At 67.6% G+C, this 55,281-nt stretch carries 59 protein-coding genes and 2 tRNA genes (2 of these 61 running past the window's edge); 33 read left to right on the plus strand and 28 right to left on the minus strand.

Annotated features, from left to right (window positions below; translation table 11 throughout):
* Positions 1–1,876, plus strand: partial view of a M23 family metallopeptidase gene (locus FWJ24_RS12920; protein ID WP_150288256.1) — the 3' portion only. Its footprint begins 113 nt before the window's first position; only the last 1,876 of its 1,989 coding nucleotides appear in the window; the start codon falls outside the window, past its left edge; the stop codon is at positions 1,874–1,876.
* A 4-nt stretch (positions 1,877–1,880) separates the two neighbouring features.
* On the opposite strand, the gene FWJ24_RS12925 is transcribed toward FWJ24_RS12920, so the two are convergent.
* Positions 1,881–2,930: an ATP-binding response regulator gene (locus tag FWJ24_RS12925; protein WP_150288257.1), complete on the minus strand. Its 1,050-nt coding sequence runs from the start codon at positions 2,928–2,930 to the stop codon at positions 1,881–1,883.
* A gap of 170 nt (positions 2,931–3,100) precedes the next feature.
* Here FWJ24_RS12925 and FWJ24_RS12930 point away from each other — a divergent pair, with 170 nt between their 5' ends.
* The gene (locus FWJ24_RS12930) at positions 3,101–4,027 is read left to right on the plus strand and encodes an AEC family transporter (RefSeq protein ID WP_166443715.1); all 927 of its coding nucleotides are present in this window, start codon (positions 3,101–3,103) and stop codon (positions 4,025–4,027) included.
* A gap of 21 nt (positions 4,028–4,048) precedes the next feature.
* Here the strand turns inward: FWJ24_RS12930 and gluQRS are convergent, their stop codons facing one another.
* Positions 4,049–4,909, minus strand: a complete 861-nt coding sequence (gene gluQRS / locus FWJ24_RS12935) for a tRNA glutamyl-Q(34) synthetase GluQRS (RefSeq protein WP_150288259.1) — start codon at positions 4,907–4,909, stop codon at positions 4,049–4,051.
* Between the two features lie 64 nt (positions 4,910–4,973).
* Between gluQRS and FWJ24_RS12940 the strand changes: the two genes are divergently transcribed.
* From FWJ24_RS12940 to FWJ24_RS12955, 4 genes are all read left to right on the plus strand, one after another.
* The gene (locus FWJ24_RS12940) at positions 4,974–5,618 is read left to right on the plus strand and encodes a DNA-3-methyladenine glycosylase family protein (protein ID WP_150288260.1); all 645 of its coding nucleotides are present in this window, start codon (positions 4,974–4,976) and stop codon (positions 5,616–5,618) included.
* A gap of 12 nt (positions 5,619–5,630) precedes the next feature.
* Positions 5,631–6,305, plus strand: a complete 675-nt coding sequence (locus FWJ24_RS12945) for a Crp/Fnr family transcriptional regulator (protein ID WP_150288261.1) — start codon at positions 5,631–5,633, stop codon at positions 6,303–6,305.
* Between the two features lie 113 nt (positions 6,306–6,418).
* On the plus strand, positions 6,419–6,634 hold the full coding sequence (locus FWJ24_RS12950) for a YgaP family membrane protein (protein ID WP_150288262.1): 216 nt from the start codon (positions 6,419–6,421) through the stop codon (positions 6,632–6,634).
* Between the two features lie 383 nt (positions 6,635–7,017).
* Complete coding sequence (locus FWJ24_RS12955; RefSeq protein WP_150288263.1) at positions 7,018–8,046, plus strand: permease; 1,029 nt, start codon at positions 7,018–7,020, stop codon at positions 8,044–8,046.
* Between the two features lie 65 nt (positions 8,047–8,111).
* On the opposite strand, the gene FWJ24_RS12960 is transcribed toward FWJ24_RS12955, so the two are convergent.
* Positions 8,112–9,461 carry an esterase-like activity of phytase family protein gene (locus FWJ24_RS12960; RefSeq protein ID WP_150288345.1) on the minus strand — a complete coding sequence of 450 codons (1,350 nt, stop codon included), beginning with the start codon at positions 9,459–9,461 and terminating at the stop codon, positions 8,112–8,114.
* A gap of 151 nt (positions 9,462–9,612) precedes the next feature.
* Here FWJ24_RS12960 and purL point away from each other — a divergent pair, with 151 nt between their 5' ends.
* The 3 genes from purL (at position 9,613) to grxD (ending at position 12,502) form a co-directional block, all read left to right on the plus strand.
* Entirely contained in the window at positions 9,613–11,814 is a 2,202-nt protein-coding gene (gene purL / locus FWJ24_RS12965) for a phosphoribosylformylglycinamidine synthase subunit PurL (protein WP_150288264.1), read from the plus strand.
* Between the two features lie 82 nt (positions 11,815–11,896).
* Positions 11,897–12,127: a BolA family protein gene (locus FWJ24_RS12970; protein WP_150288265.1), complete on the plus strand. Its 231-nt coding sequence runs from the start codon at positions 11,897–11,899 to the stop codon at positions 12,125–12,127.
* A 39-nt stretch (positions 12,128–12,166) separates the two neighbouring features.
* Entirely contained in the window at positions 12,167–12,502 is a 336-nt protein-coding gene (grxD, locus tag FWJ24_RS12975) for a Grx4 family monothiol glutaredoxin (RefSeq protein WP_150288266.1), read from the plus strand.
* 16 nt (positions 12,503–12,518) lie between these two features.
* Here the strand turns inward: grxD and FWJ24_RS12980 are convergent, their stop codons facing one another.
* Both FWJ24_RS12980 and tlpA read right to left on the minus strand, forming a co-directional pair.
* Positions 12,519–13,193, minus strand: coding sequence for an alpha/beta hydrolase (locus FWJ24_RS12980; RefSeq protein ID WP_150288267.1), 675 nt, complete (start codon positions 13,191–13,193; stop codon positions 12,519–12,521).
* Positions 13,194–13,229: 36 nt separating this feature from the next.
* On the minus strand, positions 13,230–13,901 hold the full coding sequence (tlpA, locus tag FWJ24_RS12985; RefSeq protein ID WP_150288268.1) for a thiol:disulfide interchange protein TlpA: 672 nt from the start codon (positions 13,899–13,901) through the stop codon (positions 13,230–13,232).
* Positions 13,902–13,918: 17 nt separating this feature from the next.
* On the opposite strand from tlpA, the gene argH reads away from it, so the two are divergent.
* The 12 genes from argH (at position 13,919) to FWJ24_RS13045 (ending at position 25,931) form a co-directional block, all read left to right on the plus strand.
* Positions 13,919–15,325, plus strand: a complete 1,407-nt coding sequence (argH, locus tag FWJ24_RS12990) for an argininosuccinate lyase (RefSeq protein WP_150288269.1) — start codon at positions 13,919–13,921, stop codon at positions 15,323–15,325.
* Between the two features lie 70 nt (positions 15,326–15,395).
* Entirely contained in the window at positions 15,396–15,626 is a 231-nt protein-coding gene (gene lptM / locus FWJ24_RS12995; RefSeq protein WP_150288270.1) for an LPS translocon maturation chaperone LptM, read from the plus strand.
* A gap of 55 nt (positions 15,627–15,681) precedes the next feature.
* On the plus strand, positions 15,682–16,956 hold the full coding sequence (gene lysA / locus FWJ24_RS13000; protein ID WP_150288271.1) for a diaminopimelate decarboxylase: 1,275 nt from the start codon (positions 15,682–15,684) through the stop codon (positions 16,954–16,956).
* A 152-nt stretch (positions 16,957–17,108) separates the two neighbouring features.
* Positions 17,109–19,697 carry a TIGR02302 family protein gene (locus FWJ24_RS13005; protein WP_166443717.1) on the plus strand — a complete coding sequence of 863 codons (2,589 nt, stop codon included), beginning with the start codon at positions 17,109–17,111 and terminating at the stop codon, positions 19,695–19,697.
* Between the two features lie 87 nt (positions 19,698–19,784).
* Positions 19,785–19,964: a twin transmembrane helix small protein gene (locus tag FWJ24_RS13010; RefSeq protein ID WP_150288273.1), complete on the plus strand. Its 180-nt coding sequence runs from the start codon at positions 19,785–19,787 to the stop codon at positions 19,962–19,964.
* Positions 19,965–20,031: 67 nt separating this feature from the next.
* Complete coding sequence (locus FWJ24_RS13015) at positions 20,032–20,601, plus strand: acyloxyacyl hydrolase (protein ID WP_150288274.1); 570 nt, start codon at positions 20,032–20,034, stop codon at positions 20,599–20,601.
* Between the two features lie 121 nt (positions 20,602–20,722).
* The gene (locus tag FWJ24_RS13020; RefSeq protein ID WP_150288275.1) at positions 20,723–21,307 is read left to right on the plus strand and encodes a cob(I)yrinic acid a,c-diamide adenosyltransferase; all 585 of its coding nucleotides are present in this window, start codon (positions 20,723–20,725) and stop codon (positions 21,305–21,307) included.
* A gap of 168 nt (positions 21,308–21,475) precedes the next feature.
* Complete coding sequence (locus tag FWJ24_RS13025) at positions 21,476–22,225, plus strand: electron transfer flavoprotein subunit beta/FixA family protein (RefSeq protein WP_150288276.1); 750 nt, start codon at positions 21,476–21,478, stop codon at positions 22,223–22,225.
* Entirely contained in the window at positions 22,225–23,154 is a 930-nt protein-coding gene (locus tag FWJ24_RS13030; protein WP_150288277.1) for an electron transfer flavoprotein subunit alpha/FixB family protein, read from the plus strand. The genes FWJ24_RS13025 and FWJ24_RS13030 overlap by 1 nt, the downstream gene beginning before the upstream one ends.
* Before the next feature lie 120 nt (positions 23,155–23,274).
* Positions 23,275–24,156, plus strand: coding sequence for a 3-hydroxybutyryl-CoA dehydrogenase (locus tag FWJ24_RS13035; RefSeq protein ID WP_150288346.1), 882 nt, complete (start codon positions 23,275–23,277; stop codon positions 24,154–24,156).
* 109 nt (positions 24,157–24,265) lie between these two features.
* Positions 24,266–25,099 (plus strand): phosphate ABC transporter ATP-binding protein, encoded by an 834-nt coding sequence (locus FWJ24_RS13040; protein ID WP_150288278.1) that lies wholly within the window; start codon positions 24,266–24,268, stop codon positions 25,097–25,099.
* 247 nt (positions 25,100–25,346) lie between these two features.
* Positions 25,347–25,931: an HNH endonuclease gene (locus tag FWJ24_RS13045; protein WP_150288279.1), complete on the plus strand. Its 585-nt coding sequence runs from the start codon at positions 25,347–25,349 to the stop codon at positions 25,929–25,931.
* A gap of 49 nt (positions 25,932–25,980) precedes the next feature.
* Here FWJ24_RS13045 and FWJ24_RS13050 read toward each other — a convergent pair whose 3' ends face one another.
* Positions 25,981–26,487 (minus strand): disulfide bond formation protein B, encoded by a 507-nt coding sequence (locus FWJ24_RS13050; protein WP_150288280.1) that lies wholly within the window; start codon positions 26,485–26,487, stop codon positions 25,981–25,983.
* A 14-nt stretch (positions 26,488–26,501) separates the two neighbouring features.
* Complete coding sequence (locus tag FWJ24_RS13055) at positions 26,502–27,083, minus strand: YqaA family protein (RefSeq protein WP_150288281.1); 582 nt, start codon at positions 27,081–27,083, stop codon at positions 26,502–26,504.
* Between the two features lie 202 nt (positions 27,084–27,285).
* Here FWJ24_RS13055 and FWJ24_RS13060 point away from each other — a divergent pair.
* Positions 27,286–27,370, plus strand: a tRNA-Leu gene (locus FWJ24_RS13060).
* 221 nt (positions 27,371–27,591) lie between these two features.
* On the opposite strand, the gene FWJ24_RS13065 is transcribed toward FWJ24_RS13060, so the two are convergent.
* The 10 genes from FWJ24_RS13065 to proB all read right to left on the minus strand — a co-directional run bounded on the left by FWJ24_RS13065 (position 27,592) and on the right by proB (position 37,640).
* Positions 27,592–28,089 (minus strand): RNA pyrophosphohydrolase, encoded by a 498-nt coding sequence (locus tag FWJ24_RS13065; protein WP_150288347.1) that lies wholly within the window; start codon positions 28,087–28,089, stop codon positions 27,592–27,594.
* Between the two features lie 47 nt (positions 28,090–28,136).
* Positions 28,137–29,288 (minus strand): divergent polysaccharide deacetylase family protein, encoded by a 1,152-nt coding sequence (locus FWJ24_RS13070; protein WP_166443718.1) that lies wholly within the window; start codon positions 29,286–29,288, stop codon positions 28,137–28,139.
* Between the two features lie 294 nt (positions 29,289–29,582).
* The gene (locus FWJ24_RS13075; RefSeq protein ID WP_150288283.1) at positions 29,583–30,950 is read right to left on the minus strand and encodes a S41 family peptidase; all 1,368 of its coding nucleotides are present in this window, start codon (positions 30,948–30,950) and stop codon (positions 29,583–29,585) included.
* Positions 30,950–32,170: a murein hydrolase activator EnvC family protein gene (locus FWJ24_RS13080; RefSeq protein WP_166443719.1), complete on the minus strand. Its 1,221-nt coding sequence runs from the start codon at positions 32,168–32,170 to the stop codon at positions 30,950–30,952. The genes FWJ24_RS13075 and FWJ24_RS13080 overlap by 1 nt, the downstream gene beginning before the upstream one ends.
* A gap of 212 nt (positions 32,171–32,382) precedes the next feature.
* On the minus strand, positions 32,383–32,865 hold the full coding sequence (gene rlmH, locus FWJ24_RS13085) for a 23S rRNA (pseudouridine(1915)-N(3))-methyltransferase RlmH (RefSeq protein WP_150288285.1): 483 nt from the start codon (positions 32,863–32,865) through the stop codon (positions 32,383–32,385).
* A gap of 3 nt (positions 32,866–32,868) precedes the next feature.
* The gene (gene rsfS, locus FWJ24_RS13090) at positions 32,869–33,243 is read right to left on the minus strand and encodes a ribosome silencing factor (RefSeq protein WP_342788618.1); all 375 of its coding nucleotides are present in this window, start codon (positions 33,241–33,243) and stop codon (positions 32,869–32,871) included.
* A 331-nt stretch (positions 33,244–33,574) separates the two neighbouring features.
* Positions 33,575–34,372, minus strand: coding sequence for a DUF1217 domain-containing protein (locus tag FWJ24_RS13095; RefSeq protein ID WP_150288287.1), 798 nt, complete (start codon positions 34,370–34,372; stop codon positions 33,575–33,577).
* A 15-nt stretch (positions 34,373–34,387) separates the two neighbouring features.
* Entirely contained in the window at positions 34,388–35,008 is a 621-nt protein-coding gene (locus FWJ24_RS13100; protein WP_150288288.1) for a nicotinate-nucleotide adenylyltransferase, read from the minus strand.
* A 117-nt stretch (positions 35,009–35,125) separates the two neighbouring features.
* Positions 35,126–36,367 carry a glutamate-5-semialdehyde dehydrogenase gene (locus FWJ24_RS13105; RefSeq protein WP_150288348.1) on the minus strand — a complete coding sequence of 414 codons (1,242 nt, stop codon included), beginning with the start codon at positions 36,365–36,367 and terminating at the stop codon, positions 35,126–35,128.
* A gap of 139 nt (positions 36,368–36,506) precedes the next feature.
* Positions 36,507–37,640, minus strand: a complete 1,134-nt coding sequence (proB, locus tag FWJ24_RS13110; protein WP_246155687.1) for a glutamate 5-kinase — start codon at positions 37,638–37,640, stop codon at positions 36,507–36,509.
* Between the two features lie 176 nt (positions 37,641–37,816).
* Between proB and FWJ24_RS13115 the strand changes: the two genes are divergently transcribed.
* A complete protein-coding gene (locus FWJ24_RS13115) occupies positions 37,817–39,292 on the plus strand; it encodes a coiled-coil domain-containing protein (protein WP_150288290.1) in 1,476 nt (491 codons plus the stop codon).
* A 66-nt stretch (positions 39,293–39,358) separates the two neighbouring features.
* Here FWJ24_RS13115 and obgE read toward each other — a convergent pair whose 3' ends face one another.
* The 4 genes from obgE to rplU all read right to left on the minus strand — a co-directional run bounded on the left by obgE (position 39,359) and on the right by rplU (position 42,376).
* A complete protein-coding gene (gene obgE, locus FWJ24_RS13120) occupies positions 39,359–40,405 on the minus strand; it encodes a GTPase ObgE (RefSeq protein WP_150288291.1) in 1,047 nt (348 codons plus the stop codon).
* Positions 40,406–40,507: 102 nt separating this feature from the next.
* Entirely contained in the window at positions 40,508–41,131 is a 624-nt protein-coding gene (locus FWJ24_RS13125; protein WP_150288292.1) for a GNAT family N-acetyltransferase, read from the minus strand.
* Positions 41,132–41,321: 190 nt separating this feature from the next.
* A complete protein-coding gene (gene rpmA, locus FWJ24_RS13130; RefSeq protein WP_150288293.1) occupies positions 41,322–41,591 on the minus strand; it encodes a 50S ribosomal protein L27 in 270 nt (89 codons plus the stop codon).
* Between the two features lie 137 nt (positions 41,592–41,728).
* On the minus strand, positions 41,729–42,376 hold the full coding sequence (rplU, locus tag FWJ24_RS13135) for a 50S ribosomal protein L21 (RefSeq protein ID WP_150288294.1): 648 nt from the start codon (positions 42,374–42,376) through the stop codon (positions 41,729–41,731).
* 371 nt (positions 42,377–42,747) lie between these two features.
* Here rplU and FWJ24_RS13140 point away from each other — a divergent pair.
* Together FWJ24_RS13140 and FWJ24_RS13145 are read left to right on the plus strand one after the other, a co-directional pair.
* Positions 42,748–42,837 (plus strand) — tRNA-Ser (locus tag FWJ24_RS13140).
* Positions 42,838–43,262: 425 nt separating this feature from the next.
* A complete protein-coding gene (locus FWJ24_RS13145; protein ID WP_150288295.1) occupies positions 43,263–44,333 on the plus strand; it encodes a tetratricopeptide repeat protein in 1,071 nt (356 codons plus the stop codon).
* A gap of 57 nt (positions 44,334–44,390) precedes the next feature.
* Here FWJ24_RS13145 and FWJ24_RS13150 read toward each other — a convergent pair whose 3' ends face one another.
* From FWJ24_RS13150 to FWJ24_RS13180, 7 genes are all read right to left on the minus strand, one after another.
* On the minus strand, positions 44,391–44,771 hold the full coding sequence (locus tag FWJ24_RS13150) for a hypothetical protein (RefSeq protein WP_150288296.1): 381 nt from the start codon (positions 44,769–44,771) through the stop codon (positions 44,391–44,393).
* A complete protein-coding gene (locus FWJ24_RS13155) occupies positions 44,771–46,093 on the minus strand; it encodes a recombinase family protein (protein WP_150288297.1) in 1,323 nt (440 codons plus the stop codon). The genes FWJ24_RS13150 and FWJ24_RS13155 overlap by 1 nt, the downstream gene beginning before the upstream one ends.
* Positions 46,090–46,590 carry a DUF2924 domain-containing protein gene (locus FWJ24_RS13160; RefSeq protein WP_150288298.1) on the minus strand — a complete coding sequence of 167 codons (501 nt, stop codon included), beginning with the start codon at positions 46,588–46,590 and terminating at the stop codon, positions 46,090–46,092. Before FWJ24_RS13160 ends, FWJ24_RS13155 begins: the two co-directional genes overlap by 4 nt.
* Positions 46,587–46,805 carry a hypothetical protein gene (locus tag FWJ24_RS13165; RefSeq protein ID WP_150288299.1) on the minus strand — a complete coding sequence of 73 codons (219 nt, stop codon included), beginning with the start codon at positions 46,803–46,805 and terminating at the stop codon, positions 46,587–46,589. The genes FWJ24_RS13160 and FWJ24_RS13165 overlap by 4 nt, the downstream gene beginning before the upstream one ends.
* A 135-nt stretch (positions 46,806–46,940) precedes the next feature.
* Complete coding sequence (locus FWJ24_RS13170; protein ID WP_150288300.1) at positions 46,941–48,287, minus strand: ATP-binding protein; 1,347 nt, start codon at positions 48,285–48,287, stop codon at positions 46,941–46,943.
* A 35-nt stretch (positions 48,288–48,322) separates the two neighbouring features.
* A complete protein-coding gene (locus FWJ24_RS13175) occupies positions 48,323–49,054 on the minus strand; it encodes a hypothetical protein (RefSeq protein ID WP_150288301.1) in 732 nt (243 codons plus the stop codon).
* 1 nt (position 49,055) lies between these two features.
* Entirely contained in the window at positions 49,056–49,733 is a 678-nt protein-coding gene (locus FWJ24_RS13180) for a LexA family transcriptional regulator (protein ID WP_150288302.1), read from the minus strand.
* 109 nt (positions 49,734–49,842) lie between these two features.
* Here FWJ24_RS13180 and FWJ24_RS13185 point away from each other — a divergent pair, with 109 nt between their 5' ends.
* The 8 genes from FWJ24_RS13185 to FWJ24_RS13220 form a co-directional block, all read left to right on the plus strand.
* Positions 49,843–50,526, plus strand: a complete 684-nt coding sequence (locus FWJ24_RS13185; RefSeq protein WP_166443713.1) for a hypothetical protein — start codon at positions 49,843–49,845, stop codon at positions 50,524–50,526.
* A gap of 212 nt (positions 50,527–50,738) precedes the next feature.
* Entirely contained in the window at positions 50,739–50,945 is a 207-nt protein-coding gene (locus FWJ24_RS13190) for a helix-turn-helix transcriptional regulator (protein WP_036707919.1), read from the plus strand.
* The gene (locus FWJ24_RS13195) at positions 50,942–51,307 is read left to right on the plus strand and encodes a hypothetical protein (RefSeq protein WP_036707921.1); all 366 of its coding nucleotides are present in this window, start codon (positions 50,942–50,944) and stop codon (positions 51,305–51,307) included. The genes FWJ24_RS13190 and FWJ24_RS13195 overlap by 4 nt, the downstream gene beginning before the upstream one ends.
* A gap of 25 nt (positions 51,308–51,332) precedes the next feature.
* Positions 51,333–51,821 carry a hypothetical protein gene (locus FWJ24_RS13200; RefSeq protein ID WP_150288304.1) on the plus strand — a complete coding sequence of 163 codons (489 nt, stop codon included), beginning with the start codon at positions 51,333–51,335 and terminating at the stop codon, positions 51,819–51,821.
* Positions 51,818–52,708 (plus strand): ATP-binding protein, encoded by an 891-nt coding sequence (locus FWJ24_RS13205; protein ID WP_150288305.1) that lies wholly within the window; start codon positions 51,818–51,820, stop codon positions 52,706–52,708. Before FWJ24_RS13200 ends, FWJ24_RS13205 begins: the two co-directional genes overlap by 4 nt.
* Before the next feature lie 13 nt (positions 52,709–52,721).
* Positions 52,722–53,327 (plus strand): hypothetical protein, encoded by a 606-nt coding sequence (locus FWJ24_RS13210; RefSeq protein WP_150288306.1) that lies wholly within the window; start codon positions 52,722–52,724, stop codon positions 53,325–53,327.
* Positions 53,328–53,334: 7 nt separating this feature from the next.
* Entirely contained in the window at positions 53,335–55,023 is a 1,689-nt protein-coding gene (locus FWJ24_RS13215) for a DEAD/DEAH box helicase (protein ID WP_150288307.1), read from the plus strand.
* Positions 55,020–55,281, plus strand: the 5' portion of a protein-coding gene (locus FWJ24_RS13220) for a DUF6511 domain-containing protein (protein ID WP_150288308.1). 167 nt of this gene lie beyond the right edge of the window; the window shows 262 of its 429 coding nt (coding positions 1–262); the start codon lies at positions 55,020–55,022; its stop codon lies beyond the right edge, outside the window. The genes FWJ24_RS13215 and FWJ24_RS13220 overlap by 4 nt, the downstream gene beginning before the upstream one ends.

Here is a 55,281-nt window from a genome sequence, read left to right on the forward strand (position 1 = left end):
GCTAATCGGCATCGTTCTCACCGGCATCACCGGTGCTGCGCTGATGCTGCTCTCGGTGGCCGGGGCGCTCGGCCCGCTGCGCAACGCGGTGACGGAGCCGCAGATCGCCAAGGTGGGCCGGGACGAGCGGATCGCGGCCGGCGGCATGGTCATCGCGGCGCGGCGCGGCGACAAGCTGGTGCGGCGCGCCAATCTCGTCGCCGCGCGGCAGGATTACCGCATGCCGGTCCAGGTGAAGGCCGGCGACGCCATGGTGACCCGCCACCAGAGCTTCACCCGGCTGGCGACGCCGCTGGCGATCGAGACCCTCGGTTTTGGCGATTCGGTGCCGGCCTTCAACGTCGCACGACTGGTTTCCCTCGCAAGCGAGGATCGCGCCGCGCTTGATGCCGAAGGCCAGGCGACGAGCGATGCCGAGGTCGGGCTGGCGATTCGCGACATCGCCGCCGCACGCGGCCTGCCCCATAGCGGCATCGTCCTTAAGGAGCAGGATGCGCTGTCGCAGGTCTTCGATTTTCTCTCCGAGCGCCGGCGCGACCCTGGCACCGATGCGGCGCAATTGCGGCTCGCGAAGGTGATGCGCGCCCCCACCGAGGGCACCAATCTCCTCTCCTTCTCCGGGGCAGTCGGCGATCCGTTCTCGAAGCTGGTCGTCAGGATGGTGCCGGAGAATGTCTCGCTCCTGCCTCGGCAGGACGCGGTGCTCACGCCGCTGCCGGTCGAGGAACGGCTGGTCCTCAGCCGCAACGAAGCCGCGACCCGGCAGACCCTGCGCGGACTCGGCCTCGATCCGCGCCAAGTCAACGATATCATCGCGGCGCTCACGCGCAGCCGCTCGACCAGCGTGCTCGACGGCAACGGCATGCTCAAGCTGACGCTGCAACCCTCCGAACCCGGCGGGCGCAAGGAGCTGATGCGGATCGAACTGTTCATCGACGAACAGCTTGCCGCCTCGGCCGGCCGGCGCGACGATGGCACGTTCTGGCCGGTCGAGATCCGCGATCTCGCGCCCAAGAAACCGGCCGAGCCGGCGCAGAGCGGCGAGGAGGACGAGGAGGACGAGAGCAATTCCTCCCGTCTCACCATCTACGCCTCGATCCATGAAACCGCGCGCCGGCATGATCTCCCGCCCGCGATCGTCGAGGATGTGATCCGCACCGTATTCTTCGATGTCGATCTCCAGCGCCGGGTGCAGCCGGGCGATTCGATCGAGCTTCTGGTCTCGAACGGCGAAGGCGAGAATGCCCGGCCGGAATTGCAGCTCGTCTCGCTCATCACCAGCGGCGTGAAGCGGCGTTATTACCGCTTCAAGCTCCCGGACGAGGACATCGTCGATTTCTTCGACGATCAGGGCCGGTCGGTGAAGCAGTTCCTGCTCCGCAAGCCGATCGACGGCGGCGAGCTGCGCTCGACCTTCGGCATGCGCCGCCACCCGATCCTGCGCTATTACCGGCTGCATTCCGGCGTCGACTGGGCGGGACCGGTCGGCATGCCGATCCGCGCCGCCGGCAACGGCACCGTGCGCCTCGCCGAATGGGATTCGGGCTATGGCCGCCGCGTCGAGATCGAGCACAACCACGGTTATGTCACGACCTACAGCCACATGTCGGCCTTCGCGCCCGGCATCAAGGTCGGTGCCCGCGTCCGCCAGGGGCAGATCATCGGCCGCCTCGGCTCCTCGGGCCTCTCGACCGGCCCGCATCTGCATTACGAGGTGATGATCAACGAGCGGTTCGTCGATCCGCTGGCGATCAAGCTGCCGCGCGGGCGCGAACTCGGCGGCCGCCAGCTTGCCAGCTTCAAGCGCGAGCGCGACCAGATCGAAGCCGTGCTGCGCGCAGCCCCCGGCGCCAGCGCTCTCGTCGCGCAGAACTGAGCCTTCAGGCGGCCGCGTTGGCCTCCGCATGGCCGAGCGCGGCGAGCACTGCGCGCACCTCGATCGGTTTCACCACCATTGCGTCGATCTCCGCCGCGAGCGGATCCTCCGGGGCAAGCACCTCGGCGCTGACGACGATGATCCGCGGCCGGCTCGACCGGGGCAGCCGCGCGATCCGGGCGATCAGCGTCCGCCCGCCGCCATCCGGCATCTGGAGATCGGTCAGCACCACCGCCGGCCGCGCCCGCGCGATGATCTCGGAGGCGGCTTCGACGCTGGCCGCCTCGCAGCAGGCGTGCCCGGCCGCTTCGAGGATGGTGACGAGCACGCGCCGCGCCGCCGGGTGATCGTCGACGATGAGGCAGAAGCCGGACCCTGCCGCCATTGCCGGCCGCGATCCCGGCCAGTCGAAGGCGAATCGCGCGCCGCCCCGGGGCCCCGGCCCGCCCGTGAGGCGACCGCCATGCGCAGCGACGATGCCGCCGGCGATCGAGAGCCCGATCCCGGCGCCGCCGCTCCGCCCCTCGATCCGCCCGCCCTTCGCGATCAGCCGCGCCGCCACCGCCTCGGTGAGCCCCGGCCCCGAATCGCTGACCGCGAACATGAGCCGCCCATCCGCCCGTTCGTCGAGGGCCAGGATGATGCCGCCGGCTTCCGTGAGCCGGAAGGCGTTGTCGAGCAGATTCTCCAGCACCTGGCGCAGCGGCACAGCCTCCACGCTCCGCGCCGCCAGCGCCGGCGTCAGGCCCGTCAGCGCGAAATCGAGGCCGCGCGCGCGGGCGCGCGCCTCGCTCGCCAGCCGCAGATCATCGAGAAGCGCGCCGAGCGGCCGCTCTCCGGCGGGCGGTTCCGCGCCGGGATCGAGGATGGCGTTGGCGATGGCGCGCAGATGCCGGCAGGAGGCGGCGAGCGCCTCGACGATCCGGCGCTGGCCGGGGTCGAGCGGGCCGGCTCCGAGCAGCGCGATCATCGCCTCGACCCCGCCGAGCGGCGAGCGCAGCTCATGCGCGATCTCGGCAAGGCGCCTGCCGCTCTGTTCCGATTCTTCGGCCATGATCGCGGGTCCGATCCATTCGCCGGCCGGGCCGGCTCCATTCTGGGTGCAAGGAGCCTAGCCCGCCGCCCTTAAGCCTTGCCTAAAGCGATGCATGCGGAAACCGCTTGCCGGCCGCGGAGCTTTGCGCGCATAGCCGCCGGCACTTGTCCAATTCTTGGGCCGCCGCCGTGATTCTCGCCTCGCTCGCCATCGTCGCCCCCATCTTCGCGCTGGTCGCCCTCGGCTACGGGGTCGTCCGCGCCCGGCTCGCGAGCGCAGAGGCCGGCAACGGGCTCTCCGAATTCGTGTTCGTGCTGGCAATTCCGGCACTGCTGTTCCGCACGGTGGCGGGGGCAGATTTCCCGAGCCTCAATCCCCTGCCCTATTGGGCGGCCTATTTCATCCCGCTCGCCCTGTGCTGGACCCTCGCCGGCCTCTATGCCCGCCGCCTCGGCCGTGATGCGACCGAACAGGCGATCACCGGGTTCGCGGCGGCGCAATCCAACACGGTCATGGTCGGCATTCCGGTGATCCTCGGCACGCTCGGCGATCGCGGCTCGGTGGCGATCGTGCTGCTGCTTGTCGTGCATCTGCCGGTGACGATGAGCATCGTCACGCTGCTGATCGCGCGGGGCGAGGGCGGCGGCGCGGGCCGGCTCCTGCGTTCGCTCGCCCTGCACCCGATCCTCCTCGCGATCTTCGCCGGTCTCGCCTGGCGCGCGGCGGGGCTGCCGATGCCGGATATCCTGCGCACGCTGCTGCGCTATCTCGGCGACACCGCGGCGCCCTGCGCGCTGGTGGCGATGGGCATGTCGATGCACCGGGTCGCGCTCGCCGGCAACCGGCGGATCATCGCGCTCGTCACCGCGATCAAGCTGGTGCTGCACCCGCTGCTTGTCTATGTGCTCGGCGTGAAGCTGATGGGGCTGCCGCCGCTTTTCGCCGCTTCGGCCCTGCTCTTCGCCGCCTGCCCGACCGGAATCAACGCCTTCCTCGTCGCCGACCGCTACAAGAGCGGCGCCGCGACCGTTTCCGGCGCGATCACGCTCTCCACCGTGCTCGCCATCGTCACCATGACATTCGCGGTCTCGGTCGCGACCGGCCTCATGCGCTGAGAGACCCTCGCACCGGGAGAATCACGCCTCGAAACCGAGATGGCGCCGGATCGCGGCGGGCGATATCCCCTCGCCGCGCAGGCGGCGCAGCGGCGTCGAAGCGGCGGATTTGGCGAGCTTCCGCCCATCCGCATCACGGATCAGCGGATGATGATGATAGATCGGCTCGGGCAGCCCGAGCAGGGTCTGCAACAGGCGGTGGATGGCGGTCTGGGCGAAGAGGTCCATGCCCCGCACCACATGGGTCACCCCCTGCATCGCGTCGTCGAGCACCACCGCGAGATGGTAGCTGGTCGGGATCTCCTTGCGGACCAGCACGACATCGCCCCAGGCGGCGATATCCGGCATGGTCGCGCCGGGCACGCCGCCCTGCTCCCGCCAGGCGGGCGCGCCGGCGCGCCGTGCCGCGCGGGCGCTGTCGAGGCGCAGCGCGAAGGCCGCGCCGCCGGCCCGCAGCGCGGCGATCTCGTCGGGCGGACGCTGGCGGCAGGTTCCGGGATAGCGCGGCGCGCCCTCCGGATCGCGCGGCGGGTCGGCTCCGGCCGCCGCCGCGATCTCCGCGCGGGAGCAAAAGCAGGGATAGAGCAGCCCCTCCGCCTCGAGCCGCGCCGCCGCCGCGCGATAGCGGTCGAAATGCGCGCTCTGGCGCAGAACCGGTTCCTCCCAGGCGAGGCCGAGCCAGGCGAGATCCTCGAGGCAATCGGCCACCAGCGCCTCGGTGCAGCGGGTGGTGTCGATATCCTCGATCCGCAGCAGGAAGCGCCCGCCGCTCCGCCGCGCCATCTCGGCGTTGAGCAGCGCCGAATAGGCGTGCCCCAGATGAAGATGGCCGTTCGGGCTCGGCGCGAAGCGGAAGACAGGTTGCCGGAAATCGGGTTGCATTGACTTTGTCTGGCGCGAAATGCCCTATCCGGCAACAGGAGGCGCGCCGCCGGCGCGAACAATCATGACCATCATCCGCGATGACGCCGATATCCGCCGGGGCATGGAATTCCTCGCCGGAATCTGCCCGCATATGCGCATGATCGGCGAGACGATCGGCCCGCCGCCGCTGCGCTGGCGGGAGCCGGGTTTTTCGGGGCTCGTCTCGACCATCACGGCGCAGCAATTGTCGGTTTCCTCGGCGAACGCGATCCGCGACAAGCTGCATGCGCGTTTCGATCCGCTGGAACCGGCGGCGCTGCTCGCGGCGGACGAGGCGGATCTGCGCGCCTGCGGCCTTTCCGGACCAAAGATCCGCACCCTGCGCGCGGTGTCGGAGGCGATCGTCTCCGGTTCCCTGCCCTTTGACCACCTGCACACGCTTCCGGTCGAGGAGGCGAAGGCGTCGCTGGTCGCGGTGCATGGTATCGGCCCCTGGACGGCGGAGGTCTATATGATGTTCTGCCTCGGCGTACAGGATATCTTCGCCCCCGCTGATCTGGCGCTCCAGGAGGGCGCCCGGTTGGCGATGGCCCTCCCTGCCCGCCCCGGCACGCGCGAAATGGCCGAAATCGCGACGCGCTGGCAGCCCTGGCGGGCGGTCGCGGCGCGGATGCTCTGGGCCTATTACGGCCATGTGAAGCGCCGGCAGGGCGTGGTCTCGAACTGAGCCGGAGGGGCGATGCAGCGCGCGGCGGACAGGAAGACGATCGGTCACGTCGCGGACCGGCTCGCGCTGGCCGGCGCGGCGCGCGAGGAATTCGGGGCCGCAGCGCGGCTGCACCGTTTCCCGTCCGGCATGACCGTGATTCGCCCCGGCGATCCGGCGCAAGGATATCTCTACATTCTCGACGGCGCCGTGCGCATGCAACTCGTCGGAGCGCGGGGACGTGTCGTCACCCTGCTGCGCATCGAGCGCGACGAACCCTGCGTGCTGACGACCTCCTGCCTGTTCTCGCGCCGACCCTACCCGGTCGAGGGCGTGACGGAGGGCGAGGTCACGGCGCTGACGCTGCCCGTGGCGGTCTTCGATTGGCTTTTCGCCGAGGCGCCGGGTTTCCGCGCCGCGGTGCTGCGCACCTTCTCCGAGCGCGTCGGAGATATCATCGTCGCGATGGAAGCGAGCCTGTTCGACAGCGTTCCCGCCCGCCTCGCCCGCGCGCTGATCGGCGCCGCGCGCGAAGGCATCGTGCATCTGACCCATGCGGAGCTTGCCGCCGAGATCGGCTCGGCACGCGAGGTGGTGAGCCGCCAGCTGGCGCGGTTCGCCGAACGCGGGCTGATCAGCCTCCAGCGCGGCACGATCGAGATCCGCGCCGCCGAGGCGTTGCGGCGCGAGGCTGAATCCGGAATCTGACGGATGACAGGCGGGCGTCTGTGACCTCGTCACCGACATACCCAGCCCTTTCGTGCTCCATGCAGAAGTGACGCCGCGCGCCGGCGCCGTTCGCGATGATGCGGGAGAACACCATGATCAGGAATGTCGGAATGCTGGATCGCGCGCTGCGCGTGATCCTCGGGCTCGTGCTGCTGGCCTTTGCCCTCGGTTATATCGCGCCGGGCACGGGGTATAACTGGCTCGGCTGGATCGGCATCGTGCCCCTTCTCACCGCGCTGTTCGGCTATTGCCCGGCCTATACGCTGTTGGGCCTGTCGACCTGCCCGATGGAGCCGCGCAAGAACTGAACCGTACAAGAGCTGACGAACCGGGCCGTGCCGCAAGGGCCAGTCCGGCCCCCGGCCGGGTCCTCCCGGCCGGGAGGGGTTGGATGCGCCGCGAATGCCCGCTGCCATACCGTCGGGACTTGATGAAACACGCCATCCGCAGGGCGGCCTGCGCAGTTCACACTCGCTTTCCCGTCCCTCGCGGCTCAGCCCGCTCCCAGTCTGCTGTCTCCTTCGCCGCCCGCCACCCCAACCCTTGACAGAGTCATTATTTCGTTTATTCTAGAAATATAGAAAGTATGGATCCGGATGATCTCTCCGCAATCCATCCCGTCCCGCGCCGCGATCAGGCCGGCGCCAAGCCCCACCCTGGCGGAAGCCACCCCGTTTCCGGGAGAACCCGAATGAGAACCCTTCCCTTCCCCATCCATATCGCGCGGCCAGACCCCGTGCTGCTCACGCTCGTTGCGGTTTTCGCCGGGCTTGCCCTGTTCGCGCCGGCGCAGGCGGAGGCGAGCCTGGCCTTCGTCCTCCGCGCGGTCCTTTCGGTGCTGCCGCTATTTCTGCTGTCGATCGCCATCGCGGCCTATGCGGCGGCGAGCGGCGCCGACAACCTGATCGCACGCGCCTTTGCCGGCAATGCCGCGATCATGGTAGTGAGCGCCGCCCTGATGGGCGCGCTCTCGCCCTTCTGTTCCTGTGGCGTCATCCCATTGATCGCGGCGCTGCTGGCCATGGGCGTGCCGCTCGCCCCCGTCATGGCCTTCTGGCTCGCCTCGCCCCTGATGGACCCGGCGATGTTCGTGCTGACGGCCTCGATCCTCGGAACCGGATTCGCGATCGGCAAGACAATCGCCGCCATCGCGGTGGGGCTCATCGGCGGCCTCGGCACGCTGGCGCTGCAACGCCTCGGGCTTGTCGGCGAGGTGCTGCGCGAGGGCGTGGGCAATGGCGGCTGCGCCGGCGGCAAGATCCGCGCGCCGAAGCCCGTGCTGTGGCCGTTCTGGCGCGAGCCGGCGCGACGCGAGACCTTCCGCGCCAATGCGCTGAAGAACATCGTCTTTCTCGGCAAGATGCTGATCCTCGCCTTCACGCTCGAAAGCCTGATGGTCGCCTATCTCCCGCCCGGACTCGTGGTGCGGCTGCTTGGCGGCGAGGGACCGGGCGCCATCCTGGTCGCAACGCTTGTCGGCATTCCCGCCTATCTCAACGGCACGGCGGCGCTGCCGCTGGTGCGTGAGCTGATCGGGCAGGGCATGGCGCCGGGTGCCGGCATGGCCTTCCTGATCGCGGGCGGCGTGACTTCGATCCCCGCCGCGATCGCGGTGCATGCGGTGGCGCGGCGGCCGGTCTTCATCGCCTATCTCGGCTTCGCCTTGCTCGGCGCGCTGCTGAGCGGCCTTGCCTGGCAGCAGGCCGCCAGGTTCATGTGACGGAACCGGGCAAAAAGGATCGCCGCCCGGCAGCGCCGGGCGGCGATTTTCGTGCCGGCGGGCGCTTATTTCGCCTTGAGCAGCGCCTCGACATTGAGCAGCAGGAACTCGTTGTCATCCGCCTTATTCGGATCGCGCGAAGAGGAGAACGGCAGGTTGTTGTCGTTGCCGACGATGATGTGCTTGTCGTCGACCACGTCCACGTTCTCGATGGTGAAGAACGGGAAGGTATAGACGCCGCCGTTGAGCGGCTTCCGCGCCTTCTTGTCCGGATCCTGGATCTTCATGAGATCGATATACCCGATCTTGCGGACAGGGCCGTTCACGTTGGAATCGTTCATCTCGATCTTCACGACCCGCTTGAACTTCGCGAGGTCGTGGAAGCAGTTCTCGGCGCGCTGGCCGGCCGGGCAGGCCTTGTCCGCCGTGCCCTCGCCGTTGTCGCGCTCGATGACGAGACCGGTGGTGGCGTCGATCATGTTGAAATCGCCGATCGCGGTCGCGCCCTGGTCGAGCACGTATTTCCAGTGGCGACCGGTCCATTTCTGCTCGGCGACCGAGAATTCGAGGATGCGCAGCACCTGGCGGCCGTCGATCTTCTCCCAATCCTTCTTCTCGGCGTCCCAGAGGGCGCCTTCGAGCAGGCCGTAGAGGAACTTGCCGTCCTTGGAGGCGGCGAAGCCCTCGTAGCCGCGCGAGCGGCCGAGATTGACATTGGCCGGCATCGGCTGCCCCGGATTCTGCGTCGTGACGCGGAAATGATCCGGCGACATCACCGCTTTGCCGTCGGCCATCGTCTCGAAGAAGGCCTCGACCTTGCCGTTCATGTCGGTTCGGATCACATAGGGGCCGAATTCCTCGCCGATCCAGATCTTGTCGCCGATGATCTGGAAGCCTTCGAGGTCGAGATCGGCGCCGGTGAGATAGCGCTTCTCGCTGCCCTCATGGACGATGCGGAACGGCACCTTCTTGTCCGGATCGTGGAGGAAGATCGTCTTGAGCCGCTCGACCGTGCCGGCCGCCCAGTTCATGCGGTATTGCGAGAGGAACAGCGCGGCGTCGGGAGAATTGGCCTTGGAGCCGAAGCCGTTATCGGTAATGACCCAGTAGGTTCCGTCAGCCATGTGCTTGATGCCGGAATGGCCCTGCAACGGCTGGCCCTTGAAGGGTAGCTTCACGCCGGTGGGGCGGCCGGCGGACTTGCCTTCCGAGGAGCCGATCGCCTCGTTGCGCACCGGGCCGTTGGCGAACTTGCCGGAAACCTTCAGATCCGCGGGCGCATCGGCCGGCGGATCGATGAAGCTCTCGGCCGGCATGACGACATGGCCGGCGATGGTGGCGGCGAATTCCTGATTCGCGGCCGCGGCGGTGGCAAGCGCGAATGTGGCGGTTGTCGCGAGAATGAGACGGCGCAGCATGGTGTCCCCCTGTGGTGAGGAGATGCTGGTAGCCCGACGGCGTGTCGGCGATGTTGCGCCAGGATGACGAGGCAATGAAGGGGCGGCTGCGATGCCTTCCCCCCTCGCGCCCTTCCCGCTATAGCCACTTCATCCCCGAGGTGGCGCGATGCTGAAGAACGAACCCGAGATCACCCCCGAACTGGTCAAGGCCCATGGCCTCAAGCCCGACGAGTATGACCGCTTCGTCGCGCTCATCGGCCGGACGCCGACGATCACCGAGCTCGGCATCGTCTCGGCGATGTGGAACGAGCATTGTTCCTACAAATCCTCGCGGCTGCACCTAAAAACCCTGCCCACCAAGGGCCGGCGCGTGATCCACGGGCCCGGCGAGAATGCCGGCGTCGTCGATATCGGCGACGGCATGGTCGTCGCGTTCAAGATGGAGAGCCACAACCACCCCTCCTATATCGAGCCCTATCAGGGCGCGACGACCGGGGTCGGCGGCATCCTGCGCGATGTCTTCACCATGGGCGCGCGGCCGATCGCCTGCCTCAACTTCCTGCGCTTCGGCGATCCCGATCACCCCCGGACCAAGCATCTCCTCGCGGGCGTGGTGGCCGGCATCGGCGGCTACGGCAATTCCTTCGGTGTCCCGACGGTGGCCGGCTCGGTGGGCTTCCACCCGCGCTACAACGGCAATTGCCTCGTCAACGCCATGGCCGTGGGAATCGCCAAGCGCGAGATGATCTTCACCTCCGCCGCGACGGGAATCGGCATGCCGATCGTCTATCTCGGCTCGAAGACCGGGCGCGACGGCATCCATGGCGCGACCATGGCGAGCGCGGAATTCGACGACAAATCCGAGGAGAAGCGCCCGACCGTGCAGGTCGGCGACCCCTTCGCCGAAAAGCTCCTGCTCGAGGCCTGCCTCGAGATCATGGCGAAGGGCTGCGTCATCGCCATCCAGGACATGGGCGCGGCGGGGCTCACCTGCTCGGCGGTCGAGATGGGCGCCAAGGGCGATCTCGGCGTCGAGCTGGATCTCGACAAGGTCCCCTGCCGCGAGGCCGGCATGAGCGCCTACGAGATGATGCTCTCCGAAAGCCAGGAGCGCATGCTGATGGTGCTGCACCCGCACAAGGAGCAGGAGGCCGAGGCGATCTTCCGCAAATGGGGGCTCGATTTCGCGGTGATCGGCAAGACGACCGACACGCTCCGCTTCGTCGTGAAGCATCAGGGCGAGGTGAAGGCCGATCTCCCGATCAAGGAGCTGGGCGACGAGGCACCGGTCTATGACCGGCCCTGGATCGAAACGCCGAAGCAGTTTGCCCTGCGCCGCAGCGAGGTCCCCGCCCCGGTCTCGAACCGCGAGGCGCTGCTGCGGCTCATCGGCTCGCCCGATCTCTGCTCGAAGCGCTGGGTCTGGGAGCAATATGACCATCTGATCCTCGGCAACACCGTGCAGCAGCCGGGCGGGGATGCCGCGATCGTGCGCATCGAGGAGGGGCCGAAAGGTCTCGCGCTCACCTGCGACGTGACGCCGCGCTATGTCGAGGCCGATCCGTTCGAGGGCGGCAAGCAGGCGGTGGCGGAATGCTGGCGCAATCTCTGCGCCGTCGGCGCCGAGCCGATCGCGCTGACCGACAATCTGAATTTCGGCAATCCCGAGCGGCCGGAGATCATGGGACAGTTCGCCGGCGCCATCCGCGGCATCGGCGAGGCGGCACGCAGGCTCGAGTTTCCGGTCGTCTCGGGCAATGTCAGCCTCTACAACGAGACGAACGGCCAGGCCATCCTCCCGACGCCGACCATCGGCGGCGTCGGCCTGCTGGCGGATGTGACAAAGCATGCGACGCTGGCCTTCAAGCGGGCGGGCGATGCGATCGTGCTGATCGGCGAGACGAAGGGCTGGCTCGGCGCCTCGGCCTATCTCGCAACCCTGCTCAACCGGGAGGACGGCGCGCCCCCGCCGGTGGATCTCGACGCCGAGTTCCGGCACGGCCTGATCGTGCGCCAGCTGATCGAGAAGGGCATGGTGAGCGCGGTGCACGATCTGTCCGACGGCGGGCTCGCGGTGGCGCTCGCCGAGATGGCGATCGCCGGCGATCTCGGCGCCGATATCCAGGATTTCGACCCCGAAGTGCCGAAGCACGCGCTGTTTTTCGGCGAGGATCAGGCGCGCTACCTCGTCACCTGCGACGGCGCCACCGCGGCGCAGATCGAATTCCATCTCGGCAATGCCGGCGTGCTCGCCATATTCATCGGGATTACCGGTGGAGACACGTTGAAATTGCCGGGCGAGGAGCCAATATCGGTTTCCGATCTGCGCGCGGCGCATGAAAGCTGGCTGCCCGGCTACATGGCGTGAGTGCGAACCCCGCCGCCCCCCGGACCGGCGGGATCTATTGAACTGTGCGCCCCGCGCGGGCCATATGCGGAGAGCATGACCTATGGCAATGAAGGCGGCCGATATCGAGCGCATGATCAGGGAAGCGCTGCCGGACGCGAAGGTCGAGATCCGCGACCTCGCGGGCGACGGCGACCATTACGCCGCGACCGTCATCTCGCCCGCCTTCAAGGGCCTGCCGAAGGTGAAGCAGCATCAGATGGTCTATGCCGCGCTGCGCGGCAATATGGGCGGGGCGCTGCACGCCCTGGCGCTGACGACGGCAGCGGAATAGAAGAGAGCAGGGCCGGCCTTGACCCGGCAGGAGAACAGAATGAGCGATATCAAGACCTTCATCGACAACGAGGTGAAGTCGAACGACGTGGTGCTGTTCATGAAGGGCACGCCGCAATTCCCGATGTGCGGCTTCTCCGGCCAGGTCGTTCAGATCCTCGATCATGTCGGCGCGCCCTACAAGGCGCATAACGTGCTCGAGAATGCCGAACTGCGTCAGGGCATCAAGGATTACGCCAATTGGCCGACGATTCCGCAGCTCTACATCAAGGGCGAGTTCGTCGGCGGCTGCGACATCGTGCGCGAGATGTTCCAGTCGGGCGAATTGCAGCAGGCGCTGGCGGATAACGGCATCGCCGTGCGCAAGGCCGGCTGAGCCCGGCCGCGGCCCCCTAGCGGGGCCGCACCCCGCGCGCAAAGGCGAGCACGGCGCCCACCATCCGGCCCTCGACCCCGGCAAAGCCGTGATGCCCCTGTGCCTGGCAGGGGTCGCCCTCGTCGCGCCCGCCATCGACCCAGACGATTCGCGCCCGTGCCCCGGCCCATTGCTGGAAGGCCGGCACAAGGGCGGGCAGCGTTACCCGGCAGGTATCGTTGCGATGATGGACGATGAGCGTCGGCGGCAGCGCATCCGCGGAGCCGACATTGGACTGGAAGTGATCAAGCATGCCGGAGGTGATGACGAGGCCATCGGCCGAGAGCGCGCGATGCATGCGCGTCGCGGCGCGGCTGGTGCCGACGACGATTACCGGCCGCGCGATGCCCTTCATCGCCTCGATTGCTCGCGTAGGGTTGCCGGACGAGGAGAGCGCGAGCGTCGCAAAGCCGCCCGCGACGAAGGAGCGGCGTGTCCGGATCAACGAATTGCCGTTGAGCCGCGTGATTTCGCCGTTGCCGGTGATCCCGAGTTCGCCATCTCCTCCCGCCATCAGCACGATCGAGCCGCGCGGCTTGCCCTTCGGACGTTCGAGCACGGCGTTGGTGCCGAGTTCCGGCAGCAACTCGGCGGCCGTCGCGCCCAACGGCAAAAACATGGACAAGGCGATCGCGACGATCCTGCGGCGCATGGCCGTTCTCCCCCGGACGGAATGCCTTGGGGCACACTAACGCCGAATCGCCTCCCTGACAAAGGCCAGCGCCTCGGGGCTCGCCCATTCGGCCGGTCCCGCAAGCCGGGCGAGTTCGCAGCCCTCCCGGTCGATCACCAGCGTCGTCGGCATGCCGAAGGCGCGCCCGGCCGCCTTGAGATCCTGGAAGATCCGGGCCGTGGGGTCGGCGTAATAAGCCAGCGCCCTCACCCCGGTCTCGGCGAGGAACTGCTTCGGCTTGTCGAAATTGCGCGTGTCGATATTGACGGCGACGACCTCGAAATCCGCGCCGCCCAGTTCGCGCTGGAGCGTGTCGAGCGCTGGCATCTCCTTGCGGCAAGGCGCGCACCAGGTCGCCCAGAGATTGAGCACCAGCACCCGTCCGCGGAAGGCGGCGAGCGTGACCTCGGCGCCCGTCATGTCCCGGAACGCGACCGGAACCGCCGGTTCCGGTCGCTTTGCCACCTGAAGCGCGGCGATCTCGCCCCTGGCGAGTGGCGCAAGCCGCGCCGCCAGCGCCGAAGCGGCCCGGCATTGCCCGCCCGCCCCGGCGATGCGCCCGGCGAAGAGGTTGCCGCCATCCCAAAACGCATATAGCGAAGCGGCGATTGCCAATATCGCGCCGAGAACGATCGGCAGCGCGCGGCGGAAGACGGGGTTCGGGCTGGGCTCGACCGGGTTCGACATGCGAAAGAGGATTTCCCGTGGCTAACGAAATGTGGGGCGGCCGCTTCGCCGAGGGGCCGGCTGCGATCATGCAGGAGATCAACGCCTCGATCGGCTTCGACAAGCGCCTCGCCGCGCAAGACATCGCCGGCTCGATGGCCCATGCCGCGATGCTCGCCGCGCAAGGCATCATCGATCCGCAATCGGCCGAAGCCATCCAACAGGGGCTGCAACGGGTCAAGGCGGAAATCGACGCCGGGACGTTCACATTCGAGACAGCGCGCGAGGACATCCACATGAATGTCGAGGCGCGGCTCGCCGAACTGATCGGGGCGCCGGCGGGGCGGCTGCACACCGCGCGCTCGCGCAACGACCAGGTGGCGACGGATTTCCGCCTCTGGGTCCGCGACCAGATCGACGCGATCGATCTCGCCCTTGCCGATCTCCAGAAGGCCCTGTGCGAGAAGGCGCTCGCCCATGCCGGAACCGTGATGCCGGGCTTTACGCATCTCCAATCGGCCCAGCCCGTCACCTTCGGCCACCATCTCATGGCCTATGTCGAGATGCTCGGCCGTGACCGCGGCCGCTTCCGCGATGCCCGCGCCCGGCTCAACGAATGCCCGCTCGGCGCCGCCGCGCTTGCCGGAACCTCCTTCCCGATCGACCGGGCGATGACGGCAAAGGCCCTCGGCTTCGACCGGCCGACCGCGAATTCGCTCGATTCGGTCTCGGACCGGGATTTCGTCCTGGAGACGCTGTCGGCGGCGGCGATCCTCGCGATGCATCTGTCGCGCTTCGCCGAGGAGATCGTGATCTGGACGACGCCGCAATTCGCGTTCGTGGCGCTATCGGACAAGTTCACCACCGGCTCCTCGATCATGCCGCAGAAGCGCAACCCCGACGCGGCCGAACTCGTCCGCGCCAAGACCGGGCGCATCTTCGGCGCGCTCATCGGCATGCTGACGGTGATGAAGGGGCTCGCCCTCGCCTATGCCAAAGACATGCAGGAGGACAAGGAACCCACCTTCGACGCGCTCGACGCGCTCGCGCTTGCCATCGCGGCCACCGTCGGCATGGCGCGGGACATGGAGCCCGACGTGAAGCGCCTGCGCAAGGCCGCCGGCGCCGGCTACGCCACCGCGACCGACCTCGCCGATTGGCTGGTGCGGACGCTGCGGATGCCCTTCCGCGACGCGCATCACGTCACCGGCCGCATCGTCGCGCGCGCCGCCGAAAGGGGGGTCAACCTCGAAAAACTGACGCTCGCCGAGATGCAGGCGGTGGAGCCGCGCATCACCGAGGCGGTGTTCGAGGTGCTCGGCGTCGCCAATTCGGTCAGAAGCCGCACGAGCCATGGCGGCACCGCGCCGGGCAATGTCCGCCGCCAGGCGCGGCGCTGGCTCGCGCAACTGGCGCGCAGCGGCAAGGGTAGCGGCAAGGGATGAGCCCCCTCGCCTCGCCGGCGCCAAACGTGCTAGCGAGGGCCGAACCTTGCCCGATCCGCGAATGCCGGGAATGCCCATGCCGCGCCTGATCCGCCTCTCGCTCGTCGCCCTCCTCGCCGCCGGCGGTCTCGCCGCCTGCGGCAAGCGCGGCCAGCTCGACCCGCCGCCCGCGGCCGAACCGCAGCAGAAGGCGGAGCCGCAATCCGGCGCCGGCGAGGGCAGCACCTCGCGCACCGGGCGCAAGCGCATCCCCATCACCGCGCCGAAGCGCGAGCTGTTCATCGACGGGCTGCTCGACTGACGCGCCCCCCGCGCGCCCCGCGCGCGGGGTGACGGCCTGACACGGAGGGCCCGACATGCATCATTTCGCCTATCGCGACGGGATCCTCCACGCCGAGGATGTGCCCCTGCCGGCGATCGCCGCCGCGATCGGAACGCCGACCTATGTCTATTCGAGCGCCACGCTGGAGCGGCATTACCGGGTCTTCCGCGATGCGCTCGCGATCCCCGATGCGCGGATCTTCTATGCGGTCAAGGCCAACGGCAATCTCGGCGTGCTGATGACGCTTGCGCGGCTCGGCGCCGGCGCGGACACCGTGTCCGAGGGCGAGATCCGCAAGGCGATCGCCGCCGGCATCCCGCCCGAACGCATCGTCTTCTCCGGTGTCGGCAAGACCGCGGAGGAACTGGCCTATGCCGTCGGCGCCGGCATCCACCAGATCAATGTCGAGAGCGAGGGCGAGCTCGAGGCGCTCTCGGCCATCGCGGCCGGGCTCGGGCGGCGGCAGGCGGTGGTGCTGCGGGTCAATCCCGAGATCGGCGCCGGCGGCCATGCCAAGATCACCACCGGCGGCGCCGCGAACAAGTTCGGGATCTCCTTCGCCGAGGCCGAGCGCCTCTATGCCCACGCCGCCAACATGCCCGGCATCGCCATCGAGGGGCTGGCCGTGCATATCGGCAGCCAGATCGACGAATTGTCGGCGCTGGAAGCCGCCTTCCGGCGTCTGGCCGAGATCGTGCGCGGCCTGCGCGCGCAGGGGCTCGCGGTCACCCGGCTCGATCTCGGCGGCGGGCTCGGCATCCCCTACGCAATGTCGCCGCCCTACGAGCATGGCCCCGGCCTCATCGAAGCCTATGGCGCCATGGTCCGCGACGTGACCGCCGGGCTCGATGTCGAACTCGGTTTCGAACCCGGACGGATCATCGCCGGCAATGCCGGCATCCTGCTCGCCAGGGTGCTCTACGTGAACGCTCGCGCCGACCGGCGTTTTCTCGTCATCGACGCGGCGATGAACGACCTCGTCCGCCCGGCAATGTATGACGCCTATCACGAGATCTGGCCGGTCAGCGAACCGGAACCGGACGCGGTGCGGCTCGCCTATGACATCGTCGGGCCGATCTGCGAATCGAGCGACACCTTCGCCACCGGACGGGAACTGCCCGCGCTGGCGCCGGGCGATCTCATCGCCTTCAAGACCGCCGGCGCCTATGGCGCCTCGATGTCCTCGACCTACAATCAGCGTCGCCTTGTTGCGGAAGTGCTCGTGAAGGAGCGGCAATTCGCCGCGACCCGCCCGCGCCAGACCTATGAGGAGCTGCTGGGGACCGATCGCGCCCCGGACTGGTTCTGAACGCCGTTCACAGGATTGCGACCGCCTCGCCCTGTCGGCGCCACTGGCGCGTCGTGCATTCCGTGCTAGCTTGAATGTGTGCCGCCGCTTCGGGGGGAGCCCGGCGCGAGACGGGATCGGCCGCCCCCGCCATGGCGGCCCGGATGGCGAGCATGACGCGCGACCTGACGAAGCCCCCGAGCCCGGCGATGCCTTCCGATCCGGCGATGCCGCCCGGCCTGCCCGATCTCCGCCTCCGCATAGCCAGAACCGGGCTCGCGCTCCTCGTCGAGCGCCTGGTTCCCGCCGCGATGCCGGCGCTCGCCCTGCTCGCGCTGTTCCTCATCGTCGCCTGGGCCGGGCTGTTCCCGCTCCTTGATCCGGCAGGCCGGATGCTGGTCTCGGGCGGATTCCTGATCGCCGTCCTCGCGGCGCTGCTGCCGCTGCTCCGGCTCCGGCTGCCGCGCCGGGACGAGATCACCCGCCGGCTCGACGCCTCGCGCCCCGATCTCCACCGCCCGCTCGCCGCGCTTTCGGATTCGCTGGCGACGGCGGGCGATTCCTTCTCCGCCGCGTTGTGGACGATCCACCGGACCCGCGCCGCCCATGCCGCCGCGGCGCTGGCCGCCGCCTCCGCCGACGCCCGGCTGCGGGCGCGGGACCGGTACGCGCTCCGGGCCGGGCTGCTGCTCGCGCTGGTCGCGGCCGCCTTCGTGGCGGGGGACGAGCGCCAGACGCGGCTCGCCGCCGCCTTCGATTGGTCGAGCCCGCGCGTGCCGCCGGTTCCGCCGCGGCTCGACGCCTGGATCGACCCGCCCGCCTATACCGGCCGGCCGCCGATCTTCCTGACCAGCGCCGGCGCGGCGATCGACGAGGCGATCCGGGTGCCTCTCGGCTCGGTGCTGACGATGCGCCTGACGGAACCGCGCGGCGCCGGCGCCTCCGCTTCGCCGGCCATGCTGGAACTGAGCCACGGCGTCGGGCTGCATGCAACGCCGCCGGATACGGCAACACCCGCACGGACAAGTGCATCAGCGCAGCCCGGCATTGCCATCGAGCGCCGCGTCATCCGCGCGGATGATTCCGTGCGCGCCCTGCGCGGCGGGCGGGAACTCGCCGCCTTCCGGTTCTCCGTGATCCCGGATCGCGCCCCCGCCGCGATCCTGCGCGAGGTGCGGGCCGAATCCGCAGCGCCGGAGCGGCAGCAGCCGGGCGGCGTCCGGCTCGGCTTCACGCTGGAGGACGATTACGGGATCGCCAAGGCGGAATTGCTGATCGAGCGGTCCACCCGCGCGCCGGCCGGTGCGGGGCGGACGCTCTTCCCGCCGCCCGGCGCGAATATCCCGCTGCGGCTCGGCGATGGCGAGGCGATGATCCCGACCGAGGATCACCCCTGGGCCGGCGAGGAGGTGACGATCCGGCTGCGCGTCGAGGACGATATCGGCCAGACGGCCGAGAGCGAGGCACGGACGGTGACCCTGCCCGGCCGGCCGTTCTCGCAGGCTCTGGCCCGCGCGCTGGCCGAACAGCGCCGGGCACTGAATTTCTCGCCCGATCTGCTGGCCGGCATCCGGCTCGCCTTCGACGCATTGCTGTTCGAACCGCAGCGCTTCACCCCGAAGATCGGCGAGTTCCTGGCGCTCGACACCATCCGCAACGGATTGCGCACCGCGCGCGACGACGAGAAGCTCAAGGCGATTTCCGACGAGATCCACGAGCTCGCGCTCTATATCGAGAACGGCGACATGACGGAAGCGGAGCGGCGCCTGCGCGAGGCCGAGGCGCGGCTGCGCGACGCGATGGAGCGCAATGCCTCCCCCGAGGAGATCCGCCGCCTCGCCGAGGAACTCCGCCGGGCGATGGACCAGTTCCTGCGCGAATTCGCCGAACGCGCCCTGCGCGACCAGGATCGCAACGCCCAGGACCAGACCCCGGCCTCGCCCGAGCGGATGCTGACCCAGCGCGACCTCAACGACATGCTCCGCCGTATCGAGGAACTGGCGCGGCAGGGCCGTACGGAGGAGGCGCAGCGCCTTCTCAACGAATTGCGCCAGATGCTCGAGAATCTCCGCACCGCGCGCCGCCAGGATGTCGATCCGCGCATGCGCGAACTCGGTCGCCAGATCGAGGAACTCGACCGGCTCCAGCGCGAGCAGCGCGACCTGCGCGACCGGACCTTCCGCGAGGGGCAGCAGCGCGGCCGCCAGAATCAGCAGGGCCAGGGCGGCGGCCTCGACGAGCAGCAGCAGGCCCTGCGCGAGCGGCTGCGCCAGCTCCGCGAACGCCTGCGCCAGCGCGGCATGCAGGAGGGCGAGGGCTTCGGCGAGGCCGATCAGGGCATGGAGGATGCCGAGGGCCAGCTCGGCCAGGGCAATCCCGGCGGCGCGACCGAGGGCCAGCAGCGCGCGCTCGACGGCCTCGGCCGCGCAGCCGAGGGCATGGCGCAGGAACTTCAGCGCCAGCTCGGTCAGGGCGGCGATCCCGGCGAAGGCACCGACGGTCCCGGCCCCGGCCAGCCGGGCCCCGGCACGCGCGGCCGCGCCGACAGCCGCTACGATCCGCTCGGGCGGCCACAGAACAACAACCGCCGCGATTTCGAGGATTCCTCGCGCCTCAATGACGAGACCATGCGCGGCACGGTCGAGGGCTCGATCTCCGAACGCGCCGAACGTGTGCTGCGCGAATTGCGTCGGCGCCTCGGCGAGTTCGAGCGCCCGCGCGAGGAACTCGATTACCTTGAACGGCTGCTGCGCCAGCGCTAGATGCCGCCCGGATCATCCGGTGGACGTGTCCAAATCATCGCCGGGACGGACCGCCGGTCCGGCGCGGCAGAAATCGGGAGCGGAATCATGAATACGGCAATCGGCATCGCGCTCGGCGCGGTGACGCTGGTGCTCTTTTTCGGGCTGGCGAACATGTTGCGCGGCGGCAACAGCAACCGGTCTCAAATGCTGATGCGCTGGCGCGTCGGCTTGCAGTTCCTCGCGATCGTCGCCATGGTGGCGGTCATGTGGTACCGGGGACTCTGATCCGGGCCATCCATCCCCGCGTGATCGGGTCGTTCCCGGCAATCGCTCCGAAAGGTCAGGTTCAACCGTGCTCTCCCGGCTCCTCAGAACCGTGTTTCCGCTTGTCCTGCTCTCCGGCATCGCCCAGGCGGCCGATGCGCCGGCTTTCGGCACCAGGCCGGTTCCCGCCGGCATTTTCAGCGAGCTTCGGCTCGGCGCGCAGGCCCATGATCCCTGGAGCCCGGAAAAGGGCTCGGTCGATCTCACCGCGACGGTTCTGTTCGTGAAGCCGTTCCATCTCGACAGCCGCTGGGATTGGGTGGTGCCCCGGCCGCATATCGGCGGCGCGGTCAACCTCAACAGCGACACGAGCCATGTCAATTTCGGCCTGACCTGGACCTACGACATAACCAGCCGCTTCTTCGTCGAGGCGAGCTTCGGCGGCGCCTTCCACAACGGCAAGACCGGCCGTGCCGTGCCGGCGGACCGTTCGGCGCTCGGCTGCTCGCCGCTGTTCCGCGAATCCGCCGGTATCGGCTTCCGCATCGACCAGAACTGGTCGATCATCGCGCAGGTCGAGCATCTCTCCAATGCCGGGCTCTGCAAGCAGAATCGCGGCCTGACGAATGTCGGCGCCCAGCTCGGCTACCGGTTCTGAACCTGGCGACGCCGCTGCCGCGCTGATTTTGCCTGCTTGATTTTTGCGCTCCTCACGCCAGCTTGAGGCAGATGGCGGTTGCCTTGCGCCGCCGATTCTCCCTCCCGACCCTGGCGACGCGATGGTCAAGCTCAACCGCATCTATACCCGCACCGGCGATGCCGGCACGACCGGACTCGGCGATGGCCGCCGTGTGCCGAAATCCGATCTCCGCGTCGAGGCTTTCGGCACCGTGGACGAGGCCAACGGCGTGATCGGCCTCGCACGGCTTCACAGCGCCGGCGCGCCCGAGATCGACGCGATTCTGGCCCGCATCCAGAACGATCTGTTCGATCTCGGCGCCGATCTCTGCACGCCCGTCACCTCCGCGAAGCTCGATTACGAACCGCTGCGCATCATCGATGCGCAGGTCGAGCGCCTCGAACGCGAGATCGACGCGATGAATGCCCGGCTGAAGCCGCTGCGCTCCTTCGTCCTGCCCGGCGGCACGCCCGTTGCGGCCTATCTCCATCTCGCGCGCACCGTCGTCCGGCGCGCCGAACGGCTGATGTGCGAACTCGCCGCCAAGCCCGGCGAAACCGTCGGCGGTGCTGCGCTGCGCTATGTCAACCGGCTTTCGGACCTGCTCTTCGTGCTGGCGCGGGTCGCCAATGACGACGGCGCCCGCGACGTCACCTGGATTCCCGGCCTGACCCGCGACGGCTGAGCGGGAATCAAAAACCGGCGGCGAGTGTCCGTTTTTTGACTCCAACCGGCCGATCTTCCGGGCTAGCGTGCCGGTGCGCGGCAAGAGGGCTTGCCACATAGTTCATATGTAAACTACAGAACCTCGCCGGCCGCGCTGACCGGCGGGGAACAAGGACAGGACCGAACCATGAAGATCCTCGTGCCCGTGAAGCGGGTGGTCGATTACAACGTGAAGATCCGGGTCAAGGCGGACGGGTCGGGCGTCGAACTGGCGAATGTCAAGATGTCGATGAACCCTTTCGACGAGATCGCGGTCGAAGAGGCGCTGCGTCTTAAGGAAGCAGGCAAGGCAGCGGAAGTGGTCGTGGTTTCGATCGGCCCGGCCGGCGCGGCGGAAACGATCCGCACCGGCCTCGCGATGGGCGCGGATCGCGGCATCCTGATCAAGACGGATGCGAGCGTGGAGCCGCTCGGCGTCGCCAAGCTGCTCAAGGCCGTGATCGCGAACGAGGCACCCGGCCTCGTCATCATGGGCAAGCAGGCGATCGACGACGACATGAACGCGACCGGGCAGATGCTCGCGGCGCTGCTCGGCTGGGGCCAGGGCACCTTCGCGAGCAAGGTCGCGATGGGCGACGGCACGGTTGACGTGACCCGCGAGGTCGATGGCGGATTGCAGACCGTGTCGCTCAAGCTCCCGGCGATCGTCACCACCGATCTCCGCCTCAACGAGCCGCGCTACGCCTCACTCCCCAACATCATGAAGGCGAAGAAGAAGCCGCTCGACGAGACGACGCCCGAGGCGCTCGGTATCGACATTTCGCCCCGCCTCGAAGTGCTCAGGACCGCTGAGCCGCCGACCCGCAAGGCCGGCGTCAAGGTCGCCTCCGTCGAAGAACTCGTCCAGAAACTCAAGACCGAAGCGGGGGTGCTGTGATGGCCGTTCTCGTTCTCGCCGAACATTCCAATTCCGCCCTCAACGAGGCGACCGCCAAGGCCGTGAGCGCGGCCGGCGGGCTCGGCGGCGACATTCACGTGCTGGTCGCCGGCCAGGGCGCGCGCCCCGCCGCCGAGGCCGCCGCGAAACTCGCCGGCGTGGCGAAGGTGCTGCTGGCCGAGGATGCCGGGCTCGCCAACGGCCTCGCCGAACCGGTGGCGGATCTGATCGCGCAGCTCGCGCCCGGCTATGACGCCATTGTCGCGCCGGCTACGGCCAACGGCAAGAACGCGCTGCCGCGTGCGGCGGCGTTGCTCGACGTTCAGGTGATCTCGGGAGTGACGAAGGTGCTCGGACCCGACACGTTCGAGCGGCCGATCTATGCCGGCAACGCGATCCAGACCGTGAAGTCCAGGGATGCCAGGAAGCTGCTCTCGATCATGACGGCGAGCTTCCCGGCGGCGGGCGCCGGCGGTGCGGCAAGCATCGAGAGCGTCGCCGCGCCGGCTTCCTCCGGCCTCTCGGCCTTCGTCTCGGAGGAGGTCTCGAAATCGGACCGGCCGGAACTGGCCTCGGCGAAGATCATCGTCTCGGGCGGGCGCGCGCTCGGCTCGGCGGAGAAATTCCACGAGGTGATCGAGCCGCTGGCGGACAAGCTCGGCGCCGCGATTGGCGCCTCCCGCGCCGCGGTCGATGCGGGCTACGCGCCCAACGATCTCCAGGTCGGCCAGACCGGCAAGGTGGTGGCGCCGCAGCTCTACATCGCCTGCGGCATTTCCGGCGCGATCCAGCATCTCGCGGGCATGAAGGATTCGAAGGTCATCGTCGCGATCAACAAGGACCCGGACGCGCCGATCTTCCAGGTCGCGGATTACGGCCTCGTGGCGGATCTCTTCGAAGCCGTTCCGGCCCTGAACAGGGCGCTCTGAGCCCCGCCGGCCGGAATGCGATGAAAGTTCGGCGAAATCGGCCCTCCGGCGCTTGAGCCGGAGGGCTTTGCTGTCCTAGGGTTGATCCATCGGAAAAGCGTGACAGGCGCGGTTATCGGCATGCAGGGCGAGATCAGGACGATCGGGGTCATCGGGGCGGGGCAGATGGGCTCGGGCATCGCGCATGTCGCGGCGCTCGCAGGCTTCGAGGTGCTGCTCAACGACATCAGCGAGGAGCGCATCCAGTCCGGCCTCGCGACGATCAACGGCAACATGGCGCGTCAGGTTCAGAAGGGCGCGCTGGAGGAGGCCGCCCGCCAGGCCGCGCTCGGGCGCGTCACGGCGGCGCCGCTGATGGAGAATCTCGCGCAATGCGACCTCGTGATCGAGGCCGCGACCGAAAACGAGGAGGTGAAGCGCAAGATCTTCGCGCAACTCACGCGCAACCTGAAGTCGGACGCCATTCTCGCCTCGAACACCTCCTCGATCTCCATCACCCGGCTCGGCGCCGCGACCGACCGGCCGGAACAGTTCATCGGCATCCATTTCATGAACCCCGTGCCGGTGATGCAGCTCGTCGAGATCATCCGCGGGATTGCGACCGACGATACGACCTATGCCCGCGCCAAGGCCTTCTGCGACCGCCTCGGCAAGACCGTGACGATGAGCGAGGATTTCCCGGCCTTCATCGTCAACCGCATCCTGCTGCCGATGATCAACGAGGCGATCTATACCCTCTACGAAGGCGTCGGCACGGTGGAGGCGATCGACACCGCGATGCGGCTCGGCGCCAACCACCCGATGGGCCCGCTCCAGCTCGCGGATTTCATCGGGCTCGATACCTGCCTCTCGATCATGCAGGTGCTGCATGACGGGCTCTCGGACTCGAAATACCGCCCCTGCCCGCTGCTGGTGAAATATGTCGAGGCCGGCTGGCTCGGCCGCAAGACCAAGCGCGGCTTCTACGATTATCGCGGTGAGAAGCCGGTCCCAACCCGGTGATCCGGGTCGCTTAGCCGCCAAAGTACTTTATTCTTCAATGGCTTGAGGCGAATCAAGGCGCAGCTGGCGTTCTGGCCTAAGCTGGCATGGTCCCGCACAGGAGTTCGCCATGCTCGATCCCACGCGCGCCGCGCCGTCGGCCTTCGCCGTGCATCTCGGCGAAAAGCCGAATCATTCCTCCGCCAACGGCACCAAGATCGCGGTTCAAAATGTCGATTTCTTCTACGGGGAGAAACACGCGCTGAAGGATGTCGCCATCGACATTTTCGAGCGCGAGGTCACTGCCTTCATCGGCCCCTCCGGCTGCGGCAAGACGACGCTGCTGCGCTGCCTCAACCGCTCCTACGAGACCATTCCCGGCGCGTATATGACCGGGACGATCCGCCTCGACGGCCACGATATCCATGATCCCGAACTCGACCTGCCGCTGCTGCGCCGGCGCTTCGGCTGGGTGGCCCAGCGGCCGAACCCCTTCCCCTGGTCGGTCCATACCAATGTCGCCTATGGCGCCTGGCTGCACGGGCTGACCCATGATGCCGCCGACACCGACGCGCTGGTCGAACACTGCCTGCGCCAGGTCGGCCTCTGGGACGAGGTGAAGGACGCACTCGACCAGCCCGGAACCGAACTCTCCGGCGGCCAGCAGCAGCGGCTCTGCATCGCCCGCGCCCTCGCCTACGCGCCCGACATCCTGCTGATGGACGAACCCGCCTCGGCGCTCGATCCCGGCGCCACCGCCCTGCTGGAGAACCTCATCGATGAACTCCGCCGCCGCTACACGATCATCATCGTCACTCACAACATGCAGCAGGCGGCGCGGCTCGCCCAGCGCGTGGCGATGTTCCATCTCGGCCGGCTGGTGGAAACCGGGGATGCGGTCGATATCTTCCTGCGCCCGCGCCACGAGATCACCGCCGCCTTCCTCGAAGGTCGTTTCGGCTGAAGCACCGGGCAGGATGGGCGGCGGCCGGGCGTTAACGGTTCCTTGCACCCCCCTTCACACGCGCGTCACATCCACCCTACACTAAGAGTGAGAGCCTTTCGGGTTCGATTCGAGCCCGGCGCGGCTCTACGACGCGGTGATTGTCTCGTTCGCCGCGAAACATCGTTCGGAAAGGCCGTCCAACACGGCGAAGATTGCGTATCGGAATAGACAAGGGTCTGCGTAAGCGAAATCCGCGAGGTTGTGCGTGACACTTCATGTCCAGCCCAGAGACTTTCATCAGCCGGTTTCACCAGAGGCATGCCCCGCCCTGGTGCTGAACGCCGATTACCGGCCACTTTCCTATTACCCGCTCTCGCTCTGGTCCTGGCAGGACGCCATCAAGGCCGTGTTCCTCGACCGGGTGAACATCGTCTCGGTCTATGACCGGGCGGTCTCCAGCCCCTCCTTCTCGATGCTGCTGCCTTCGGTCGTCTCGCTCAAGACCTATGTGAAGCCGAGCCGCATCCCCGCCTTCACGCGCTTCAACGTCTTCCTGCGTGACCGTTTCACCTGCCAATATTGCGGGGCGCGCGAGGATCTGACCTTCGATCACGTCATTCCCCGTTCGAAGGGCGGCCTTACGACCTGGGACAATGTCGTCGCGGCCTGCTCGCCCTGCAACCTGCGCAAGGGCGACCGGCTGCCGATCGAGGTCGAGATGTTTCCGGCGCAGCGGCCCTTCGCGCCGACCGTCAACGACCTGCACATGAACGGCCGGTTGTTCCCGCCGAACTACCTGCACGAGAGCTGGGTCGATTATCTCTACTGGGACAGCGAACTGGAGCCCTGAGGCATCCGGAAGCGCCACGATCCGGCCTGCCCGCCGCGGATCCCGCCCGTCACGCGCTCCGGAGCGAAAAGCCCCGCGCCGCAGCGGCATAGAGCCCCGTGACCAGCGCCGAGACGACGGCGTTCCAGCCCGCGAAGGACAGGCCGAGCACCCGCAGCGGCGCCTCGTCGCACAGCACCACCCGCGCCGTGTTCAGCGATTTCCGGAAATCGTCGAGGCTCGGCGCCTCGGTCGTGAGCCGGCCGCCGCAATCCGCCGGCCCCGCCCAGAGCTTCCATTCGACGCCGGCGTGATAGATCCCGAGCCCGATCGAGACGAGGAAGGCAAGCGCGAGCAACCCGGCGACAAGGGCCGCCGCGCGCGGCGGCATGTTCCGACCCCAAACCATCAGGGCCATGGCCGGCGGCAGCGCGATGTAATAGGGCCAGCGTTGCAGGAGGCAGAGCTTGCAGGGCACGTAGCCGAGCCCGAGTTCTGAGAACCAGGCCCCGCCGATCGCGGCCAGGGCGAGCAGGGTCGCAAGACCCGCCATGCGTCCGGACAGGGTCGCAAACATGGCAGCCTCCGGGCTTAGAACAGCAATTTCGCGGCGGCGAAGCCCGCGACCAGCGCCACCAGGCTGATGATCCCGACAGCGGTGAGATTGGCCTCGATGAAGCGGCGCAGCGGCGCGCCGAACCGGTTCATCACCCCGGCGACCAGGAAGAACCGCGCCCCGCGCGTGATCAGCGACAGGAGCACGAACCAGACGAGATCATAGCCCGCAAGCCCGCTGGCGATGGTGATCAGCTTGAACGGGATCGGCGTGAAGCCCTTGATCAGGATGATCCAGTGCCCGTGCTGCTGATAGAGGGCGCGGAACGCCTCCATCTTGTCGGCATAGCCGTAGAGCCGGATCAGCCAGAGGCCGAGCGTGTCATAGAGCATCGCGCCGATCGCATAGCCGGCGAGCCCGCCGAGCACGGAGGCGATGGTGCAGACCAGCGCGTAGTTCCAGGCGCGCTCCGGCTTTGCCATCACCATCGGCACGAGCATCACATCCGGCGGGACGGGAAAGAACGAACTCTCCGCGAACGAGATCGCGGCGAGCGCCTGCGGCGCCCGCGGCGAGGCGGAAAGCGCGAGGGTCCAGTCATAGAGGCGCTTGAACATGGCGAGGGCTTAGCCGTGCCCGGGCGGCTTGTCCATCGCGGCGGCGCCATCCGCCGCCGGATGATCCCTGATCTGCATCGCCGCCGCGAAAGGCCGGACAATCCTGCACGGCCATCGACCGCGCAGCCCGGCGCAAGACACGCTTGGCGTTGACCGCGCACGTTTCGCCGCTATACCCGGACAGGCAGATGGCACGCCATCGGCCCCTGTGGCGGAACTGGTAGACGCGACCGACTCAAAATCGGTTTCCGCAAGGAGTGCTGGTTCGATTCCGGCCAGGGGCACCAATCTTTTTCGAAGTCGCATCAATTGATCGGGGGATCACCCCCTTGACGCAATCACGCTCTCGCGATGGCGGCCAGGGCGTTCCCAGCTTGTCTCGCCGGGCGAACCGCCGAGATGGGGGGCGCCCCGGTCGACGCCCGGGCTGTCGCCCCGTCAAGCCCCCCTTAGAGATCGCCGCGGCCCGGAACCCGGTCGAAACCTGGTCAGAACCGCGGAACGCCGCTCATTCCGCGGCGACGAGCGGCGCGAAGGCGCGCACGACCTGCTCGTAGACCCCGCGCTTGAAGGGGATGATGAGATCCGGCAGGTTCTCGAGCCGCTCCCAGCGCCAATCGACGAATTCCGGCTTGTGGTGCCCGCCGCCTGGCGCCCGAACGTCGATTTCGGCTTCGTCGCCGGTGAAGCGCAAGGCGAACCATTTCTGCGTTTGGCCGCGATATCGCCCTTTCAGCGCCTTGCCGAGCGCATCCAGTGGCAGATCGTAGCGATACCATTCCGGCGCCTCGGCAAGCAGCGCAGTCGAGCGGATATTGGTTTCCTCGTAGAGTTCGCGCAGCGCCGCGGTGTAAGGATCCTCGCCAGGATCGATACCGCCCTGCGGCATCTGCCATTCGAAGACCGGATCGCGATATTCCGGCCCCTTGTCGGGCCGGCGGCGCCCGACGAAGACGCGGCCCTCCCGGTTGAACAGCGCCACGCCCACGCAGGGGCGATAGGGCATGCCGGCAAGGTCACGAGCCACGGGCACTCCGCCTGGAAGGGGACGACTCAGCGCGATCCATGCGCGATGATGATGGAAATCGGCGCCAAGGCAAGGCCGCGCTCCGCGAGGCCGCGCTGCCAGGCAGCGATTCGCTCCACATTCGCGGGCAGTGCCGGGACGGTGATGATCGCGCTGCCCCGCCGGCGCGCGATCTGCTCGATCTCGGCGAGCTGGGCGTCCAGCGTCGCGGCGGCGCCGGCCTCGACCGCCTTGTCGGCGACGAGAACCGGCAAGCCGAGCTTGCCGCCAAGCTCCGCCGTCCGGCTGCCGGCGGCGGTCCCGTCATCAAGGAACATCAGCCCGCGGCGGTTGATCTCCTCCAGCAGCGTGCCGTAGGTGCCGGGCTCGCCCATCAGCCGGCCGCCCATGAAGTTCATCAATCCGACATAGCCCGGAAAGCGCGACATCAGCCAGTGCAGCCGCTCGATGTTCTCGCGGGCGGGCGCCGAGGCGCGCAGGGTATGCGGGCCGGGGTCGCTCTCCGGGTAATCCTGCGGCTCCATCGGCACCTGCAGCAGGATCTCGTGTCCCTCGCGGCGGGCGCGGGCGACCTGCGTTTCGAGGTCGCGGCCATAGGGCGCGAAGGCCAGGGTCACGGCACCCGGCAGCCGCGAGATCGCATCGGCCGTGCCGCGCGCGCCGATGCCGACCCCGGTCATGACCACGCCGATCATGGGCCGGTCCGGCCGCGCGAAGGGCTGCGCATAGGCAAGGCGCGGCGGCGTTCCGTCATCGGCGATGCGCGGCAGCGCACCGAGATGCGTGCGCTCGCTGACGCGCGGATCGACAATGCTCGCCGTGACCCGGCCCGCCTCCGGCGCGCGCGCCTCGGGAACCTTGATCACGACACCGCCGGGCGGCACACCGCCATTCTGCCGGACGATCCGGACCCCGGACCCCGCCTCGATCTCGGCGGCGGGGCTGCGCGGTCCAGCCGGCGCCTGGGAATGGGTCGACGGGGCCGGAAGCTGCGCGGGCTTGACGCGCTCGATGATCGCAACCACGCCGGGCTCCCGCCGCGGCTCGCGCCCGCGCAGGATCCCCGCCGCCACGAGAACGACGACGCACAACCCGAACGCGGCGACGAGACCGTGCCGCCAGGCCGCCGGTACGCCCGGACGGCTCGGCCCCGGCCTCACGCCAAGGGGGGTCGCCATGCTCTCCAACGCCATCTGCCTGCCTCGCGCTCGCGCGCATCTCGGTCGGCCCGAACCGATGAGCAAACCGTAAAGAACGCTGGTTAACGGCGGTTTAAATGGCGGGCAAAAGCGGAAGCACCAAAGAGCAGGTTAAGAAGATCGGCGAAATCGTGCCTGGCGCGCGGTAAGCCGACACGCCGGAGGTCACCAAGCCCGGAAAGGAGTGCAGGCCGGGATCATGCCGGGCTCCCTAAACGCCATTCGCGCCTCCGGCCCGGAAGGCCGGGCAGGACGATCCGCGCCGGGCGGCGCTCAGTTCTTCTGGCTCGCCGGCTTGCCGGTATTGGCGCGCGCCTCGGGTTTGGGCTGCTTCGGCATCAGCGTCGCGCCCTCGCCGGGATTCTCCTTCGATACCTCGCCGTTGAGGAACCGGACTGCCCAGATGAGCTGCTTGTCCTTGGTGCGATCCGGCGGAACATAGCCGGACGAGCCGCCCTGCTCCTCCTCGTTGACCTTGATATGGCCGCGCATCGAGGCCTCGCCCTTGATCTCGTCGCGCCCCTTCAATTCCTCGGGCACATCCTGGACGACGGCGACATCGGGGGTGATGCCCTTGCCCTGGATGGAGCGGCCGGACGGGGTATAATAGAGTTGCGTCGTGAGCTTGAGCGCGTAATTGCCGCGAAGCTGGAAGATCGATTGCACCGAGCCCTTGCCGAAGGAGCGCGAGCCGACGATCGTGGCACGCTCCTGGTCCTGCAGCGCACCGGCGACGATCTCGGACGCCGAGGCCGAGCCGCCATTGATCAGCACCACCAGCGGCTTGCCGCCGGTGATATCGCCCGGCCGGGCAAGCGCGCGGTTGGTCTGGTCGTTGGTCTTGCCGCGGGTCGAGACGATCTCGCCCGATTCGAGGAAGGCATCGGCGACATAGATCGCCTGATCGAGCAGCCCGCCGGGATTGTTCCTGAGATCGAGCACGAAGCCCTTGAGCTTGTCCTTGCCGATCTCGGCCGTGAGCTTCTCGACCTCCTTCTTGAGGCCCTCGAAGGTCTGCTCGTTGAAGGAGCCGATGCGGAGATAGCCGACCGCATCGCCCTCCTTCTGCGCGCGCACCACCGGCGGCCGGATCGTGTCGCGCGTGATCTCAACCTCCACCGTTTCCTTCTTGTTACGCCAGAGCTTGAGCTTGACCTTGGTGCCGCGCGGCCCCTTCATCTTCTCGACAGCCTGGCTGAGGGTGAGGCCCTGCACCTGCTCGCCATCGATATGGGTCACGAGATCGTTCGCCATCACGCCGGCCTTGGCGGCGGGCGAATCGTCGAACGGCGTCACCACCTTGACGAGCCCGTCCTCCATCTGGACCTCGATGCCGAGCCCGCCGAATTCGCCGCGGGTCTGCTGCTGCATCTCCTGGTTCGATTTCTGGTCGAGGAAGCTCGAATGCGGATCAAGCGAGGTGACCATGCCGTTGATGGCGCTCTCGATCAGCTTCGCCTCATCCGGCTTCTCGACGTAATCGGTGCGGATCTTGTCGAAGACCTCGCCGAACAGCGTCAGCCGGCGATAGGTGTCGGAGGCCGCCGCGTTGGCGTTCGCGGCGACGCGCATCTCGTCGAGGGCGATCAGCGCCAGCGCGCCGAGCGCGACGCCGGACAGGAAAACGGGAATCTTTCGCATCATCCGCGAGCCTTCTCGGCCGATTGGGTTGACCACCACGGGGATGGATCGACCGGGGATCCATCCTTCCGGAATTCGACATAGAGCGCCGGACGCGGCGTTCCAAGTCCCTGTCGGGCTTCGCCCCCCTGATCCTCGCCGCCGCGGCCGAGAAACCCGACCGGCTCGCCGGCCAGCACGAACTGGCCGATCTCGACGGAAAGCCTGTCCAGCCCCGCAAGGACGATATGGTAACCATTGCCGGCATTGATGATCAAGAGATGACCGTAACCCCGGTATGGCCCGGCGAAATGGACCCAGCCATCCGCCGGCATCGTCACCACAGCATTCGCGTTTGACGAAATCGTGATCCCGCGCTCGGTGCCGCCGAGCCCGTCGGGCTGCCCGAAGCGGCGCAGGATCGTGCCCGAGACCGGCAGCGGCACCTGGCCGCGCCGTTCCGCGAGGGATTGACGGGGCTGGAGCCGAGCCGGCTCGCGCCCAGCCCCCGTGCCGAGGCTCGCAACCTCGGTGCCGCGCGCCGGCGCGGGCGCGCGGCGCGCGATCTCGGCCGCGCGCGGCTGACCCACGATCTCGTTCTCGCTGCGCGAGATCAGGTCGCGCAGCGAGCGCGCCTCGCGCGCAAGCGTCGCGACCCGCATCCGCTCGCGGTCGAGTTCCTCCTGCGACATCTTGAGCCGGTCCTGCCGTTGCGCGACGAGTTCCGCGAGGCGGTTGTGCTCGCTCGCGATCCCGTCGCGCGCGCCGCGCAGGGCCTCCGCCGCCGCCGCCGCCTGCCGGCGCAACTCGACCAGCGTCTTGAGATCGGCGACGAGGATCATCGCCTCGTCGCGCATGTCCGGCAGCACGGCCCCGAGCAGGATCGCGGCGCGCATCGCCTGGAGCACGTCCTCCGGCCGGACCAGCAGCGCCGGCGGCGGCTTGCGGCCGATACGCTGCATGGCGGCAAGGATTTCGGCGGTCACCCGCTCGCGGCCCTGGAGCGAGCGCCGCAGCGCATCCTCCTGCCGCCGCAATTCCTCGACCCGCGTCTCGCCTTCCGCGACGCGTTCCTCGGCCGCGCGCACCCGCGCCGCCACCGCGATCAGCTCGGCGCGCAGTTTCTGCGCCTCGGCCGTGACGTTCTCGATCTCGAAGGCGAGCCGGCGCTGCTCGAAATTCGAGCGCTCGATATCCTTCTCGATGCTGCGGAGCTGGATCTGGACATCGGCCCCGGGCACGGCCTGCGGCTTCTCTTGCGCCCTGTCTTGCGCTCCTTCTTGCGCCTCGCCGGGCGCCCAGAGCAGCAGCAGGCAGAGCGCGGTTGCCCAACGGAAGCCGGCATTCCGGATGCCGCGGGCCGCGAACCGGCCACGCTTCGCCCCTCCCGCGCGGAGGAATGATCCGGAAAAGCTGCTCACGGCGACGGCTCGGCCTCCCTCATGCCGCTCCATCATACCCGATGATAGGGGTGGCCGGCGAGGATCGTCGCGGCCCGGTAGAGCTGTTCGAGCGCGAGCACGCGCACGAGCTGGTGGGGCAATGTCATCCGTCCGAAGGCGAGCGCGAGATCCGCCCGTTGTCGGAGATCCGCCGCCAGCCCGTCGGCGCCGCCGATCGCGAGATCGAGCCCCGCCGCGCCGGCATCGCGCCAGGCGGCGAGCCGCGCCGCGAATTCCTCGCTGTCCGGCATCGCGCCGCCCTCGTCGAACAGGATGAGCGGATGCCCCGCACCGAGCCGCGCCGCGATCGCCCGCCCCTCCTCGGCCTTGCGGTCCTCCGGCCGGCGCGCGGCGCTTTCGGCGATCTCGGCCAGCACCGGACCGGAAAGGCCAAGCCCGCGGCCAAGCGCCGTGAACCGCTCGGCATAGCGCGTCACGAGCTCGCGCTCCGGCCCGGCCTTGAGCCGGCCAACCGCGACCAGGACCAGCCGCACCGCCTACTCGGCGGCGCGACGGATGCGTGGGCTCCGGGTCCGGACGGCCCTCGGCGCCGATTCGGCCTCGCCTTCGAGCGGGCGCCCCGCGCCCCAGAGCTTCTCGAGATTGTAGAAGCCCCGGACCTCCGGGCGGAACAGATGGACGATGACATCGCCGGCATCGATCAGCACCCAGTCGCAGACGGGCATGCCCTCGACGCGCGGACTGGCAAGGCCCCGCTCCTTCAGCGCCTGGACGACCCGCTCCGCGACCGCACCGACATGACGATCCGAACGCCCGGTTGCGATGAGCATCGCATCGGCGAGGGAGGTCTTTCCGGCGAGATCGAGGGCGACGATATCCTCGGCCTTGGCGTCATCCAGCACGCCCTTCAAGGCCTCGACGAGCGGACCAGCGGCCGGCGCGGCGGCGCCGAGGCTGGCGACAGGCGGCAGATCGGCCGCCTTGGACAGATGCGTCGTGATCAGTGTCGCGGTTCCTCTCGGTTGAGCGCACGAACGGATCGAGATTAGCCCGATCGCCGCAAAACGCCAGTAGCGAAATGCACCACTCGCCCGACCGTCGGAACCTTTCCGGCCCCGCGAGGACGGGCACGCCTTCCCAGTCCTTCCGGCATTCTAGGCCGGAAGTCTTAAGAAACTCGCGCCGACCGATGGCGGTTCGATGACAGGGGGCGGCGCGGAGCACTTCGCTGTGGATGGCGGCTCAAGCCGAATTGTTGGCGAAGATCCCGATCAGCGGGTTGCCGGCCGAAAGCTGTGCCTGCGAGGACCGGATCGCGAGAAAACGCTGCGCGAATTTCTCGACATAGGCTGCATCCTTCAGACGGGACATGTCGAACCCCTGCTCGATCCGCGCCTTGAGGTTGTTGAAATCGCCGCCCGCCGCCGCACGGGAAATGCCGAGCGTATCGATGACGACCCCGAACAGAACGGGATCGGAGATGATCTGGTTGATCTGCGTCTTGCTGCCGGCCGTGCGAATGAAATAGGCTGCTTCCTGGAGGGAGGAATCGATCTCGCCAAGGCTGCGCTCGTATTCATTGGTGACATAACGGGCGCTGACGAGCTTCTGCGTCTCTTCCGATTGAAGCTTCGTCACACCCTTGCTGAAAAACTCGAAAGCAAGATTGAATTCACGATAGCGCGTATCCGTGAATTTATTGAGAAGCGATTCCGGATCAGTCGCGTCAGATTTCGCGATCGCTTTGGTACGAAAGCCGTATTGCATCGCATCTTCAAGGCCGAAAGCCGAAGTTGCGACCGAAAGAAGACGATAATTGTTCAGAAACTCGTCTGCGTTGGCAACCTTCGCCGACTTTTCCTTGAAATATTCAAGCTCGCGCTTGACGGTCGCGCTCTTGGCAAACTGCGCCTCGTGCTTGTCGCGCGTCGCCTTGGCGATGCGATTGAAATAGACCAGCAGGGAGATCGAGACGTTCGAAACCCCGGTGTCGAAGAAGCTCATCATGACGCGGTACACCACTTCTTGGATCGCGCGCATGATGCGGGGCGGGTCTTAAGATCCCGTTGTCCCGTTGCCATCCTTTGCGCGCAATCGCGTCGAGGATTGGTCGGAGCGCGGTCCGTGCAGGAACACCCAGACCGGCGGCACCAGTGCGGCCAGCTCCTGCGAATCGCTTTCGTCGATCCGCCCGCGTGCCAGGACCCGCGCCGCCGGGCTCGCGGCGGCCTTCAGTGTCGAGCCCGGCCGGTCGATGATCGCGATCGGCACGGATGCCGCGATGTCGCGCCATTTCTGCCAGCGGTGAAAGCCCGCAAGATTATCCGCGCCCATGATCCAGACGAACCGGACGAGCGGCGCCCGCGCCTTCAGGAAACGGATCGTCTCCTCCGTGTAGCGGGTGCCGATCTCGGCCTCGATGCCCGAGATGACGATGCGCGGATCCTGGCCGACAAGCCGTCGGCAGGCCGCCATCCGCGCCTCGAGCGAAGGCAGCCCGGCATTCTCCTTCAGCGGATTGCCAGGCGTGACGAGCCACCACAGCCGGTCGAGGCCGAGCCGGCGCAGCGCGGTGCGCGCCACGAGCAGATGCCCCTCATGCGGCGGGTTGAAGGAGCCACCGAAGAGGCCGACCCGCTGGCCGGGAGACGTTGGGGGAAGGATGGGACGGGCCAATCGACGCTCGTTGTCACTCCCGGCCGCGCGGCCGGTGGTCGGGCGGCCAGCAAAGCGGGGAAGCCCGGTTCGGGCAAGAGATTTCCGGCGCCGGGCCCGGATCCGCCGGCGGAGACATCAGGGGCGCACCGTTCCCGCGCCCCGGACCACATATTTGAAGCTCGTCAGCTGCTCGACCCCCACCGGTCCGCGCGCATGCATGCGGCCGGTGGCGATACCGATCTCGGCGCCGAAGCCGAACTCCCCGCCATCCGCGAATTGCGTCGAGGCATTGTGCATGACGATGGCCGAATCGACCTCGCGCAGGAAACGGCCCGCCGCCGCCGCATCCGCGGTGACGATGCAATCGGTGTGATGCGAGCCGTAGCGCTCGATATGCGCGATCGCCGCGTCGAGCCCGTCGACAACCTTCACGGCGATGATGGCGTCGAGGAATTCGGTCGCCCAATCCGCCTCGGTCGCGGGCGTGACGCGCGGATCCGCAGCCTGCGCATCGGCATCGCCGCGCACCGCGCATCCGGCATCGAGCAGGGCGCCGACCAGCGGCGCGAGCAAAGCCGGCGCCGCCGTGCGATCGACAAGCAACGTCTCCGCCGCGCCGCAGACGCCGGTGCGACGCAGCTTGGCGTTGAGCAGCACCGTCTTCGCCATTGCCGCATCGGCCTTCTCATGGATGTAGACGTGGCAATTGCCGTCGAGATGCGCGAAAACCGGCACCCGCGCCTCGGCCTGCACGCGCGCAACGAGGCTCCTGCCGCCGCGCGGCACGATCACGTCGAGCGCCCCGTCAAGCCCGGCGAGCATCAGCCCCACCGCCTCGCGATCCGCCACCGGCACGAGCTGGATCGCCGTGGGGGGAACCCCTTCCGCCGCGAGCCCGCGCGTCATTGCGGCATGGATGGCGATGGCGGAGCGCAGCGCGCCGGATCCCGTGCGCAGGATGACGGCATTGCCCGCCTTGAGACAGAGCGCGCCGGCATCGGCCGTAACATTCGGCCGGCTCTCGAAGATCACGCCGATCACCCCGAGCGGCGTACGCACGCGCTGGATGACAAGCCCGTTGGGGCGCTTCCATTCGCTCGTGACCGCGCCGACCGGGTCCGGCAGCGCGGCGATGTCATCGATCGAATCCGCGATCGCCGCGACGCGGCCTGCGTCGAGCAGCAGGCGATCGAGAAAGGCTGCGTTCTGCCCGCCGGCCCGCGCCTCCTCGAGATCGCGCGCATTGGCGGCGAGGATCTCCGGCACCGCCGCGCGCAGGGTCGCGGCGGCAGCCTGCAGCGCGCGCGTCTTGCGTTCCGGCGCCATGACCCCCAGCTCCCGGCTGGCCGCGCGCGCCGCACGCCCCATGGCCATCATCTCGGCGACGAGCCGGGTGCGCTCCGTCGGTGGCGCGAGCGCGCGGAGCGGTTCGTCCGTCATCTCGGATGCGTTGATCGAGGGGGGCACGGAAGCATTCACAACGGCGTTCTCCTGCCGGCCGGGGGTATTCCCGCCTTCATGGCATATCCCCATCGGCACCGGCGCCATCGCCCGAAAGCACGAGGTCGTCGCGATGGATGATTTCCTTGCGCCCTGAATAGCCGAGAATGGCGGCGATGTCGCAGCTCGCGCGGCCGGCGATCTTCACGGCATCGCCGGCATCATAGGCCACAAGGCCGCGCGCCAGTTCGCCGCCATCCGCGCCGCGCACGATGACGCAATCGCCGCGCGCGAAGGCGCCGTCGACCCGGATCACGCCCGCCGGCAGCAGGCTCTTGCCGGCCCGGATCGCGCGGCCGGCACCGGCATCGACATGCAGGATGCCGCGCGGCTCCAGCGTGCCGGCGATCCAGCGCTTGCGGGCGGTGACAGGCGTCGAGGGCGAGAGGAACCAGGTGCAGCGCGCGCCCTCCGCCACCGCCCGCAGCGGATGCAGCCGCGTGCCGTTGGCGATCAGCAGCGCCGCGCCGCCGGCAGTGGCGATCTTGGCGGCCTCGATCTTGGTCGTCATGCCGCCGCGCGACAATTCCGAGGCCGCGCCGCCGGCCATCGCCTCGATCCGCGCGGTGATGCGCGGCACCACCGGCACGAATTCCGCCGCCGGGTCATCGCGCGGCGGTGCCGTGTAGAGCCCGTCGATATCGGAAAGCAGAACCACGCAATCGGCCGAAGCCATCGAGCCGACCCGCGCGGCGAGCCGGTCATTGTCGCCGTAGCGGATCTCGTTGGTCGCGACGGTGTCGTTCTCGTTGATGACCGGAACTGCCCTGTGATCGAGAAGCGTGCCGATCGTCGCCCGGGCGTTGAGATAACGCCGCCGCTCCTCGGTGTCCCCGAGCGTCAGCAGCACTTGCGCGGCGGTGATTCTGTGCGCCGCGAGCCCCTCCGCCCACACACGGGCGAGCGCGATCTGCCCGACGGCCGCCGCCGCCTGAGCCTCCTCGAGTTCGAGCGCCGGCCGCCGGAACCCGAGGACGCCGCGGCCCATCGCGATCGCTCCGGACGAAACAACAAGGATATCAGCGCCTTGATCATGAAGAGCGGCAATGTCGCTGCACAAGGCCGCAAGCCATTCCCGCCTGAGCCCGGTCGCGCGGTCAACGAGCAGCGACGACCCGACCTTGATGACGATCCGCCGGAAACCGGCCAGTTCCGGCAGAGTCACCGACCGGCACCGGCGCGACGACCGACCAACGCAGCGCGGCGAAAGGGCGGCACAGACAAGGAAAAATGCGGCTTCTGCACAGGACTTCGCGTGTTGCTACCGGAGGTTGCTGGAATGGAATCCGGATTGTTGTTCACTTCTCGTCAACCGGGGGATTAAACATGAACTGGGATTTCCTCAAGCTCAACCGGACGGACCGACCTCAGGACGATTATGCCCAGGCTGCGCCCCGGCCCGCTTCGGGCCTGCGCGAGGAAGGCGTTCGCTTCCGCGAGGAACTGCCCCGGCGGCGCGAGGACAATGTCCGCATGATCGCGCCGCTCGATCCGCGCGCGATCAATGCCGCGCGGGACACGGTCTTCGCCAATCTCAACGAATTCGAGAACACGCTCCAGGAATTGTCGCGGCTGCCGGAGCAGTTCCGCATCGTCATGGCGCCGATCGAGAATGCCGTGAACGCGATGGGCCTGCTGCGCTCGCGCCTCGAGACCGTGGAGGAGAGCTTCACGGTCGAACAGCGCCGCGCCTCGTCGCTGGCCACCGAATTGACCGCATTGCGCGCCGAGAGCGAGAAGCTGACCTTCGCGCTGCGCGGGGAGGAAGCCGCGACCGCCTCCCTGCGCGAGCAGGCGAGCAAGCTCGAAACGGCCAGCAAGACGCTGCGCCATGAGAATGCGGAGCTTCAGGCCCGCCTGGTGCGCATCGAACCGCAATTGCGCGATGCCGTCGCCGCACGGGACGCGCTCGAAGTCGAACTTGAGGATCTGCGCCGCGCCAAGCTTCAGGGCGACGAGATCATGGCCGCGCTGCGCAGCGAGCTGGCCGAGATCAAGGACGTGCTCGCCAGCACCGAGAACCAGAAATCCGCGCTGGAAATCACCGCGCAGCGCCAGAAGGAGCGCATCGAGGAGGCCGCGAAGACCATCTCGGACCTCGAGGCCTCGCTCCAGACGATGACCGACAAGTTCTCGTTCACGAGCGCGGCCCTTATGCGCGAGCGCAATGCCGTCCGCGCCTTGCGCGCGGAGACCGAGCAGAAATCCCGCGAGCGCGAGGAGGGCCAGGTCCAGTTCGAGGCCCAGATCGAGGCGGCCCGCGCCCGCTACGATTTCGTCGAGAAGATGCTCCAGGAAACCCGGGCCCGATTCGGCGAGGAGACCCGCCAGCTCGCGACCGCCCGGCGCGAGCGCGCGGAGGCCGACCGCCGGATCGGCCAGCTCACGCTTCAGCTGGAGGCGATGCAGCGCGAGGCCGCCGAGGCCCGCGGCCAGATCACCGCCGCCTCGGAAGCCGCCGAGCTTTCGCGCCAGCTGCTGGCCGCCGAGATCGACCAGCGCCGCAAGATCGAGATGGAGCTCGACCTGCTGCGCACCGAGAATTCCAATCTCACGCTCAAGCTCAGCGCCGTGAACAATTCGTTCCAGTCGATCGACCAGTCGATCGGCGAGGCGTCGCAGAAATTCCGCAGCAGGATCGCCCAGCTCCAGAGCGAGAACGAGCAGCTTCGGGCCGCGCTCAACGAGAAGCGCAACCAGGAGCAATCGGATTTCGACAAGGAATTCGAGTTCCTGTTCTCGAGCCCGCCGCCGAAGGCCGACCCCGACGAGGACGACGCCAAGATTTACGCCATGCGCTGATCTCCCGCGCATCGGGCATCGGCCCCGCCGGCCGAGCCAAGGCCGGAATTGCGCGTGGCCCGCGGGTTATGGCTGCCATGCCGCTTGTGCGTCCTTGCCTTCGTCACCCCTCCCATCGGCGACGCGGGCGGCATCGATCCCGGCCATCAGCGCCTGCAGGGCCTCCCGCACCCCCTCCCCCGACACCGCCGAAAGCAGCAGCGGCTTGCGCCCCGCGGCGCGGCGCAATCGTTCGACCTGCACCTTGAGGGCCGCGGGATCGAGCGCGTCGATCTTCGAAAGCGCGACGATTTCCGGCTTGTCCGCAAGGCCATGGCCATACGCCTCGATCTCCTTCCGGACGATCCGATAGGCCTTGCCGGCATGCTCGCTCGTTCCCTCGACGAGGTGGAGAAGCACCCGGCAGCGCTCGACATGCCCGAGGAAACGGTCCCCGAGCCCGTGGCCGAGATGCGCTCCCTCGATCAGCCCCGGAATATCGGCCAGGACGAATTCGCGGCCATCGACCCGCACGACGCCGAGGCCGGGATGCAGGGTCGTGAAGGGATAATCGGCGATCTTGGGCTTGGCCGCCGTGGTGGCTGCGAGAAAGGTCGATTTGCCGGCATTGGGCAGCCCGAGAAGGCCGGCATCGGCGATGAGCTTCAGGCGCAGGATCAGCTCGCGCTCCTCCCCCGGCTGGCCGGGATTGGCGCGGGTCGGCGCGCGATTGGTCGAGGTCGTGAAATGGAGGTTGCCGAAGCCGCCATTGCCGCCCTTGGCGATCAGGACGCGCTGGCCGATCGCGGTCATGTCGGCGATCAGGCTCTCATCGGCCGCGTCGAGGATCTCGGTCCCGACCGGCACCTTGAGCACCACATCGGCCCCCTTGGCGCCGGCGCGGTTCTTGCCCATGCCGTGCATGCCGGTCCTGGCCTTGAAATGCTGCTGGTAGCGATAATCGATCAGCGTGTTGAGGCCATCGACGCATTCGGCCCAGACATCGCCGCCGCGCCCGCCATCCCCGCCATCAGGCCCGCCGAACTCGATGAATTTTTCGCGCCGGAACGAGGCGCAGCCGGCCCCACCATCGCCGGAGCGGACATGGATCTTGGCCTGGTCGAGAAACTTCATGCGAAGGCCCTAGCGGTGATCGATCTTGAACACAAGCAGCCCCGCGCGCGCTGAACCCCGATGCCCGCAACGGGATCAGCGCCGCTTCCGGCAATGGCCGCATCACGCCGCCCCCTCCTCCGCCAGTTCCCGCCGCACCGGCAGCGGCGCCCGCCAGCCCTTGAGGCTCTGCCAGAGCGCCCGGGGCAACCGATAGGATTCGACCGGAACCCGGCCACCCCAGGCCGGCAGATCGAGCATGTCCGAACCGACAAGCTGGAAGCCGCAGCGCTCCAGCACCCGCCGCGACGCCGGATTGATGACCCGGACCGAGGCCGCGAGCGCCTTGACGGGGGAATAGAGGAAGGCGGCATCGATCAGCGCCTGCGCGGCCTCCGTCGCACGCCCCTGCCCCCAATGCGGCCGGCCGAGCCAGTAGCCGAGCGCGGCCTCGTCCGGCCCGGTGGCGCGCAGCCCGACCATGCCGAGGAACCGGCCCGGCTCGGCCCGATCCGTGATCGCCAGCTTGACGCGGCTGCCGAGCGAGTTCCACTCGCGCGCATCGACGATGTAGCGCGGCGCCGCCTCCGGCGGATAGGGATGCGGAATGATCCCCGTCATCTCGGAAATGACCTTCTCGCCGGCCAGTTCGAGGATGGCTCGTGCATCGTCCGCCTTGGGCCAGCGCAGGAACAGCCGGGGCGTTTCCAGCGTGAACACGTCGTCGCGGAACAGGTTCGGGAACATGGGATCATCCGCTCTTGGAAAACCCGGCTTCCTGGACGGTTGACCGGGCTGGAATCGAAAGGGGAGGCTCGGTTCCCCGGACCTCCCCTTCGGTTCCTGGATCGCGGATGCGGCCCTGCCGCTTCCTCATCCTCCGCCGGTTCGGTTCCCGAGGAACCCGACGGGGGAGAGTGTCATTCTCGCTCGCCGGTTATTCTGCTGCCGCGGCCGTAGCCGGAATGACGTTGATGTATTGACGCGGGCCTTTCTGTTTGAAGGCAACAACACCGTCACAAAGCGCGAAGAGGGTATGGTCGACGCCCATGCCGACATTCACGCCGGGATGCCATTTGGTCCCGCGCTGGCGCACGATGATGTTGCCGGCAACGACAGCCTCGTTGCCGAACTTCTTCACGCCGAGGCGCTTTGACTGCGAATCGCGACCGTTGCGCGACGAACCGCCAGCTTTTTTGTGAGCCATGAGAGCTCTCCTTCGATCCGATGCGGGACCGGGTCCAAACCGTTGCTGGACCCTACCCGAGATTCCTCAAAAAATCACGCGAAAAGTCAGCCCTGCTGACCGATCCTGTCAGCAGCCCGCCGCGGCGGGCCGCGTTGTCACTTGTCCTCGCCCGAGGCGAGCTCTTCCCGGTCGAGCTTGGCGCGCGGCGGCTTGCCGGCGAGCAATTCCTTCGCCTGCTCGACCCATTCCTCGCGGGCTGCACGGCCGCGCAGCTTCAGCTCCTCGTCCCATTTCGCGAGATCGGCCTCGGTCCAGGCGGCGATCTGCGACCAGGTGGCAATGCCGGCGGCGCGCAGCTTCTTCTCGATCGTCGGGCCGATTCCGGCGATGAGCGAGAGATTGCTCTCGTCGCGCGCGCCTTCGGCCGCAGCAGCGGCGGGAGCGGCGGCCTTGTCCTTCGTCGGCCGGGCGGCCTTGGCGGCGGGCTTGCGGCCATCCGTCAGGATCTCGGTGATGCGGACGATCGTCAGATCCTGGCGATGGCCCTTCTTGCGCTTCGAATTCTGACGGCGGCGCTTCTTGAAGCTGATGACCTTCGGCCCGCGCGCCTGCTCGACAAGCTCCCCGGCAACCGTGGCGCCGGCAACGAGCGGCGTGCCGATCACCGCCGTCTCGCCGCCGATCATGAGTACGTTGTCGAAAGCGACGACGTCGCCCGGCTCGCCCTCGAGGCGCTCGATGGTGATGACGTCGTTGGCGGCAACCGTATATTGCTTGCCGCCGGTCTTGATGACCGCGAACATGTTCTCTTCCTTTCGCACCGCCTTCAGCGAACACCCGCCGGGCGGCCTTTTTCGGGTTCATGCGCCGGCCGGAAACCCCAAACCCGCGCAAAACGAAAAGCGCGGTTCTTCCGCCGCGCTGGATCGCGCGCATAAGCCAGATCGGAGCCGCGCGGTCAAGCGGAAAGCGCGCGGGCGAGGAAAGGCAGGCAGATGGCGCGCCGCGCCGCATGACCGCCGGAACGGAGCCCCCCTCTTCCGGCAACGGAACGTCCACAGCTTCCCGCAGGTGCGGGCTCCGCCGCGCAACGGAGCCCGTGCGCCTCGCCTCTTGCCATCGGCCGCGGGCTTCGGTATCTCCCGGCCCCTGACCACGCGTTTCGCGCGTCCACGGAGAGGTGGCAGAGTGGTCGATCGCGCCGCACTCGAAATGCGGAGTCCGTGCAAGCGGACCGGGGGTTCGAATCCCTCCCTCTCCGCCATCATCCCTGTTGCGAACACGGACAGGCGCCCGTCGTGGGCCTGAAATAGTCGTGTTTTCAAAGGGCTTTGCCTCCCCCATGCGAACCGCTGAGACTGCACGCCAGGCCCGTTCCGGGCTCTGAACGGCGCTCCGTCTCTGTTCGGGCGAACCTCACCGATTTCGGTTCGGTCGGATTTTTCGTCGTCTTTCCAATGACCTGACTTTCAACGCCGCCAAAACTTCGGGCCTTGTGTCAATCGCCTTCGAGGGGAACAGAGCCGCAACACGCAAGAGGCGCAGCGGTTGGGTTCGCTGGCCGAATGGCGCGTAGCGGTGGCGGTGTCGCTCGGCCTGATCTCTCTGATTTCTTAGGATTTTTGGATTGCCTTCCGGCCAGCCTACGTGCTTGGCTTCAGTGGTAGATTAGATCGCGTGGATTGTCTGATGTCGGGATCGTCCCAAGCCGGTTTGGCGGAAAAGTATCTTGTCGATGATCTGCCGGGCGCCGCGCTCGTCGGGGCGCGGTTGAACGGAATTCTGCAGAAGATCGAGGCGGGCGAGACGTTGACCTCCTTGGCGCAGGCGTTTCTGACGTCCGGCGGGCTCAACTCTCTTCTGGCGCTGGCGACCGGTCAGATCGATCGCCCTGCCTTCGAGGAGGTTGCGGCGCGCGAGCGATCAGACCGTATCCAAAGCGCGAAGGACGAAGCCGACAGGGTGGCAGCCGAACAGGCCCGAAAGGCCGAGGCGATGGATGTCGCGGTCAAGGCGCGCTTCGCTGCAATGGAGAATGACCCCGTGCTGCGCCGGAAGCGCGAAGCCCGCGAGTTGCGGGATCGGTTCGGGATCGGCTTCATCGAGACCGAGCACTATCCGCGTGCAATGCGGCTGCTGAAGCAGGTGGCAAGCGTTAACCGCCTGGCGCCCGAAGACGTCGCATGGTTGTCGACCGAGGCGGTGGACTGCTGGACCGATGCGTTGCAGCAAGCGTGGCATCGGCTGGAAGCCGAAGAGCTCACCAAGGCTTGGGAAGAAAGCCGCAATCCGTGGGATGCCGTAAATGCTAGTGCGCATTGGCGGAAGGCTGATGAACCCCAGCAGGCGCTGGAGGTAACGGAGGCGGCGCTCGCCAAGGTGGGACGGAGCCCGAAACCGAGATCGGCGCTCTTGACGACGCGCGGAGGCGCGATGCGCGATGCTGGCTGCCTCACCGAAGCCAGGACACTCGGGCTGGAGGCGCACGAACTGACCCCGGCCGATTTCAGGCCGTGCACGCTGCTTGGCGCTGTCTCGATGGGGCTTGGGGACCTCGCAGCCGGTCACGAGTGGTATGCGAAAGCCGAAGCCTTGGGGGCCGAGCGCCGCGCCATCGACCAGGATCTGCGGGCACTGCTGATCCGTTCGGAACCCGATGCGCGAGATCGTATCCGGAACTATCTGCTCGAGCAGGATCCAGAGCGTTTCGCGTGGCTGCGAAATTGGAACCACAAGATCGCTGCGACGCATCGACGATAACCTGTGCAGGCGCCAGTTCATCGCTCGACCGCCGGTCGAGACGTGAATGCCACTCGATCAGTCGAAAACTCGCCCCGGCTGTTCGTCCCACGGCAGGGACGCCACGAAGCACAGATCATAGATGCTGATCGTCGAGGGCTCGCGGTGGATGACGAGTCGCTCGAGCACCTCGGGCGCCAGCCATGCGAGGCGCAGGAGGCGGCTGACGTAGCGGTCGGAGAGGCCCTCGTCGGCGGCCAGATCGGCGAGCGTGGCGACGTCGCCGCGTTCCAGCCGCTGCCGCCAGCCCCATGCGCGGCCGATGGCGCGCAAGAGGTGGGGATCTTGTCCGCGGTTCATGGCGGCCTCGACGTGCTTCGGCGGAAGGATCCGGGGACGACCACCGCGACGGCGGAGTTCGAGCGGGATGTGGACGCGCAGGGTGTCGGGCGCGGGCATCAGGCCACCTCCTTCTTCGGCGGGGCCATCAGCGCAGCGATGGCGCCGAGGCCGTCGTGGCGCAGGTCGATGGCGAGCCCCGCCTCGCTGACCGTGATGCGCGCGACCAGCAGCTGGACGATGCGCGACTGCTCGGCCGGGATGAGCGCCTTCCACAGGTCGTCGAACTGCGCCAGCGCGGCGACAACGGTGGTCTCATCGAGATCGGGGCGGTCCTTCCGCACCGCTCGCGCGGTGCGCGCCGCCACCTCCGGCGTGCGCAGCATCCGGCGGATTTCGCCGATGACTGCCTCCTCGACCATGGCACCCGGCAGCCGCTGCGGCCCCCGTAGCTCAGCCGCCGGGCGTTTCCGGATCACGTCCATGGACGTGTAGTAGCAGTAGCGCTTGCCCTTCCGCTTGGTGTGGTGCGGCGTCATGGCCGCACCCGTCTCGGTGAAGATCAGTCCGCGCAGGAGTGCCGGTTGGGCCGTTCGCGCCACCGCCGCCCGTGCGACGCGGTTGTTGGCGATGACCGCGTGGACCTCGTCCCACAGCTTCTGGTCGATGATCGCCTTGTGCTCGCCCGGATAGACCTCGTCCTTATGCACGGCGAGGCCGAGATAGACCTTGTTGTGCAGGAACTTCAGCAGGTAGCCCCGGTCGAACACCGCGCCGCGCTTGGTGCGGATCCCGCGGGCGTGCAACTCCTTCAGCACCTGCGCGGTGGAACTGGAGCGGGCATAGAGGCGGAAGATCGTGCGGACCTGTTCCGCCTCGGCGGGCTCGATGACGAGCTTGCGGTCCTTCACGACATAGCCGAGCGGCACCGGCCCGCCCATCCACATCCCCTTGCGTCGGGAGGCGGCGAACTTGTCGCGGATCCGCTCGCCGATCACCTCGCGCTCGAACTGGGCGAAGCTGAGCAGGATGTTCAGCGTCAGGCGGCCCATGGACGTGGTGGTGTTGAAAGACTGCGTGACCGAGACGAAGGTCACGCCGTGGCGGTCGAAGATCTCCACCAGCTTCGAGAAGTCCATGAGCGCGCGGCTGAGGCGGTCGATCTTGTAGACCACGACCACGTCGATCAGCCCGGCCTCAATGTCGGCGATCAGCTGTGCCAGCGCGGGGCGATCCAGCGTGCCGCCCGAGAAGCCGCCATCGTCATAGCGGTCGCGCAGCGCCACCCAACCCTCGGCACGCTGTGAGGCGATGTAGGCCTCGCAGGCCTCGCGCTGGGCGTCGAGGCTGTTGAACTCCATGTCGAGTCCTTCCTCGCTCGACTTGCGGGTGTAGATGGCGCAGCGCAGGCGGCGGACGGCTTCGGGCTTGGTGCGGCTCATGGGCGCGCCTCCGCACCATGGGCGAGCCCGAAGAACTTCCACCCGTTCCAGTGACTGCCGGTGATCGCGCGCACGGCGGCCGAGAGCGACTTGAAGCGGCGCCCCTGCCATTCGTATCCGTCGGTCAGCACCGTGACGATCTGCTCCTCACCCTGCCATTCGCGCACGAGCTTGGTGCCGGGGATCGGCCGACGGGGATCCGCGATCAACGGGCCCGAGGTGCCCGTGGCGACCTCGGCCGCCAGCGCGTCGAGCGTCCGCCGCGTCGCGGGCTTGATCCCGCCATGGGCCAGTTCCTGGATGCGGTAGCCGATCCGCAGCTCCAGATTCCCGCGGCTGGCGTTCGGTGCGGGTTCCCCGAACATGACCCGCCACCTGGCCTGCAGCTCCGGCACCGTCATGGCCTTCAGCGCCGCCAGCTCGGTCAGGACGTCGATCCCCTCCGCCTGGCGCGCGAGCGCGGCCTTTGCTGCTGATTTTCTTGTGTTTTTCCTCATGCGTCGTCTCCAACTCGGTTTTGCACCTGTCTCCGACGACGGCGTCTGAGGGCGAGAATGTCCAGCGAACTGTCTCCATCGAGCGGAGAATTCTCGTTCGTTTCCAGTGAGTTGGTGCGCGCGATGGCGCTGGCGAGGATGGCGGCCAGTTCCGCAAGCCGCTCATCGGTCGTGAGCGTCTCGGCGGGCGGCGCGAAGGTGATGTCGTCTTGCATGGGGAGCGAACCTCCTGAGGCGGTTTGCTCCGTGTTCGCTGGTCGAAGCGACGGAATTCAAGTCAAAACAAGGGGTTGTCGTTCTTCTGCGCAGCCTAGAGAAAAAGATCGGTGTCGGGCTGTCCAAGGCATGGACTACTGTCGATAACGCGCGACGTCTTGAACAACGTTGTCGACGAGCTGTCTCGGCAGTTCCGCAAAATCAAATTGGGCGAACACCGGGCGCAATAGCGAAAAGACCATTTCCTCTGTGTTCAATGCAATCTCGCCAACACGCCCTGAAATTTGCGAAGAAATCGAGTCTTCATGCGCCATGCCACCGCGATGCAACATGTAGCGCAATCGATGCTGTGTCAGCCTCCTACCATTGGTTCCGAAGTATGTGACGCGCATCTGGAAGGCGGCATCTCCGGATGCATAAGTTAAACCGAGCCACTCGATTAATTTTAACATTTCGGTCATGCGGTAGATCGGCAGTTCCCAATCAAACCCCGGCCGATGAGGGCGAGGCGCTAGATTGGCGCCATAATCGGGATCGTCCTCCTGCATCGCCCTAACTAGATATCCGTCGCCATGCACTGACAGACGCCAGAAATCGGAGTGAGACGGGTCGCGGTCACGTCCTTCTTCACCAACTAGCCATGCCTGTATCACGTCTCCCAATGGGCGAGGCGCCATCCCATCTCGATGCAAGGACACGAAGGGCGCCCAACCGCTGTGCCGAGGGCGGTTGTGGTCAAGGTTCCTATTTAGTTCAGCGATATCAGGTTCTTGAAACGGCCTGATCGAAAATGCCACCTCGTAGTTGCCTTGTTCGAGACGCAGTGGATGCCCTTCTGGCAGAGCTGTAAGAACGTCGGCCCGCGCTGCACGAGACGCGCTAATCCAATCTTCGAACGCCTGTTCTTGTGCTGCCGGAGTGAACTCTTGCTCCGGATTTAGAACATTCCTGATTGCGTTGATGAGTTGATCTTGGCGCGCGTGCACCAATCGCTCCAAGAGGCGCTCCCAGTCGTCTTGTGTCCTGCAGGGCTCACTGTTTCCGCCCGGGCGCCTGACATAAACGGTCCCATTGGTAAGCGTTCGGTTGTCGGGGCTTTGCCGCGATGCGAACAGCGGAACTCTGCCAGCGGCCGGAACGGATATCACGGGATGGCCGACCTGGCCGTTGGTCTGACGATAGGTTTCGACAGCGCATTGAATAGCTGGGGTGCAATATCGATGAACGATCGCGGCGATAGCATCCTGCGAAAATGCCGTTTCTTCGTTTTCCTCAGGCTCGATGGGCTGGTGTCCTTGCCCCTCATCATCTGTGAAGCCAATGAATATATGGCCACCACCTGAGTTTGCGAGAGCGATTATCTCCTTAGCAAGCCGCGCCTTTTCGTCGTTTTCAACCACGCCGCCAAGCCAGTTCTTTACCTCCACGAACTCTGACTCCCGCAGTTGGTCAATGAGTTGTTGGACTCTTTCATCTGGCATTGGGGGAACTCGATTTCCTGACAACCAAACGCAGTCTAAGTCCTTATTGCGCGACGCACCATCCCATCCGTCTCCAGCCGCAGCGCTGCTCGCCAGAGCGGCGTCTTCATAAACACCGCTTCTTCGAAGCGATAGCTGGCTGTTCCACGCCCCTGCTGCAGCAGCCCCGCCCAACACAGCGGGCGCAGCACCTGGATGTAGAGTTGCCCCATCACCTCGTCATACCGCGGGATCGGACCCGTCTCGGGCTCGCCGAAGAGCACGCGGCGGAGGTGGGCTCCGGTGGCGCCGTCTTCTGTCTCGACGTTCAGCACGTTCAGGAACACGTCCCAGTTGCCGAGTATCGGTGCGTCCTCGAAGCGGGACATGCTGGCGTGGTTGATGCGGAACAGGAAGAACGGGACAACCGTGCCGAAGATCCGGCCGGGATAGCCAACGAGCGCCTGGCCGGCTTTGGTCAGGCGGAACTCGCCCTTGTAGTGCCGCCCGAGCTTCATTGCGATCATCAGGTCGTGCAGCACCATGAGTGGGGCGAAGTCGGGTTCGTTCAGCACCTTGTTGACGGCGAAGAGGTCCGCCTCGGTGTGGCCGGGCCAGTCGAACGCGGCCGCGGCCCAGTGCACGAACACCCGCCTGAACCCTTTGGACGGCGTCAGGGGAATGCCGCCGTGTTCGCCGATCCAGGCGAAGGTCTTCTCGACCCCGCGCACCATGGGCGAGAACGCCAGCGCCGGATCGGCATCGTCGACCTCGCGGAACGCAATCACCTCAGATCTCCCGCGCGAACCAACGGATGCGGCCGACGATGTGGATCTCGTCGGCCGTTCTTTCGTATTCGGGGTAGTGCTTGTTGTCGGAAATGACGCGCACCGCGGGAGGGTCGCTGTTCGGGATGTGTTCGAGCCGCTTGGCCACCAGCCCCATCCCGTCGTCCAGCACGAAGATGCCGGGCGGGTTTGGGGCGCGGCGGGTCATGTCGACCAGCACCGCGTCGCCGCTCACGAGCGTCGGCGCCATGCTGTCGCCCTCGACGTGCATGATGCGCAGCTGCGACGGACTGGCCTTAAGTTTGTGGCGGATCCACGATTGGCGGAAGTGGTATGTACGGCCGGGCGTATCGCCATCTTCGGTTACCACCGCGCCGCCGCCCATCGCGGGGCGCGGGGTGGCGTGCGCGATGGCCACGAAGGCGTCGTCGGGATTGTCCACGAAGGGGGGCGTACCCTCGACCTCGCCGATGCCGTGGATCAGCCAGTCGCGGTCCACCTTCAGCACGCGGGCGACCTCGGCCAGCCGGTCGATGCCGGGGCGCGCGGAGCGGCCGCGCAGGATGTCGTAGACGAAGGAGCGGTGCACGCCTGCCATCTCGGCGACATGGGCGGGACTGATGCCAAGCTGGTTGGCGCGGGCCCGCAGGCGGTCGGCCAGGGTGTGCTGCTCGGTCATGTTTTCCCCAAGGGTATGTGGATGAAATAGGATAAAACAGGATTGATGCGGACCCGTCAAGCGATTAGAACAAAACCTAAACAATCGCACATGGGAATCGGGGGTCCGGATGGAGATCGAGAAGTCGTATTTCACCCTGCCGGAGATCCTCGAGCGCTGGTCCATGTCCGAGGCGGACCTCGTCTACCTCGCCGAGAACGACCAGCTGCGGCTGTCGATCCGGGTGTTCAACCTCGCGGTCGAACTCGGCGACTACGAGGAGACACCGGAGGGGGAGCGATTCTCCGTGCCCTTCGAGCGGGGCCTGTTCAACGGGCTTCTGGATCTCCACGCCCATGACGTCTTCCAGCTGTTCCGGCATGGCGAGGTGAAGCTCAGCCGCTTCCGCTCGCACAAGGCCGACTATGCCTGCCTGACCGGGGAGCGAGAGCTCATCACCGTGCGGCAGCGCGATCTTTTCCTCAGGCGGGACGAGCGTGACCGCTTCGAGGCCGAGACGAGATTTGCCGGAGCGGCTGCCGGACCACGACCCGGCGCGTTCCATGCCTCAGCCGACTACCAGGATGTCCGCTGCAACGGTCAGCACTTCCGGCTGGGTGCGATCCAGGCACAGGTCGTGCGCGCGCTGCACGAGGCTGCCGGGCGCGGCGAGCCTTGGCAGAGCGGGAAGGCGATCCTCGCCGCCGCGGGCTCGCGCAGCCTCAAGATGTCCGATGTATTCAAGTCGAAGAAGAACTGGCGCCTCCTGATCGAGTCGGATGGCCGCGGCGCCTATCGCCTGCTCGGGCTCTGATCTCGCGCCATCCCTCCCGTCCGCGCGCCCTCTCGATCCCTGCGGTGGGATGTGCCGGGGGATGAGAGGGGGATGGCGATCCCCCACAGAGCCGTTCTCCCTTGGATTGCAAGGCTCCTGACGATCCCCCTCCGCATCCCACTCCAATCCTGACGACATCCCCTCGCGGGATTTCGCATCGTGCTCCCGACAAACGACACCGGGAGACGACGATGCAGCAGAAAACCTGCCTCACACAGAAGGAACTGGCGCGGCGCTGGACGATCTCGCACCGCACGCTCGAGCGCTGGCGATGGGCCGGAGAAGGCCCCGCCTACATGAAACTCGGCGGCCGGGTGGTCTACCGGCTCGAGGACATCCTGGCCTTCGAGAAGGACCAGCTCACGCACACCGCCGACAGCGTTCGGGGGGCGGCATGATGGAGCGCCGTTCCGCCATCCACGGCAGCCGGGTCGTGTCGATCTTCGGCGCCGCCGGTCCTGCGCTCGACGAGGTGGGGCTGTCCGCCTGGATCGCGCAGGCCGCCCCGGGCGAGGCGCTGGTCTATCACCGCGGGTTCCTCGCCGTCGACGCCACCGGGGCCGTCTCGAACCTCACGCCTGAGCGCCAGCGCACCCTGCGAGGTGTCGCGGCCGCCGCCTTGCGCGCCGCCGAGCAGCGGCTCGTCCACCTCGTGCAGGCCCGGCTCGGCCCCGACCACTTCGCCTACATCGCCGTCGCCCGTCCGAAGCCCGGACCTGCCGGCGCCGCCCTCTCGATGCGCCTCCTCGAGGCCGCCTGACCCAATCCCCATTACGGAGGCCCCCATGCCATTCCCGCAGAACACCCCCAGTATCGACGAGTTGATCAACCTGCCCACGGGCGAGATCGCCCAGCTTCCGGTCGAGCTTCTGGCCGCCATGCAGCGCGAGATCGACGCCGCCGCGAAGCAGATGAAGGCCGTCACCGCGCGCTTCTCTACCGCACTCGAGGTCCGTTACGCCACCCGCGCCGCCGAGGCCCGCCGCGCCTGTGGCAAGGACACCGGCACCGTTCGCCTTGCCGATGGCGATTTCACCGTGGTCGCCGATCTTCCCAAGCGCGTCGAATGGGACCAGGCCCGGCTTGCCGCCATGGTCGAGCGGATCCGCGCCGCGGGCGACGACCCGTCCGAATACGTCGAGATCAGCTTCACGGTGCCCGAGCGCGCCTATGCCGCCTGGCCCGAGGCGATCCGCCAGGGCTTCGAGCCCGCCCGCACGGTGAAGACCGGCGCGCTGAAGATCGCGATCCTGCCGCAGGAGGACCGCGCGTGAGCCTCCCCATCATCACCGCCGATCAGCGGCTGGCCGAGACGCGGGGCGTCAAGGGCGTGATCTTCGGTCCGTCCGGGATCGGCAAGACCAGCCTGCTCTGGACGCTCGAAGCCTCGACCACGCTGTTCTTCGATCTCGAGGCGGGTGACCTCGCCATCGAGGGGCTGCACATCGACGTGGTCCGGCCTCGCACCTGGAAGGAGTGTCGGGACTTCGCGGTCTTCATCGGCGGCCCGAACCCGGCGCTCCGGTCCGACCAGCCCTACAGCCAGGCGCATTTCGACGAGGTGTGCGGCCGGTTCGGAGATCCGCGCGTCCTCGCCAAATACGAAACCGTCTTCATCGACTCGATCACCGTGGCCGGGCGGCTCTGCTTCCAGTGGTGCCGCGGTCAGCCGGAGGCGCATTCGGAGAAGACCGGCAAGCCGGACGTGCGCGGCGCCTACGGGCTGCACGGGCGCGAGATGATCGGCTGGCTGACCCACCTCCAGCATACGCGCGGCAAGAATGTCTGGTTCGTCGGGATCCTCGACGAGAAGCTCGACGACTTCAATCGCAAGGTCTTCGTCCCGCAGATCGACGGCTCGAAGACCGGGCTCGAGCTGCCCGGCATCGTCGATCAGGTCATCACCATGGCCAGCCTTCCGGACGAGCTGAACCGGCCTCAGCGCGCTTTCGTCTGCCAGACGCTGAACCCGTGGGGCTATCCGGCCAAGGACCGCTCCGGCCGCCTCGACCTGGTCGAAGAGCCCCATCTCGGCCGGCTGATGGAGAAGATCCGCGGCCCGCTGATCCCTGCGGAACGGCGGCTGACCTATTCGCCGCCGCAGCTGCCCCCGCCGCCAGGTCCGACGGCGACCGACACCCATTCCTATCCCACCAACTGAAAGGACCCGAGCCATGTCCGGTCTCTGGAACGACTTCAACGATGCGCAGTCCAACACGAACCTCATCCCCAAGGGGACGCTTGCCAAGGTGCGGCTGACCTTGCGCCCGGGCGGTTTCGACGACCCGTCGCAGGGCTGGACCGGGGGCTATGCCACCCGCGGCTCGACCGGGGCTGTCTACCTCAACGGCGAGTTCACGGTGACCGAGGGCCAATACGCCAGGCGCAAGATCTTCACGCTGATCGGGCTCTACAGCCCCAAGGGTCCGGATTGGGCCAACATGGGCCGCAGCCTCGTGCGCGGGATGCTGAACTCGGCGCGCGGGATCTCGGACAAGGACCAGTCCCCGCAGGCGCAGGCGGCGCGGCGGATCGGCGGTTTCGCCGATCTCGACGGGATCGAGTTCATCGCCCGGATCGATGTCGGCACCGACGCGATGGGCGAGGAGAAGAACGAGATCCGCGCCGCGGTCACGCCCGACCATCGCGACTATGCGCAGGTCATGGGGCTCGCTGCACAGCACGGCTACCAGCCGCCCGCGCAGACGGTGCCCCAGCAGGCGCCGGTCCAGCAGCCCGCGGCATCGCCGGTGCCTGGCCGCCCCGCCTGGGCGCAGTGAGGGCGCGATGCTCCTCCGTCCCCGCCAGAAACTCTTCGTGGAGCGCAGCCTCGCTGCGCTCTCGACCCGCGGCAACACGCTGGGCGTGGCGCCGACCGGCGCGGGCAAGACGATCATGCTCTCGGCCGTCACCGGCAACATGACCGGGGACGGCGCCAGGGCGTGCGTGCTTGCCCATCGCGACGAGTTGACCAGCCAGAACCGGGCGAAGTTCGCCCGGGTCAATCCCGGCACGGACACATCCGTCGTCGACGCCACGACCAAGTCCTGGGAGGGCCAGGTGACCTTCGCCATGGCGCCGACGCTCGCGCGGGCCGCCAATCTCGCGGCCATGCCGAAGCTCGACCTGCTGGTGATCGACGAGGCGCATCACGCGGTGGCCGAGAGCTACCGCCGCATTATCGACCGGGTGCGCGACGCCAATCCGGAGGCTCGGATCTTCGGGGTCACGGCGACGCCGAACCGGGGCGACAAGAAAGGCCTGCGCGAGGTCTTCGACAATGTCGCCGACCAGGTGCGGCTGGGCGAGTTGATCGCCTCTGGCCACCTCGTCCCGCCCCGGACCTTCGTCATCGACGTCGGCGTGCAGGACGAGCTGCGTTCGGTGCGCAAGACCATGTCGGACTACGACATGACCGAGGTGGCGGAGATCATGGACCGCGCGCCGGTCACCGACGAGGTGATCCGGCACTGGCAGGAAAAGGCGGGTGATCGCCAGACCGTCGTCTTCTGCTCTACCGTCGCCCATGCCGAGCATGTGACGGACGCCTTCCGCGAGGCGAGCGTTCCGGCGGCGCTCATCACCGGCACGCTCGAGGCGGGCGCGCGCAAGGGGATCCTCGACGCCTATGCCGCCGGTCGCCTCCGCGTCATCGTCAACGTCGCGGTGCTGACCGAGGGCTGGGACCATCCCCCCACCTCCTGCGTCGTGCTGCTTCGACCCAGCTCCTACAAATCGACCATGATCCAGATGGTCGGGCGAGGTCTGCGCACCGTCGATCCAGCCGAGCATCCCGGCATCGTCAAGACCGACTGCATCGTGCTGGATTTCGGGACGTCGAGCCTGACCCACGGCACGCTGGAGCAGGACGTCGATCTCGACGGCCACACGCCCTCGGGCGAGGCGCCGACAAAGACCTGTCCGGCCTGCGCGGCCGACATTCCGCTTGGCTCCCGCGAATGCCCGCTCTGCGGCGAGCTGCTGGTCGAGCCCGAGGACGAGGCGCACAGCCAGGAGGCCGGGACCGGCAGCCTGTCCGGGTTCGTCATGTCCGAGATCGACCTGCTGAAACGGTCGAGCTTTGCCTGGGAGGATCTGTTCGGCGACGACGCCGCGCTGATGGCCAGCGGCTTCAATGCCTGGGGCGGCGTGTTCTTCCTCGAAGGCCGATGGCATGCCGTGGGCGGGGCGAAGGGACAGGCGACCTGCCTTCTTGGGGTCGGCGATCGCACCGTCTGCCTCGCGCGGGCCGACGACTGGCTGAACGCCCACGAGAGCGACGAGAGCGCCTTCAAGTCGAAGCGCTGGTTGACCCAGCCGCCGACCGAGAAACAGCTGCAATACCTCTCGCCCGAACAGCAGCAGGATTACGGGCTCACCCGCTACCGCGCCTCGGCGCTGATCACCTTCCAGTTCAACCGCCGCGACATCCGGCGTCTCGTCATGTCGGCCGCGCCCGAGCGGAGGGCGGCGTGAGCCATGTCGCGCAAGTCCCATCCCCGCCCGCAGAGGCTCCGGATCGACCGGGCCGTGATCGCTTCTGGCATCCGCGCCCGGTGCTCTGCGCCGTCTGCACCGCGCGCACCCGCGGCTTCGGCTGGTTCGAACCCCACCGATCACGTCCAACCCGCACCCGCCGCTGGTTCTGCTCCATGGGCTGCCAGTCGGCCTTCACCCGCAAAGCGAAGAAAGGATTGAGCATGGTCGATTTCACCGAAGAGGAAACCCAGGCGC

This window comes from Rhabdaerophilum calidifontis (assembly GCF_008641065.1).
GTDB classification, from domain to species: Bacteria; Pseudomonadota; Alphaproteobacteria; order Rhizobiales; family Beijerinckiaceae; genus Rhabdaerophilum; species Rhabdaerophilum calidifontis.

Excerpts from the sequence above, each read along its gene's own strand:
- FWJ24_RS12925 (WP_150288257.1), bottom strand. The coding sequence starts at position 2,930 with ATGGCCGAAGAATCGGAACAGAGCGGCAGGCGCCTTGCCGAGATCGCG.
- gluQRS (WP_150288259.1), bottom strand. The coding sequence starts at position 4,909 with ATGCAACCCGATTTCCGGCAACCTGTCTTCCGCTTCGCGCCGAGCCCG.
- FWJ24_RS12940 (WP_150288260.1), top strand. The coding sequence starts at position 4,974 with ATGACCATCATCCGCGATGACGCCGATATCCGCCGGGGCATGGAATTC.
- FWJ24_RS12945 (WP_150288261.1), top strand. The coding sequence starts at position 5,631 with ATGCAGCGCGCGGCGGACAGGAAGACGATCGGTCACGTCGCGGACCGG.
- FWJ24_RS12950 (WP_150288262.1), top strand. The coding sequence starts at position 6,419 with ATGATCAGGAATGTCGGAATGCTGGATCGCGCGCTGCGCGTGATCCTC.
- FWJ24_RS12955 (WP_150288263.1), top strand. The coding sequence starts at position 7,018 with ATGAGAACCCTTCCCTTCCCCATCCATATCGCGCGGCCAGACCCCGTG.
- purL (WP_150288264.1), top strand. The coding sequence starts at position 9,613 with ATGCTGAAGAACGAACCCGAGATCACCCCCGAACTGGTCAAGGCCCAT.
- FWJ24_RS12970 (WP_150288265.1), top strand. The coding sequence starts at position 11,897 with ATGGCAATGAAGGCGGCCGATATCGAGCGCATGATCAGGGAAGCGCTG.
- grxD (WP_150288266.1), top strand. The coding sequence starts at position 12,167 with ATGAGCGATATCAAGACCTTCATCGACAACGAGGTGAAGTCGAACGAC.
- FWJ24_RS12980 (WP_150288267.1), bottom strand. The coding sequence starts at position 13,193 with ATGCGCCGCAGGATCGTCGCGATCGCCTTGTCCATGTTTTTGCCGTTG.
- tlpA (WP_150288268.1), bottom strand. The coding sequence starts at position 13,901 with ATGTCGAACCCGGTCGAGCCCAGCCCGAACCCCGTCTTCCGCCGCGCG.
- lptM (WP_150288270.1), top strand. The coding sequence starts at position 15,396 with ATGCCCATGCCGCGCCTGATCCGCCTCTCGCTCGTCGCCCTCCTCGCC.
- lysA (WP_150288271.1), top strand. The coding sequence starts at position 15,682 with ATGCATCATTTCGCCTATCGCGACGGGATCCTCCACGCCGAGGATGTG.
- FWJ24_RS13005 (WP_166443717.1), top strand. The coding sequence starts at position 17,109 with ATGACGCGCGACCTGACGAAGCCCCCGAGCCCGGCGATGCCTTCCGAT.
- FWJ24_RS13010 (WP_150288273.1), top strand. The coding sequence starts at position 19,785 with ATGAATACGGCAATCGGCATCGCGCTCGGCGCGGTGACGCTGGTGCTC.
- FWJ24_RS13020 (WP_150288275.1), top strand. The coding sequence starts at position 20,723 with ATGGTCAAGCTCAACCGCATCTATACCCGCACCGGCGATGCCGGCACG.
- FWJ24_RS13025 (WP_150288276.1), top strand. The coding sequence starts at position 21,476 with ATGAAGATCCTCGTGCCCGTGAAGCGGGTGGTCGATTACAACGTGAAG.
- FWJ24_RS13030 (WP_150288277.1), top strand. The coding sequence starts at position 22,225 with ATGGCCGTTCTCGTTCTCGCCGAACATTCCAATTCCGCCCTCAACGAG.
- FWJ24_RS13035 (WP_150288346.1), top strand. The coding sequence starts at position 23,275 with ATGCAGGGCGAGATCAGGACGATCGGGGTCATCGGGGCGGGGCAGATG.
- FWJ24_RS13040 (WP_150288278.1), top strand. The coding sequence starts at position 24,266 with ATGCTCGATCCCACGCGCGCCGCGCCGTCGGCCTTCGCCGTGCATCTC.
- FWJ24_RS13050 (WP_150288280.1), bottom strand. The coding sequence starts at position 26,487 with ATGTTTGCGACCCTGTCCGGACGCATGGCGGGTCTTGCGACCCTGCTC.
- FWJ24_RS13055 (WP_150288281.1), bottom strand. The coding sequence starts at position 27,083 with ATGTTCAAGCGCCTCTATGACTGGACCCTCGCGCTTTCCGCCTCGCCG.
- FWJ24_RS13065 (WP_150288347.1), bottom strand. The coding sequence starts at position 28,089 with ATGCCCTATCGCCCCTGCGTGGGCGTGGCGCTGTTCAACCGGGAGGGC.
- FWJ24_RS13070 (WP_166443718.1), bottom strand. The coding sequence starts at position 29,288 with ATGGCGACCCCCCTTGGCGTGAGGCCGGGGCCGAGCCGTCCGGGCGTA.
- FWJ24_RS13075 (WP_150288283.1), bottom strand. The coding sequence starts at position 30,950 with ATGCGAAAGATTCCCGTTTTCCTGTCCGGCGTCGCGCTCGGCGCGCTG.
- FWJ24_RS13095 (WP_150288287.1), bottom strand. The coding sequence starts at position 34,372 with ATGCGCGCGATCCAAGAAGTGGTGTACCGCGTCATGATGAGCTTCTTC.
- FWJ24_RS13105 (WP_150288348.1), bottom strand. The coding sequence starts at position 36,367 with ATGATGGCCATGGGGCGTGCGGCGCGCGCGGCCAGCCGGGAGCTGGGG.
- FWJ24_RS13115 (WP_150288290.1), top strand. The coding sequence starts at position 37,817 with ATGAACTGGGATTTCCTCAAGCTCAACCGGACGGACCGACCTCAGGAC.
- obgE (WP_150288291.1), bottom strand. The coding sequence starts at position 40,405 with ATGAAGTTTCTCGACCAGGCCAAGATCCATGTCCGCTCCGGCGATGGT.
- FWJ24_RS13125 (WP_150288292.1), bottom strand. The coding sequence starts at position 41,131 with ATGTTCCCGAACCTGTTCCGCGACGACGTGTTCACGCTGGAAACGCCC.
- rpmA (WP_150288293.1), bottom strand. The coding sequence starts at position 41,591 with ATGGCTCACAAAAAAGCTGGCGGTTCGTCGCGCAACGGTCGCGATTCG.
- rplU (WP_150288294.1), bottom strand. The coding sequence starts at position 42,376 with ATGTTCGCGGTCATCAAGACCGGCGGCAAGCAATATACGGTTGCCGCC.
- FWJ24_RS13145 (WP_150288295.1), top strand. The coding sequence starts at position 43,263 with ATGTCGGGATCGTCCCAAGCCGGTTTGGCGGAAAAGTATCTTGTCGAT.
- FWJ24_RS13150 (WP_150288296.1), bottom strand. The coding sequence starts at position 44,771 with ATGCCCGCGCCCGACACCCTGCGCGTCCACATCCCGCTCGAACTCCGC.
- FWJ24_RS13155 (WP_150288297.1), bottom strand. The coding sequence starts at position 46,093 with ATGAGCCGCACCAAGCCCGAAGCCGTCCGCCGCCTGCGCTGCGCCATC.
- FWJ24_RS13160 (WP_150288298.1), bottom strand. The coding sequence starts at position 46,590 with ATGAGGAAAAACACAAGAAAATCAGCAGCAAAGGCCGCGCTCGCGCGC.
- FWJ24_RS13165 (WP_150288299.1), bottom strand. The coding sequence starts at position 46,805 with ATGCAAGACGACATCACCTTCGCGCCGCCCGCCGAGACGCTCACGACC.
- FWJ24_RS13170 (WP_150288300.1), bottom strand. The coding sequence starts at position 48,287 with ATGCCAGATGAAAGAGTCCAACAACTCATTGACCAACTGCGGGAGTCA.
- FWJ24_RS13180 (WP_150288302.1), bottom strand. The coding sequence starts at position 49,733 with ATGACCGAGCAGCACACCCTGGCCGACCGCCTGCGGGCCCGCGCCAAC.
- FWJ24_RS13185 (WP_166443713.1), top strand. The coding sequence starts at position 49,843 with ATGGAGATCGAGAAGTCGTATTTCACCCTGCCGGAGATCCTCGAGCGC.
- FWJ24_RS13190 (WP_036707919.1), top strand. The coding sequence starts at position 50,739 with ATGCAGCAGAAAACCTGCCTCACACAGAAGGAACTGGCGCGGCGCTGG.
- FWJ24_RS13195 (WP_036707921.1), top strand. The coding sequence starts at position 50,942 with ATGATGGAGCGCCGTTCCGCCATCCACGGCAGCCGGGTCGTGTCGATC.
- FWJ24_RS13200 (WP_150288304.1), top strand. The coding sequence starts at position 51,333 with ATGCCATTCCCGCAGAACACCCCCAGTATCGACGAGTTGATCAACCTG.
- FWJ24_RS13210 (WP_150288306.1), top strand. The coding sequence starts at position 52,722 with ATGTCCGGTCTCTGGAACGACTTCAACGATGCGCAGTCCAACACGAAC.
- FWJ24_RS13215 (WP_150288307.1), top strand. The coding sequence starts at position 53,335 with ATGCTCCTCCGTCCCCGCCAGAAACTCTTCGTGGAGCGCAGCCTCGCT.